The sequence below is a fragment of the Verrucomicrobiales bacterium genome (genome assembly GCA_016793885.1).
Lineage (GTDB): Bacteria > Verrucomicrobiota > Verrucomicrobiia > Limisphaerales > UBA11320 > UBA11320.
Map to the genome: position 1 here is coordinate 1 of JAEUHE010000233.1, position 57,671 is coordinate 57,671.

Sequence of the window (57,671 nt, forward strand, 5' to 3'; positions counted from 1 at the left end):
GATGCCTCCGAGTCATTGGCCGCTTCCGCCAACGCCTCGATGGCCTCGGGCTTCTCCGAGGCGGCCAGCTTCTCGGCTGCCGCAATGCGCGACTCCGGCTTGCGTGCCTTGAGTTGTTGTATGGACCACCAGATCATCTGAACATCATCAGCTTCCTTCCCAGCGACCAAGTATTCCGTCGGCACTTCGCATGCCGCTCTTCAATGATCCGTCTAGCATAAATCATGCTTGCAAGAATCCGATTGGCATTCATCTCCCCATTTGCTCCTATCGGGGATCGGTGCATCCTTATGGCCTACTGTCCCATTATCATACTATGAACTCTGCAACGCCCCAGTCCTCCTCGCTCAACCAGTTGGAGCAGCTTAAACAGATGACCAAGGTGGTGGCTGACACCGGTGACTTCGCCACCTTGAAGCAGTTTGCGCCCCAGGATGCTACGACGAACCCCACCTTGATCCTCAAGGCCGCCCAGATGCCCGAGTATCGTCCCTTGGTGGACAAGGCGGTGCAGGATCACAAAGGCGCGGGGGGCTCCACCGAGGCCAAAGTGGGTCAGATCTTGGATTCTCTCCTGGTTGCTTTTGGGATGGAAATTTTAAAGATCGTCCCGGGCCGTGTCTCCACCGAGACAGACGCTGCCTTGTCCTTTGACGCCGACGGAATCGTAGCGAAATCGCGTCACCTCATCGATCTTTACGCTCGCCAGGGCATTTCGCGCGAGCGAGTGCTCATTAAGATTGCCTCTACCTGGGAAGGAATTCGGGCCGCTGAACAGCTCCAGAAAGAGGGGATTCAATGTAATCTTACCCTGCTGTTTTCGCTTCCGCAGGCAATCGCTTGCGCCGATGCCAAGGTTCGGCTCATCTCACCCTTCGTCGGAAGAATTCTGGATTGGCACAAAGCCAAAACCGGCAAGGACTACGTTGGTGCGGAGGATCCTGGCGTCCAGTCCGTTCAGAAGATCTACCAGTATTACAAGAAATTCGGCCACGCCACTGAGGTGATGGGCGCCAGCTTCCGTAATGTCGGGGAAATCGTTGAGCTCGCCGGATGTGACCTGCTGACCATCAGCCCGAACCTTCTCGCTGAACTGCAGAAGTCCGCGGCCCCGTTGGTTCGTAAGCTTTCTCCTGACGCCGCCGCGGGGAGCGACGCAACCAAACTGGTTTTGGATGAGAAGCGTTTTCGCTTCCTTTTCAATGAGGACGCGATGGCCACCGAGAAGACATCGGAAGGGATCCGGAGCTTTGTGGCCGACACCCTCAAGCTCGAGAAGTTCATTGCTGAACGGCTGGCCAGCGCTTGATGGCCCAGCCTCCCTATGCACGCCCGGAACGACCCTCCCACGGGTTACCTGCACCGGACCTATTCATCGCCGATCGATGATTCGGCACAACCGTTTGCACTTTGGGTGCCTCCGAGCTACTCAGCTCGAAAACAGTATCCGCTTATCGTCGCCCTCCATGGAATGGATGGCGATGAACGGATGATTCCCGAGGGTTGTTACGAGATTCCTCAGCGGGGGTTTAACCAGGAAGTGATTCTCTTGAGCGTGCTGGGCCGGGGCGATCTTGCTTTTGAAGGGCCGGGCGAAGCCGATATCTGGGATGCCATATCCTGGGTTAAGGCGCACTACCGCACTAACCCATGTCGACAGTACCTCACGGGCCTTTCAATGGGAGGCTACGCTACGTGGCGATTGGCGATGGACTATCCGGATCAATGGGCAGCGGTTGCGCCCATTTGTGGCGGGGGCGATCTGCACGGTCTTTCTGCTCTAGCGGACGTGCCGGTGTGGTGTGTGCATGGTCGGGACGACGAGTTTGTCAGTGTCGATGAGTCGAGGCGTATGGTGGACGAACTTCGCCGACTTGGCTTCCCGCATCGGTATGATGAACTGGAAGGTTGGCGTCACAACTCCTGGGACTGGCTCTACAACCCGGACCGGGAAGTTGACACCCTCGTGGACTGGTTTCTGCAACATAGAAAGTCACACCCTGCCCCGACGATTCAACATCCAAAGCGGCGCGGTGGCTTTAAGGATCTATTCCAGGAACGGCTCATCATTAGCTATCCGGCAGCAACTCCCATCCCGGGAGAGTCTGAGCTGCTCAAGGCGGAGGCTGAGCGCATCTCCGCCTATTCCTTTGGGGATTTTGTGATGCGAAAAGGTCGTTTGTTGGTTAAGTCCGATCAAGAGATCACGCCTCGCGACTTGGTGGATGCTAATCACCTGATGCTCGGACGAAACGACAACCATCCCTGGCTCGCCAAAGTGGAGCGGAAGCTAGCCACTCGCCACGTCCGAGGCGCACTCAAGGTCTTTGGCGACACATTTTTGGGAAAATCCCTGATTGCCGCCACCTGTCAGGTCAGTCCGTGGAACCGGGAGAAGCTGTTGGGTGTGATCACCTATCAGCAATTTCATCAGGTGCGGGGGATATGCGAGCGGCTCTGTGGGCCTATGGCCGATCCTCTCGCATTGAACCTTTTCGATACTGCTAGACGACGGTTTATCCGCCAGGAAGAGGCCCCCTAAGCTCGCTGATCCGGAGACGGTCTTATCGTCGACGGGCCAAGTCAAAGTGATACAGCGCCACGACCACGATCGCGTGCCGAATTTTTCCAGTGCGAACGAGGTCGGGGACCTCCTTGAGCGGAACGAGGTGCGTGACGAGATCCTCGCCTGGATCCAGCTCGGTCGGATGCTTGAGTTGGCAGTCCTCCACGAACACCGTGTAGCAGCGGTTGTTCATGATGGCCGGGTTGGGAAAGATCTCCCCGAGCAGCTTCGGTGGCTTTCCCGCATACCCGGTTTCTTCCCGCAGCTCGCGTTCGGCTGTCATCAGCGGCGATCCATCCTCGGCATCCATGACCCCGCCTGGGACTTCCAGTTCGACGGTCTCGGATCCGTGCCGGAACTGCTCCACCATCACGAGGTGATCATCCGGAGTGACGGCGATGATGTTCACCCAATTGCGGGTGTTGATTACAAAGAAATCGTGTTCCTCTCCGGTGCGCGGGGAGGTCTTGCGATCACTGTGCACCGTGAAGATGCGAAAGTCGCCTACCTGTTTGCGGTTCCGGCTGGGCCAGGGTTTGATCATAAGCCTTTTTCCTTTGCTGCCCAGCCCTGCCGCATGAGGCCGAGCAGATGGATCATAGCCTCCTCGTAAGTTCGAGGGGGTTCTTGGCTGCTCAATTGTCGCGCCCGCTTGTCCAACTGAGCCGCCATTTCGGCGGCTTTCTCAGGAGGGCAGCCGAGGGAGCAGAGGGCCTGCGCCAATTGTTCGAGGTTCATAAAGCAGAAAAGCGCGGGCGGAGCCTCAGCCCGCCCGCGCTTCGATTGAAAACGATTACTTGATCGTGCTGGCGTCCACGATCTTGATGCTCTCCACGTTCACGCGCTGCGCGGGACGATCGCGAGGAACGGTGGGAACCGTGGCGATCTTCTCCAGGACATCATCGCCCTTGAGGAGCTTTCCGAACGCCGTGTATTGGCCGTTCAGATGGGAGGGGCTGCCGTGACAGATGAAGAACTGGCTGCCGGCGGAATCGGGATCCGAGGAGCGTGCCATCGACAGGACGCCCCGATCGTGATTCTTGGCGTTGAACTCGGCCTTGATCTTGTAGCCGGGATCGCCGGTGCCCCAACGCGCCATGTCGGCGTCTTTCTTGGTCAGCGGATCTCCGCCCTGGATCATGAATCCGCGGATGACCCGGTGGAAGCAGGTGCCGTCATAGAAGCCCTTCTTGGCCAGCGTCTTGAAGTTTTCAACGGTTTTGGGGGCCACATCAGGCCAGAACTCGACGACCATTTCCCCTAGACTGGTCTTAATCACGGCGACTTCGGTAGTGTTCACGGTATTCTTTTTTTCCTCAGTTTTGGTTTCCTTCTTCGCCTCATCGGCAGCGAAGGCGACTTGTGCCATCGCCATGCTCAGCAGGACGGTGCAGGTGATAATCAGCTGTTTCATAGCCCGCTCTGTGTGCCAGGAAGTCGGTGGATTGTCACGCGTAGAAATCCTGCGTATTGCCACGGACGCTGCTTTGTGGACAACTAACGGGGCATGGCGCAGATATCCCCAGAGAGCGTTCCGGTCCTCGATCGTTGGCCGGTTGGCAAGAGGCTATTCTTTCGACTCAACCCGCAGTTGCGGCGTGCCCATCGCCTCTTCCGTGCGTTTCCAGTCCTCCCGTATCGACATTTTCTAGATGTCGGGGCGTTCGAAGGTGAGTTCACTGACAGTGTGCTGAGTTATTTCCAGCCCGACCGTGTCTGGCAGGTAGAGGCGGATCCTGACCAGTCCGGACTTTTGCAGGCGAAGTATCGTGAAGAGTCTCGGGTGAAGGTGATTCCCGCCGCGATAGCCGATCAATCCGGGACCCTGGAGTTCCACGTCAATCAGCATCGGCCATCCAGTTCTTTGATCCCCATCGCCTCGAGCGCCGCGGGGGTCTTCCAGAAGGAGATGAACGAAGCACGGGTCGTGCGGGTGCCTGCTCTCAGCTTGGATGAACTGTTTGAGAAGGAAGCATTGCCCGACATCGATTTGATGAAGGTGGACATCCAAGGGGCGGAGCGCTTGTTGATTCAGGGAGGGACCAAGTCTTTGAAGCGTATCCGACTGGTGTTCATGGAAGTGTGGTTCCAGGAATGCTATCAGGGATCGGCGTTGTTCCCGGAAGTTCAAACCATGATGACTGGCTCAGGTTTCAAGCTTCGCTCCTTCCATGAGTTTCGCAAGGGCTCAGACGGGAACCTCGTTTACAGCAACGCGTTGTACTATCGGTAACTGTCGGCCTGCTTCGTCCTGTGGACGGACCCTTGCAGAACTTGTCACGAAAGTGAAATCCGTGGTCAATCGACTCCCGGTTCTAGGCTTCGCGGTGTCATCCTGCAAATTCACTCAAGTGTCGATCCTCCGGGCCGATGTCCTTGACACATGAGTTTATTTATTCGTACGGCGGTCGAGATGCTTCCCCCCTTTGCTCTGGGTAACCCTTCCCGCCTCAGCTGCTGTCTGAGCGTCGCCTTGTTTGGCGCTGCCGCGCTGACTGCGTCAGCCCAGATCGTTCAAACCGACTATGTCTCCGCTACCGCCTCCATCCCGGGTGGTCTTACGCTTTCGGCGACCGATTTACTCCAGACCCAGCTTGCCTCTGCGGCGAGGTCGGCGTCGGGCGACGCCGCTTTTTACCGCGAGGAGAGCGGTTACACCGTGGATCTTTCCCGTTTGAGTGACGGACAGTTCGGGACCTATGGTTCGAGTGGTCTGGGCGGTGACGGCAACTATACGGTCATGCCGAACAATGTAACCCTTACCTTCACCTTCGACACAAGCGTCAACACCTTGGGCTATTCACTCTCTGCCATACGTACCTTTGCGAGTTGGGATGATGGTCGCGATGGTCAGAGCTATTCTGTGAAGTATGCCACCGTGTTTGCGCCTTCGACCTTCAACACCCTCCATACGATCACCCCCTACAACCCCTCCGGACTGGACGATCCCGCCAACACGTTAGTCGAGTTAACCCCAACAGTTGGATACCTCGCCGAGAATGTGTCCGGGCTGCAGTTCGTCTTTAGCGGGTTTGAGAACAGCGGGACGGCATACCGTGAGGTGGACGTCACAGGCATCGCCACCCCCATCCCCGAACCCTCCATCTATGGGGTCGTTTTGTGCATGGTCGCTCTGCTCGTCCGTAGCAAGTCGTGGCGCCGCTCTGGCGCGTGACTGCCCAGTCTACGCATTCAGTCCGATTCGAACACACCGAGAATGTTTGCCAGACGGCGCTCGTTCCTATTTCCAAAACCGTCCACCGATTATTTCATACGTACGTACTAAATAATCCGTTGGCCCTCGGTTTTCTGTTCCTGCACGTGTGGGGGGCACCGCATCCGGTTTCGTTGCCCAGCGCCCACTTAGCAAGGGCAAACCGCCAGAGCCCTCCTTGTCTCCTCAAATCCCTAGGTCACGCCTGCCCGATTATTTCGTACGTACGTATGGAATAATCCGTAAAGTCCCTCGCTCGCGGGGTGACTTTCGACCGACCGGCCTCCCGCCTGGCCCCGCCTGGTTCTCTTGAATAGGACTAGCCACCGAGTGGGGCAGGTCGTAAGATAGCCTTCTTCATGAAGGAGAAAACGGAGGAGCTGCTTTACCATATGTTGTGGGCCTGTGACATGCTTTGGCGCCCAAGCTTCAGGCATGTTTTTGAGTCATTCGAGGGTTGGGCCTATCGGAACGGAATGATGAGGCAACTCGCGGAACTCGAACGGAGGAAGTTGATTGAGCGTCACTCGGAAGGGCTTAAGCCGGCGTTTCGACTCACAGAGATGGGAGTTTCCTGTGCTCTGGGCGGTGAAGATCCTGAAGCCCGCTGGAATCGACCTTGGCAGGGACGCTGGCACTTGGTGCTTTTCGATGTTCCTAACATCCACACCTCCCTTCGAAACACTCTCAGGGATCGGCTGCGAGACTCCAAACTAGGGTGGTTGCAGCGGAGCGTGTGGGTGAGCCCTGATCCCGTAACCCTGGACAGCCTTGGCTTAACCCGGGTTCGGGCTGCTGTAGAGTCTTTGATCCTTCTGGAAGCCTCGCCATCGACCGGAGAAACCGACGCAGAGATTGTGCTAACGAGTTGGGATTTTCCGCGGATCAATGAACTTTACGAGCAGCATTCGGTCGTGCTCACTCAACAACCTCAGATCGCTCAGCGAGATGCAGCCGCCGCAGAGCAATGCAGATCGTGGGCTGCAGCTGAACGGGCAGCATGGCTGGCGGTCTGTCAGTGCGATCCGTTCCTACCGAGGGAGCTATTGCCTGAGGGGTATCAGGGGTGCCTGGCCTGGGAACGGCGCAAACTGCGTCTGCGAGACTTCGGTGCCCAGCTACGCGCCTTCGGAACAATGAAGCCCTAGCTCGGGAGCCAATCACCAGAGCGAGCATTTCAACCGATAGCCCGCTTTGCTCGGGCTACCGATTATTCCATACGTACGTATGGAATAATCGGTACGACCGGATTCAGGGCTAAACCTTTGGCTGGTTGGTCCAAGAAAAAGCTACGCTTCGCTGGTCAAAGCCCTCCTGAATTCCTCGAAAGCTAAATAGCACTCATCGACTGAGTTCCAGCTCCACTCCTTCCCCTTCTTCAAGGCCCTGAATCTCTTCAGGTAGGTTGTCCACGAGCTCGTGACCGATGGTTTCAGCCTTTCGGATTGAGTAGTCATTTCATCCGCCAGCACCCTACTCACCATCTCGATGCTGCCAAAGAAATTCCCCGTCAGCGAGCTTCGAATATCGGGTGGCCTGGACGTTGTGAAGGAACGAAAGCGCCCCCAAAAATCGGCGAGGTGGTTGGTCATATACTGGAGCTTATCGGCCGAGCTCAAGCTGAGCTTTCGCAGATCGCGGAGATACAGTCTGCGCATGTTCCAGGCCTCGATTCGAATCAGCAGCTGTCTTGGGAGGTTCATGGCGGTTCCACTATTGTAGTGTGGGACAGGCTGGGCGTCGCCACAAATTGTAGTCGGGCCCGCTGCGCTCGAGGTGCTGGGAAAACGTCCAACATGGACGACGCTAGTTGTAGTGTGGGCCGTGTCGGCCCATGGGTGCTACAAATGCGAACCAGGTGATGAAAATGGCCACCGCCTTCTGAGAAGGGCGGATGGCGACGGATGATATTCAATCACATCGCCGTCCTACCAAAGGAGCGGCCTTGCAGCCCTTGTGGATTCGTTGGCGATTTTTCCGGAGCTGGAGCCTCAGTCTGCGGGGTGATGCGCCGTTGGCGCGGAGTTGCTGCTAGCGCGCTTCGCGCTGGGCAGCTTGCCGAGCGGTGTATTCGCCGTCGATGTAGGACATCGCGTCAGGAAACTGCCAGGCGGGATCTTTGGTGATTCGCTTGCGGACAAAGGCTTTCACCGTTCGTTCCATCGCGGGGACTCCCAGCGCGTTCCCGGTCGCTTTGATCGCTCGTTTGATCCAGGGGCCCCCCGATTCCTTACCAATGATCTCACGGGTGGCTTGTTGCACCTCGCTAGGTTGCTCACCAAAGGCGCGATTCCACTCGGCTAACTCCACGGTCATATCCGCGCCGAAGCTGACGCTCAGCTGCATGGCGAGGTAGCTCTCGGAAAAATACATGGGCCACGAGAGGTTGTGGTTGGAAAGCCGCTCTCTGACGAGGGCCTGCACATGCAGGTAATCGTTATAGATGCTCCCGGGAATCGTCCGCGCCTTCACGGGCACCCAGTCGTAATAGATGCTCTCCTTGCCGCCCAGTTCCTTGGTGAAAGCCTGCGCGGCTGGCAGTTTCAGAATGCTCGCTTGTCCGTTGCTGTGCTTTTTGGTGACGAACACGACTAACGCCTCATGGATATGCAGGACCGCATCGGCGTAAGCCAGTTGAAGAAAGGCAAGGGTGTAATCGGGGGAGACCGGCGGGCACAGCCGTCCCATAGGCCCGCTCTTGATCTTTCGCAGGAGCGATTGGTGAATGCAGCCGAAGTGCGGGATGGGCAGCAGTCGGACATAGTCACGCCGCGGACGGCTGACGAACGATCGCAAAATGTCGTCGGAGGAGCGGAACTCAGCCTGGTTGTTTCCTTCGCTCTTCCAGACTCGGGGTGTGTCAGTTAGATCGTCGAAGAAATCGTTGAGCCAGCGAACGGATTGAGGCTTGTGACGTTCGACCTCGATGGCGAGTCGTTCAAGAGCGTGGCGCTTCAGCGCCTGTTTGTCTTCGATCAGACAAACGTAATCGGCCCTGGCTTGATCGAATGCAAAGTCCCAGTTGTCCGGCATCGAGCGGTTGCCGGAACGCACGTAGCGAAATCGTGGATCGGTGAAGCCAGCAGCAGCCTGGCGCGTGGCGTCGCCGTCGTCATTGTCGATGAGAACGACCTCGAAGTCCTCGAAGGTCTGTTGCAGGACGCTCCGAATGGCGTTGGGGATGAGGAAACTTCGTCCTTTCGTGGGAATCAGAACGCTAAAGAGAGGAGTCTTCATCGAAGCAAGTTAGTGGGTTCCTGAGCGGCTCAGGATTTTTTTGAAGGCTTCGGACACGCGCTTCACTTGCTCGGGCTGCAGGTTCAGGCCCGACGGAAGATTGATGCCGTAGGGACTGATGCGATAGCACACCCGATTTCGCTGGCGGGCCTTCTCCGCCTCTGCGCTGGCGGCATAGGCCGGGATGCTGCTGAGTGGATGAAAGAACGGTCGGGTGTCGATGCCTTCGGCGCTCAGCTGCTCCATGAGCTGTTCCTTGGGCAGCCCTAGGGACGGATCTAACACTGCGGTGACCATCCAGTAGGCGCTGCGCGTCTGGGGTGCTTCTTGGTTGAGTTGGACGCCGGGGATGCCGCCGAGAGCATCGCGGTACCACGAAAAAATCTCCCGCTTGCGAACGATCAGTTCCTCGATGCGCTCCACCTGGGCCAGGCCCAACGCGGCCTGCATGGAGCTCATCTTGTACTTCCACGCCACTTCCGTGTTGTAGAACATTCGATCACCTGGAGGTCGTCCATGGTCGCGGAGGAACAGTGCGCGGTCGCGAATGTCCTGTCGGGCGGTCACCAGCATGCCCCCTTCGCCTGTGGTCAGGGTTTTGGATCCGTGGAAACTGAAGACGCCGGCGTCGCCAAAGCTGCCCGCTTTGCGTCCATGATACTCGGCTCCGGCAGCCTCAGCGGCATCCTCAATCACTGCGATTCGATGCCGCTTGGCCACGTCGAGAATCCCATCCCAATCGGCCATGTTGCCATAGAGATCCACCGGAATCACCGCTTTGGTGCGTGGCGTGATGCAGGACTCAAAGGACTTCGGACAAAGACACCAGCTCTGGGCATCGATGTCAGCGAACACCGTGGTGGCGCCGACGTAAGTGATCGGGGCTGCGGAGGCAATCCAAGTTCCGTCGGGCACGATCACCTCATCGCCTGGCCCGACACCCAGCGCCATCAAAGCGAGATGGATGGCGGAAGTGCAGGAGGGAAGAGCGATCGCATGGGGAACGCCGACGTGAGCGGCGAACGCCTTTTCAAAGCGGTCGTTGTAGACATTCGCTTGCGAATACCAGGCGTTCGTGACCGCATCGGTCACGTAGCGAATCTCTTTTTCCGTGATCCAAGGACCTGAGACAGGGATACGTTCCATGGCCTAATCCCGCACACACTTGAGATAACCCTCGGGGGCTACCGTGATCTGGAGTTTGTTCTGAATCTCTTCGTCGACGATGAACCGGCTGTTGGTCTTGAGAAACTCGCGCACCGCGGTCTTGGGATTGTTGCCCTTGCCCCAAGGCCGGTCGACGATGGCCGAAGGTTGCAGGTCTTCGATGACGGTATCGAACACCAGGAGGTAGCTATCCTTGGTGACGAGTTGGGAGTAGAGTTTCAGCTCGTCGCGAACATGATCGTGGGTGTGATTGGAATCCAGGATGACCAAGATGCGCTGCTTGCCGCGTGCGAAGTCGTAGACTTGTTGAGCGATCTGCGGATCGATCGAGGATCCTTGGATCATGGTGATCCGTTTGGCCATGGGATGCTTCTCGATCTCGACCCGGTTGTGGGCGCGAATATCGATGTCCAGTCCCAGCACCTGTCCATCGCCACCGATGAGCTCGAGCATGGAGGCGGAGAAAATCAGAGAGCCACCGTGGGCGATCCCGGTCTCAAGAATGAGATCCGGCTTCACCTTCCAGATGATCTCCTGCGTCGCGAGCACATCCTGGGGGAACTGGATGATGGGGCGTCCCATCCAGGTAAAGTGGTAGGAGTATTCGTGTTTCGTGGTGGCGTCGAACCATTGGCGAGTCAGGGCATGAAGCTCCCGGTCCTCGCCCATTTTGGCGATCATGTCGCGATTGCGCTCTTCAAAGGTGCTCATCGTGTGCGTTTTCGAATCTCGATTCTGACCTCGTACGTTTCGCCGTCGTCGCTGAACCACGCCCCGGGATGCGGCGGATAAGTACGGGCCCTCAACAGATTCAACAGAGAACGTCCCGAATAACTCTTATCCAAGTCAATCTCAGAAGCGGGCTCCAGTTCCTTACCCAGGTGGAACGTGCCGGCGGACAGATCCTGGGCTCGCCGAGGAATTCGACCGGATACGATTTCATCGAAGTGATCGCGGAAGAGCTCCACCAAAGTTTGTTTCCCCTTCTCGTGCAAGGTTTTCGCAGTGTCTTCCCATCCCGTCGGGATGCTACGTTGGTACGCGATCTCCCCGGCATCGATCTGGGGCGTAATGAAATGCAACGTTACTCCGTAGGGCGTGCCTTCGACCAAGCTCCAAAAATTCGGGTGCTTTCCCCGATTATAGGGCAGCAGGCTGGGGTGGAAGTTGAGAAACCCTAAGCGGGACAGGCTGATGAGGGAGGATTTTAGCAGATAGGGCCACCACGCGAGGATCCCGAGGTCCAGTCCGAGAGCGCGGATCGTGTTGAGGGCTTCCTCTGAGCTCAAGGAGTCGCTTAACAGCACGACCTTAGCCTTCGCCATCGTTTGGAGTTCGGTGTTCAGCTTTAGAGGGTCCGCGGCGTCGAGCACGAGCAGATCGGGGCGGAGTTGTCGTTCGGCGAAGAGGCTGACGATGTCGCGTCCGACGCGGTCCGCTGCAAAGAGGGCTATGCGCATGGAATGAGAGTTTCGAAGGGGTTGGCTAAGCGGGACCGAAGTTGCCGCCAAGACTGGCACTGGAGGGGCGCGTTGTCATGACTGGAGAGAGGACAGTTCGGGTAGTCCGGCGTCCCGGGATGAAAGCTGCGGATTGGAGATCGGCCATGGGATCGCCAATTTTCGATCGTCCCAGCGAACCCCCCTGGCCAGGTCGGGGACATAGAACTCAGACATCTGGTAGAACAGGCCGGCATCCTCAGTCAGGCACTGGAACCCATGCGCGTAGCCGGCAGGAACGTAGAGCTGGTCGGGCTGTTCCGCCCTCAGCTCGAAAGCTTCCCACTTGCCGAAGGTGGCGGAGTTGGGGCGGACATCCACCAAGACATCGAACACCGCTCCGGAAACACAGCGGATCAATTTGATCTCGGGGTGCGGATGTGCTTGATAGTGGAGCCCGCGCAACATGCCGCGCTGGCGGGTCAGCGTGGTGTTGCATTGCACCCAGCGGGTGTTCAGCCCGTGGGCGGCGAATTCCTGCTCGCAGTAGGTTCTGATGAAATGCCCCCGCTCATCAGCACGGGGATCCAACGGGATTCGCCAGACGCCGGGCAGGGTGGTGAGGTGGAACTGCATGGGGTTGATGGACCGTTACCGTTACTTCAGCTTGGGACGCGTGTAGACCGGGTTTTGGGGCACAGCGAACACTTTCTTCGCTACCGCCTTGAGTTCTTTCTCATCGATAAAGACCAGGAAGTGGCCGGGTAGCTCGATCTTCTCAGCGACACGGGCCGCCAATTTCTGGTTAGCCTCCTCGCTGCGGAACTTCCATTGGGATATTCTCAATCGCACCGCGATGACATAGCACGCACTGGTGGGGAAATGAGACACCTTTTTCTTCGCCACGGCTGCGGAGCCGATGTCGGCCTCCGACTCTAGGATGGATTGAACGGATTGCAGTTGCGCGGCGGTGAGGTCGGCGGGTTCGAAGGTATCAGACTCTTTCACGTTGGATCGCTCCACTTGGGCCTTTTGAGATTCCTCCTGAAACTGGTCCATCCGTTCTTCCAGGGGGCGGAGTTGGTCGCGTTGTCCGGTTCGCGTGAAATGGGCATAAAGCGCATTGCAAGCTTCTGGAGTTACGGTGGGATCCTGCTTCATGGCGGTTTCCATATAAGTGATCCCCGCGGGGTCGTCCTTCTCCAGGTGGTGCCTGCCGTAAACGAAATTGGCCGAAGCATGCTCGGGATTCCGCGCTAGAATCTGTTCCACGACGGGTAGTGCCACGGAATCATCGTGCAGTTGAATCAACTTATTGGCCTTTTTCCATAGAATTTCGGTATCCGCCGCTTCGGTCGATGCCACGGTCTCTAGAGTGGCGAGTTCTTCACTGGCCTTTTGCACTTCGGCATGTCGCTCTTTCCAGCCGGGTTCGACCAACTTCTGCCATTCCTGGCTGATGGCTGTCTCGAGGACGGCCTCGTGGGCGCCGAGGAACGTTTCGGCTGCGCTGGGGCCCGACCGGGGGGGAGCGGATTGGGGGAAGATCCCTTGTTCGATCCCCTCCGGCAGGCTGCCGATTGCGCGCAGGCGGTCTTTAAGGCAGGGGTGGGTGTCGCTATTGTTGGTTTCGGCGAGGAAGGCCTGCCGCAGCCACTTGGCGGCATCCTCCGGCGAGGGACCGGCCGCGATCGTCTGGCGGATGGACTGTGCCATGTCGGACGGGGGCGTGTTGAGGTCGTTGGCCTTCGTATACAGGGATGGCCAGAATTTTTCCGTCAGGAGGCTGGCATCGACAGGGAGCCGCATGAGCGCACTGGCGGCCGATTGGGCTCCGGCCAAGCGGACGGAACAGGCATCCGCTTCATACTCATTCACGCGGGACAGTACAAAGGCGTGGGCATTGAACACCGGCCAGAACCATCGCACGAACACCCGGAGCACCCCGGCTCCGCTGACCTCGCGGCTCGCCATATGGTCAAAGATCCTTTCCCAGCTGCGTCGCACCCGATAGAGCCAATTTCCGAAGCGTCCGTGGCCTTTGGACGAGTGAGCGAATTCGTGGGCCAACACCGCTTTGAATTCATCGGGAGACAGGCTTTGCAGGAGTGGGAGGCCCAATAGGAGGTAGTTGCGATGCCAACCAAAGACCCCCAAGCGGGGGATTTGCATGACCGCGGCATTGTAATCGTTCACCGCCAGAACTTCGTGAAAGGAGCTGCACTGGAGGGTGTTGCGAAGGTGGTCGAGCATCTCGAACAATCGGGGCGCCTGCTCACGAGAGATGGGAATTCCTTCTGGTTTTTCGAAGCGGACCCACAATCCCCGGATGACGGCCCAGGCCAGTCCGCCGAAAATCAAAATCCCGGCGATACCGAGCTTGATGGCGGCGGCATTGTGAAAGGTGACAATCACATAGAGTGTCCCCAGGGTAAGCGCGATGCAGAGCAGGAGCACCAAGCCCAGGTAACCGTAGGCCAGCAGCACCAAGCTGACGACGCGAACGACATAGCCGGATGGGTTACGTTGGGAGATCTCCTCGAGTCGCTTGACCAGGGCGTCAAAGTCGTCGCGTGACATGATCTGAGTCTGTCGACCCCGTTTTGAGAATCAATCTGATTTTGCATGGTAGCTTGACACCCCCCCTTTCATTGATAGGCTCCCCCGTTCTGCATCCCGGGGAGCATTGTCTTCCTGTGGTTGGGGTCGTCGGTGCAGGGTGGGCGGACCACTGTCGACGACCACTGTTAGGTGACCTATATATAGACTGATATCAATTCGAGCACATGAAACGCACGTATCAACCCTCCAAAGGGCGCCGGAAGCGGCAGTATGGTTTTCGGGCGCGCAGCGCATCTAAAAGCGGTCGTATGGTGATTGCGCGCCGGCGTCGCAAGGGACGGAAGAAGCTGTCTCCGGTTTAAGCTGCGTTTGCATGTCTGACGCTCCTCCAGGCGGCTCGTTTGCTCTGCCGGCGGAGCGGCGCATTAAACAGTCCCGGGAGTTTGCTCGAATCAAGTCGAATGGACGGCGCCTGAGTTTGGGATGTCTTGTTCTGAACTGGATCGTTAGTTCCAGCGGGCTTTCCCCGCGACTTGGGGTGGTTGTCAGCCGCAAGGTTGGCAACGCCGTGGTTCGGAACCGGGTGAAAAGGTATATGCGCGAGTCATTTCGTTTGCATCAAGCCGAGTTGCCCCAGGCATTGGAGCTCGTTTTGGTAGCCCGCCCCTCCAGCGCTCGGAAACCTTTTTCCGACGTGGAGCGGGATTTTTTGGCTGCCTTAAAGCAGGCACGGATCACGAATTGAGACTGAGCGGCATTTGATGGGCGCGATGAACCTGCTGACAAAAAGTCTTTGCCTGATGGTTCGAGGCTATCGGTTGGTCATCTCTCCCGTGTTTGTGGCCTTATTTGGGCCCACGGGGTTGGGATGCCGGTATGTACCGACGTGCTCGGCCTATGCTTTGGATTCGCTGCAGAAGCACGGTGCCCTTCGGGGCTGTTGGCTGACCCTCTGTCGTCTGGCGCGTTGTCATCCCTGGGGTGACTGCGGGCACGATCCCGTGCCGGAGCCGGACCAGTTTTCATGGACAGGACGTGGAGCCGGGTGCCGATGCAGGCACTCTGAGGGTTCCCGGCCCGCTAGGACCACCCTCTCTGATCCCTCGATCGCTTCCTTTTAATTTAAATGGATCGTAAAGCCATCATCGTCATCGCCCTTTCGATCGCCCTGCTGTTTGCCTGGCCGTCGCTTTTCAACCGTCTGTACCCGCCGATCCCAGGGAGCGCTACCAATCGGGTTGCCTCGGTTTCGGCAGTGGCTACGAATCAGGCATCTCCGGCGGTGGCTTCGCCCTCGGCGATTTCCCTTCCCGTCGCCCCCACCAACAGCCTCGCCGCGGTGGCGGTGGTAAAGCCGGGGTCACCCGAGCAAACCGTCGTGGTGAGCAATTCTTTGGTTCGCTACACCTTCACCTCTCATGGTGGGGGTATCAAGTCGGTGGACTTGTTCAAGTATCCCGAGACGGTCGACTGTAATAAACAGGATGAGAAATCGGTGGCCAGACTAGCGAGCCTCAACGGAACGGGGACGGTGGCGGCGATGTCGCTATCCGGAGATCCCGCGCTGCTGGGGGACGGGGTTTTCGCCCTGCAGGCAACGTCGCAGGGAGTGCGTGCGGAGAAGCAGTTAGCTAACGACCTGGTGTTGGTGAAGGATTTTCAGCTGGCATCGAACTATCTGATGACCTGCACGCTCCGCCTGGAAAACCGCTCGGCCCAGCCTCAGACAATTTCCCAGCATGAGGTAGTGGTGGGGACTGCCTATCCCATGGATGCGCAGGACGATGGCACCAAGGTTGGCTTCTATTGGGGCCGAGCTCAGGCCGTCGAACACATCACCAGCTCTTGGTTCAAGAACGCCTACCTGGGATGCATTCCTGGAACACCCAGAGCTTTGTATCAGGATGGTTTGAGCAATGTGACCTGGGCGGCGGTTCACAACCAATTCTTCACCATGGCGGCGATTCCGAAGGAGCCGGCTCAGTCGGTGGTGGGCAGAGAGCTCAAGTTGCCTCCGCCTTCCGCGGAAGTGCTCCAGGCGACGCCTAGTGCTAACAAACATCCGGTTGCCTACCAGACTTCGTTTCTGTATCCGGGCGTGACCATTCCTGCGAACAATGCCCTGGAGCGGCAGTTTTCAATCTATTCGGGACCGAAGGAATATTACGCGCTGTCCAAGTTGGGCGCGCAATTCAAGTTCGATTTGGACCAGGTCATGGGCTTCGATCAGGTCCTGTTCGGATCCTTCTCTGGGTTTTTCGCCAAGATTCTCTTGCTCGCCATGAATGGCTTGCACAGCTTGGGCATCAGCTATGGTCTTACCATTGTGGTGATTACGGTGCTGATCAAGCTCCTGTTCTGGCCCTTGACCCAGGCCAGCACGCGCTCCATGAAGCGGATGCAGGCACTGCAGCCGGAGATGAAAGCTCTCCAGACCAAGTACAAGGACGATCCCGCGAAACTGAACAAGAAGATGATGGAGTTTTGGAAGGAGCACAAAGTCAGCCCCTTCGGCGGATGCTTGCCGGTGCTCCTGCAGATGCCGGTGTTCATCGGATTCTTCGCCATGATCCAAACCGCCATCGAGCTCCGCGGGGCCAGCTTCCTCTGGGCATGCGATCTCACCCGGCCCGACACGTTGTTCATGATTCCGGGCATTTACTTCCCGTTCAACCTCATGCCGCTGCTAATGGGAGTGACCATGTTCTGGCAAGCCAGGTTAACTCCGGCCGCTCCAGGGATGGATCCAATGCAGGCGAACATGATGAAGTACATGCCGCTGATGTTCCTGGTCATGCTGTATAATTTCTCCTCCGGCTTGACCCTTTACTGGACGGTTCAGAACCTGTTAAGCATCCTTCAGATGAAGCTGACCAAAGCTCAGGATGAGAAACAACAGGCCCAGCTGCCGACCAAACCGCCCGGTGCTGGTGGTTCCACCAACGCACGCAAGAAATCCTAATCCTATTTCCTGAGTTCAACTCCTTGAGCGTTATGTCGAACACTCCCAAAGAAACCCTGGAAACCCTGCTTCGCCATCTCGAGTTTGATGCCACCGTTGAGGAGCATCAACTGGAGGAGGGCCTGGTTCTGGATGTCAAGACGGATGACCCTGGACGTCTGATTGGCCGGCAGGGCCAGACGTTGGCCGATCTTCAGTATCTGCTCAATCGGATGCTCTTTCAGGGCGACGACACCGTGCCTAAGGTGACGGTCGATGTGGGGGGGTATCGCACCCAAGCGCGCGATGGCCTGATCAAGAAGGCTAAGGAAGCGGCCGAGAAAGTGCGGCGCTGGGGGGATGTCATCGAGTTGGAGCCGATGAATTCCTACGATCGTCGAATCGTGCATAACACCTTGAAGGACGATCCTGATGTTGAGACGTATAGCGTCGAAGTGGAGGGCACGCCCAAGAAGGCGATGCTGCTTCGTCCGAAGCGGGCTAGTGTTTGAGCGGGGGACAGATTTGTAGGAGACGACGTGAGGAGTTCTGGGAGTTACCTGTCTCCCTCCGCGTTGCGAACCGATCCCTCAGGTGCCGAAGCCTGCCAACGAACGGTATCACCACAAGCGTCCTAAGTGACTGCCAACGACGGGTCCCCCCCAACCCGAGCCAGGCCTGCGCGCACTTACACCGCAGAGACGGAAAGAGCGCAGAGAGGGAAAGTAACTGGTGAACCACGGATTTCGCTGATCCCACGGATTAAGAATCTTGAAGGGATCGGAAGTGAAACCCCCTTCTTCTTTCCATCCGCGTCATCCGAGAAATCCGTGGTTAAAACTTCCGTCTTAGGTTTCTCTGGAACTGCTCAACTGGACCTACCTCGTCATGAGCACTTCGGCGCGCAAGCGGCCGACTACCTCGGCGGGCAGGCGAGGGTCGATTGATCCGTCGGCGGGAAGTTCGGTTCCGACATGTCCGTCGGCGAAGACGACATTGGCACGTGCTTGATGTCGGAAGTGTACGGTCGCTTCGCGAGGCGTCACGTAATAGAACTCCTCGAGCATGGGGTTGTCTTTCGAGGCGGGTGCTTGGAAATCGTTTACCTGGGCGGCGTCGGCAAACAGCGTGGTCGACGTAGGGCAGGGAAGGTTGCGCACCTGGATTCGTGGGTTGCTAGGCGTTGGGGAGAGGGCCAGGTTGTAGCCGTAGCCGTAGGCGGCCCCAGAGGCCTTCAGTTTGAAGTTGGAGCTGCCGTATTTCAGGCTGGGACAGATTTCCACGCCCCGTCCCGCCAGGTAAGGATAGAGCACCCCTTGCCGATGATCTACTCGCCGTTCCCCTTCACTGCCTCGCTGAAGCCAGCCGAACCAGTAGAGATCCCCGTTGTTGGTGCTCCCTTCGCGATATCGGAAGGCGAGGCTTTCGTGATCGTCCCAGTAGAGCTGCGTTGCCAGCCCAAGCTGATGCAGATTGCTAATGCATCTGACTCGCTGGGCGGCTGACCGTCCGCGAGCGAGCGATGGCAGCATGAGGGAAGCCAGCACGCCGATCAGCGCGATCACCACCAGGAGCTCGATCAAAGTCAGGCCCTGCACGCGGAGTCGTGGTGGGACGATCGGACACAGCGAGCAGTGGTGTTGCTTCGCGTTGTCTCGAATTCGAGTGGCCTTGGTAGGCGACATTTCTGGCAGCGAATTCAAAGCGGTTTCGTACCTGTGGAGCCGAAAGGCTGGTGGTGTCGCTTCGCGGTGGAGCGGAGTCCCGCGGCTCCCAGTAGTCCCAAGCCGAAGAGAGCCCAGGTGGCGGGTTCGGGAACGGCGGCGATCCCATCCAACTCGATCTTGCCGTGGCTGACTTCGATCCGTACGAAGCGGGCGCTTGCGATACCTGCTTGGCTTCCATCGCTTTTACGAGCCCAAGCCAGGTCGAAGCCGGTTCCACCTGCAGATCCCGCGTAGAGTTCTTTGATCCCGGCGAGGTTCTTTCCGGCGAAATCCGCACCGGTGAGCGACGGGTTTACTGGCTTCAAGAAGTCTCCCGAGGCATCCGTGGGGAAGAGGCTGTCGACTTGAGCGGTGAGGCCGCTGGGCACGACTAGTTCATAGTAGTCCTGGTTGTTGTCGCTAACCCACACTGTGGAAGCTCCGGCTGGGTCGAAGGTGAACAGAGTGCCATCGGTCGTCCATTCCGACTCCGGCACGGAGTAGTCGTTCACCTTAAACCCGTTGTTTCCGAACAGGATCAGGTCGATGCCGTAGGGATTCCAGGCGACATCTTGGGCACTGATTCCAAGTTCCAAGGTGATGGAACCCCCGGCGCCGATGGATACCAGCTGGCCGGTGGGCCAAGGAGGATTGAACGGCGTGACTGGCGCATCCGTCGGCCCGGCAGGAGTGATGCGGGATGGCTCGCCAAGCGCTGAACTCGGATTGTTGTAGGCGTTGGCGGCGGTCGAGCCCTGCGAATAAGCAATCACTCGATCGGCGTACGGCGTGGCCGAGGCGGGGACGATGGAAGAGAAGAGGCCGGCCGCGAGGGCAAGCCAGAACGGAACGGAACGAGTCATAGCACTGGTCTTTCACAGCTCCGGCACAGCCGGAGCGGGGTTATGGACAATTCGAGACCAGTGGGAGGATCCAAAGCAAAAAACCTTCGATCCTCCGCAAATCAGAGAATGAAGGTATTCAACGATTCCCAGCCACACACGTGGCGGGGTCAAGTCTCATCCTTCTCATTGACGGAGAAGTGAGCGCTCTCTTTCGAGAGCATTCGGACGAGCGATAAGAAGTCGATATCCTGACTCCGGGTTTCACCTCGCTCCCGCCTTCCCAGTTCTGACGAACCAGTGGCCTTTGGGAGTTTGTAACCCGTTACAGTGGCGCAACCGTTCCCGACTTTCACGGGATTCCCTGACACCTCTTAACGTTCAACGATCAGCCGATAGCTGACCTATTTCAAAGAGCGCGGATGTGATACAGAATTTGAGTGGTGGGTGTCACGTGATTTTTTTTGGGCTGGGGGGGCGGGGGAATCGTCCGGGGACGCACGACGCTACAAAATTGTAGTCTGGCGTCCCCTCCTACTGTGCGATGTCGTTCTGCAGGTTGGCGCTGCGGCCGTCGGCACCCGTGCCATCCAGGTCGATCAGGATATCCCTTGGTTCAGCTCCGCGGCTCGGGCCAACAATCCCTCGTGACTCCAGTTCGTCCATAATTCGAGCGGCCCGGCCGTAGCCCAGCTTCAGCCTTCGTTGCAGCAGCGACACGCTCGCCTTCTGCTCACTTCGAATGACCTCGATGCATTGCTCGATCAATTCCTCATCCTCGTCGCTGCCGCCATCGGCGTCAAAATCACGAACCGGCTTCTGGAGTTGTGCGTGAATATCCATCTCGTAGCTGGGTTTACCCTGCTTCGCGATGTGGTCGACGACGCCCTGCAATTCTTGGTCGGTAATCAGCACGCCCTGAACGCGAGTCAGTTTGGAGGAGCCAGGCGGAAGGAAGATCATGTCGCCCTTGCCGAGAAGCTTGTCGGCTCCCATGGCGTCCAGAATGGTGCGGGAATCCACCTTGGAAGCGACCTGGAAGGCGATCCGCGCCGGGATGTTGGCCTTGATGACGCCGGTGATGACATCCACGCTGGGACGCTGGGTGGCGACGATACAATGAATGCCGGCGGCGCGTGCCATCTGCGTGATTCGAGCGATCGCCATTTCGACATCCGCCGGAGCCACCAACATGAGGTCGGCCAGCTCGTCAATGATCACCACAATGTAGCTGAGCTTCTCAGGGATCACGATGTCTTCATCGCGTGGCACCACGATTTCCTCATCCAGTTCGACCGCAAAGCCGTCGGAATTCACCTCGACCCGTTCCTTCTTGGCGGTCAGGGGAAGCTCCAGCTCGGCGGGCTTGGGCGCCGGAGCGGCCTTGGTACGCTCGTTGAAGGATTTGATGTTGCGCACGCCGACCTTCGCGAAGATCTGGTAGCGCTTCTCCATTTCATTGACCACCCAGCGGAGAGCGAGCACGACTTTCTTGGGGTCGGTGACGACGGGCACGACGAGGTGTGGCAGCGCGTTGTACTGCTGCAGCTCAACCACCTTGGGATCGATCATGACGAAGCGCAGCTGGTCGGGCGAAAACCGGTAGAGCAGGCTGGCGATGATGGCATTAATGCAGACCGATTTGCCTGAGCCGGTGCTGCCGGCCACCAGCAGGTGGGGCATGTCGGCAAGGTCGCCAACAATCGGGTGGCCGTACACATCTTTGCCGAGCGCAATCGGGAGCCGGGCCTTCGAATGCTGCCATTCCTCGGACTCCAGCAGATCGCGCATGATCACCTTGGTCTTGATGGCGTTGGGCACCTCGACACCTACGGAACTCTTGCCGGGAATCGGTGCGAGAATATTGATGCGTTCGGCCTTGAGAGCTGCGGCGATGTTGTTGGCGAGGCCCGAAATCTTCTCCAGTTTGACGCCGGGAGCGGGGTGGAGCTCATAGCGCGTGATGGTTGGACCTTTGGTGATGTCGCCCATCGCCACGGCGATGTCGAACTGAGCCAGCGTGCTCTGCATGAGGCGCGCATTGGCCATGAGCTCTTCCTTGGTCTCGGTCGGCTTGACGTTTTGATCGGGGTGGTTCAGCACGTCCATCGGAGGAAGCTGGTAATTACCGATCTTGGGTGCGGAAGCCACCACGATGGGCTTGGGCTTGCGAGCCAGGCGTTTGGCGCGTAGGCCGCCGCCCGAGTTGTCGTTGAAAGTGACGGCATCAGGGCCGGCTGCCGAAGGGGCTCCGGCGACGGCAGGTGTCGGCGCGGCGTCGGAGCCGACACTATCTCCTGGGGTTCCCCCGGCCGCCTTTTTTGCAGTCGGTTCGGAATCGGTGCTGCCAAAGGGGCGTCCCAGGATGGCCTCGCTGGTGGCAGCCGCGATTTCCTTGGCTTTGATGACTTCGCCTTCCAGCTCCTCGGGTTCCTCGATGGGTTCAGGGGCCGGCTTGGACTTCTGAGGTTTGCCAGTGCGGGGCTGAGGCACGCTGAGATCTCGGACCATTGGTGCCGGCACGGGTTGAAGATCCGCTCCCAACCCAGCGGAAGCGGGCTTGGCTGCACCCCCCTTCTCGGGCTTTTCGGCTTTTTCCTTCTGGTCAATTTCGTCGCGAAGGCGGGCGGCCTCCTTCTCCAGCTCGCGTTTACGTTTAGAGAGTTTTCGCTCTTCGGGAGATAACCCTTGTTCGATTTCCTGAGCCTCCGTGGCACGGTTGACCCGCTCGCGGAGCCATTCGCCCAGGTTAAAGTGAGTGAGGAATCCCAGGCCGATGAAATACATCAAGGCGAACAAGATGGTGGCACCCGGCTTCCCAAAATTATTGAAGATCAGGCTATTCATCCCCATCCCGGCTAGCCCACCGGCACTCGGTGCGTTCAGGCTCGTGCAGAGCGATTTCAGGTTGCTGCTGTATAGGTCCAGGAGACCGAGGGTAGCGACAAAAAGGAGCAGTCCGGCCCACCACCGGTGGCGAAGGTAGGTCAGGATTTGCAGGAGATAACCTAGTCCGAACAAGCCCAACAAGAAGGGAAGCGCGAAGGCGGCCACGCCGAAGCACAAAAAGAAGCCGTTTGCCAAGTAAGCGCCGAACCCCCCGATCCAGTTGTGCATGGGCATGACGGGCCCCGCTCGATTGATACGGACATCGGCCCGGTCGAACGAAATTTGCGACGCGAACAGCAGCAGGGCTCCTGCAATCAGGAGTATCCCGATAATGTCCGCAAAGCCGCGCTGGGACGTGCTCGGATCTGGTTCTTTACTCGCCATGGCAGCATCCTAAAAACGTGCATCGAAAGAGCAAGAGGCAAAATGGCTATCTTGGAAGGCGAGGGGAGGTCCCGCGCATGGATTGGGCTTCAGGCGGAGGGGGCACCGAAGTGACATTGCGCGTGGGGACCTGCTAAAGCAGGAACTCCATACCCCAAGGCCTCAGTCCCCTGTACGGAGTTGATCGCGAGGCGGTCCGATGAGGCTTAAAGTTCATTTGTCCGCCTTCAGGCGGAGGGTGCACCGGAGTGAGATCGCGCGTGGGGACCTGCTAAAGCAGGAACTCCATACCCCCAAGACCTCATCATAGGTTTAGTGACTCTGAAGGCCGGCTATTGGGGATGGGGTTGCGGCGGGCGCGGATTCCTGCGCCGGGGATTGCGTTTGCCTGACAAACCGAGGAATTATCCTGCGCATGCACAGACTCTACTCCTTTCACTCTTACTCCCGTCGAAGCCTGAATTGGATGCGCGGGCGGTGTCTTCTGCTGTGCCTTGTCTTCACGGGCGCCTTCGCGCCGGCCTTGGTTAACGGAGCAGCGGATCAATTGGCCGCGCCTCATAGCGAGCGACCGAACTTCCTGCTCCTGCTGTCCGACGATCAAACCTTTCGCACGCTCAGCCGCCTGGGGGAGCTTCCTTGCCGCACTCCGAATCTGGATCGATTGGCGCGGCTTGGGTTGCTGTTTACCCACTGTTTTAACCAGGGTGGCTATAGCGGGGCGGTCTGTATCCCCAGTCGGACCATGCTGAACACCGGGCGCCGGGTCTGGCAGTGCAGCGATGCCAAGCGCCAAGGGATCGCCGATGGTGCCGCCTTGTGGGGGGAAACGATGCGTCAGGCCGGGTATCAAACGTTTATGGCAGGCAAGTGGCATCTGCCCCAGGCGGCACTGGTGCGCAGCTTCGAAACACTGGGGCCGCTCACGGGCGGATTCCTTCCTTCAACGACCAATGGTGGTCTGGCGTACTATCGGCCCGCTCCTGGCAATGACTGGACCCCAGAGGATCCTCGGTGGAAGGGGCATTGGCTGGAGGTGGAGGGGAGGACGGTGCACAGCAGTGTTCGCATCGCAGATGCGGCCATTGATTATCTCCAACATCAGGCCTCGACGAGGCCGGCCCCCTTCTTCATGTATGTAGCCTTCAATGCACCTCACGACCCTCGGCAAGCGCCGCGCGAATTTTTGGACATGTATCCGGCGGGACAATTGAGAGTTCCGCCTAACTTTCTGCCGAAGCATCCCTTTCGCATCGACAATTTCGATCTCAGAGACGAGATCCTGGCACCCTATCCACGCACCCCGGCGATCGTTCAGACTCACCTACAGGAGTATTACGCCATCATCACTCACATGGACGTCCAGATTGGACGGATTTTGGACGCCCTGGAGGCCAGTGGGCAGGCGCAGAACACGGTGGTTGTCTTTACGTCCGACCAGGGTTTGGCGGTGGGTCAGCACGGGTTGATGGGCAAGCAGAACCTGTATGATCATTCGGTTCGGATGCCCTTCATCATGGCGGGGCCGGGGATCCCGCGCGGACGAAGGAACGATGCTCTGTTCCACATGCAGAGTCTCTTCGCCACTACTTGCGAAATGGCGGGCGTGCCAGTGCCGGCCTCAGTTCAGTTCCCCAGCATCGTGCCCCTCATTACCGGCCAGCAGCGAAGTGGCGATGCGGCGCTCTACGGCGCCTATCTCGATGTGCAACGTTCTGTTCGGACGAAGGACTGGAAACTCATACGAAGTCCGAAGGAATCGCAGGTGCAATTATTCCGCATCCGGCAGGATCCATGGGAGCAGCGGAACCTGGCTGCTCAGCCCAGGTATGCTTCCGTGGTGGCAAAACTGGATCAGCAGCTCAGGGAGTTGATGGCCCTGAACCAGGATCCCATGACGCCGCGACAGGTGTTCGGGCGCGAGTGAGGATATACCAGTGTCAGCCTTCCTCGCGAAGCGTCTTGGACTGTTGTAGCCCTCTACAGCGTTTCGGCACGCCCGGAGGGGGGATCCCAGCTCCGCTGGGGAGACCAAAGCGGCAGAGGGCTCTCATCTTTACCTCCAAGAAAGCGGACTAGACAAGCTGGGCAACGCCGGTTTTTCTCAATTTATCGGCAGAGCCCGAACCCGCAGGGTTCAAAGAGATCTAGCCGGGGGTGCTCGCACCCCCGGAACTGTTAAAAGTACGGAGCATCGCGCAGCGATGCCACCGGGATCTGAGACTTGCGTCACCCGACTCAAAGAACCTGATCAATTCGTCAGTCCGTTCGCCGACGGGTGGCACGCCTTCCAGGGTGCTGTTTAATAGGGGGCCGATAGACCGGGGGTGTCGCTGCGCTCCACGCCCCGGCTCATCTCTTTGAACCCTACGGGTTCTCGGCTTCGGCATCAGGAACTCACGCGAGGAAGTGAGGATCCCCTACAATTTGTCCAGTCCCCATATATCCCTTACCTCGCGCTGGCGGAGGTGCGAGGTGCGCTGAAACACCACAGGCTCTCGTAGGTTCGCAGGAAAAGTTCTCCGTCGGAGTGGGCGAAGCTGGAGTTGGTGTACTCGCCGACCGAGTTGGTGGCGATCAGCTCGAACTTCGGACTGGCGCGCACTACGAAGGCATCTCCGGACTGGTTGACGGTGTAGAGTTTGTCTCCCGCCAGAGTGAACGAAGACCAAGAATCTGCCTTGGCACCCGGACCCTTCAATCGCTCAGTCCAAACGGATTTGCCGGTGGCCAATTCCACGCACTCCGCAATGCCGTCGCTGTTGAGGATGTAAAAGTGACCATCCTTGATGACCGCGGATCCAATCCGGTTCTTCTTGGCACGCTGCTCATACCACAAGCGTTTGGAGGTGACATCGCCATCGCCGCCGGGCTTCACGGCCACGACGCTTCCGAAGAAGCCGCCGATGGCGAGCACGGTTCCTTCTCCCACCACTGGGGTGGTGTAGACCAAGGGGTTGAGCCCACCGGCATGCCAGAGCACCTTGCCGCTGGAGGGATCGAAGGATTGGAGGCTTTCGGGGAGGCTGAGGATGAGTTCAGAACGGCCCTCCACTTGGACCAGAACTGGGGTGCTGAAGGAACCAATGCGGCCGGGGAGATTTCCCTTGAAGCCGTCGAAGCGTTCTGTGGGATTCGGTTCGGGCAGGGGGTTTTCCCAGAGAGTTGCCCCGGTGCGCTTCTGCAGTGCGAGCAGTTTGGCTCCTTTGCCTGGGCCCTGGAAAACATAGCATCGATCTCCGTCCAGCACCGGTGAGGAGGCATATCCCCACTCGTGTTCCTGTTTGCCCAGATCCCGTTGCCAGAGCTCCTTGCCTTCAAAATCATAGGCGAAGACCCCGGCCGGACCGAAGGCAGCCACCACCACCGAGCCGTCGGTCGCGGGCGAGGCGGCGCAATAGGGATTGTCACCGTGAGTCTTCTCGGCGTGGGCGTAGGTGGTCCCCTTCTGCCAGAGCAGCTTGCCATCGCTGCGGCGGAAACACATCACGGTGCGCCGATGTTCCTTCTCGATCGCCTGGGTGATAAAAATGCGATCACCCCACACGATGGGAGTTGAGTTGCCCCGTTCGGGCAGCGCGACACGCCAGCGGACATTCTTGGTTTTGCTCCACTCGGTGGGGAAATGGGATTCCGAGCTAATTCCGTTCAGCTGTGGTCCTCGCCAATTCGGCCAGTCGGCGGCCGACAACGACCAGGTGGAGTTGCTTAGGAGTAGCGAGCTGAGCAGAGTCGCACGCCACAGTGCGCGCGTTCGCGGTGAGGATTTCGATGTTGCGAGCATGGCCGGAGCCTAGGTGGATTCCGGCGCCCCGTCGAAAGAAATCTTCCGTCGGAGTTACATCCAGGCTTCGGTTTTAGGTGACGCATCCAGCCACCGAGCTTGGATGTCCAGGCAGGTCGCGCGATGCAGCTGGTCTACGTCTTTAGCGGCCATGAACTGTTTGCTGAACCCGGGCTTGGCTGGGTCGATCACCAGCTCGGCCACGCGTACCAGATGCCCGATGAGCTGCCGCGGATCCTCGTCGCCCATCGCCACCCGGATGGTGGTGGCAGAGATGCCAGCCGCTTCCAATTCCTTGGCGCTCAGCTCGCTGTGACTGGTCAGGGAAGGGCAGAGAATCACGGTATTGGATTGGCCCAGGGAGACTTGATGTCCGAAGGCCGGCTCCAAGCAGTCGAAAAAACGGGTGAAGGTGGCTCGGTCGAGTTGGGCGGGCTCGAGATCCATGGTGAACAGCGGTGCCGGAAGCGCGAGTCGCATGTGGGCTTTCCGCAGGGCGGCGTTTTCATTGTTTTCCAGCGCGTTGCACTTCACTCGGAAGAGCGGATGGCTGGCCAGGAAGTGAGCGAGCACAATGGTGCTGGCGCACTTGCGGAGCAAGCGCAGCTCCAACGTGCGCGAGCCATTGATCACTTCGAAGGCCTTGTCCGCATCGAGGAAAGCCCCCTTCACATAAAAGACGTTCCAGAAGAGGGTCTCGTTCCAGTGATACGTGACTGGGCGTCCCCCCAGATCTTTGGCGCTGACGGAATCATGTTTGGGAATGAACATCCGCTCGTTCCGGGCGATCACGACACCGGCGGTGGTCGTTCCACTTCCCGTGATGTCCTTGGTGTAACTGTGAAGCACGAAGTCCGGCCGTTCGATCGGCTCGCTGCGGCGCAGGGGCTGACAAAGGAAGGGCGTGCCTACCGTGGAGTCGAGAATGACTGAAAGCCCCGCTTCGTGCGCGGCCCGGCAGATGGCAGGAACATCCAGCACGTACCCCTGAGGATTGCAGGGCGACTCCAGATACACATAGATGTGCCGGCCTGCGGCCAGACGATCGGCATGCCGCAGTTGAGTGGCGGCGAGCGCGCGCTGAAAATCCTCCACGGTGTAGCCATCGAAGAACTCCACCGCCGCATCCAGGTTGCCCGGCTTTTGGAACCAGTCATGCAGCAGCTGGAACGCGCCTCCATAGATGTTTCGCGAACTCAGAATGATGTCGCGATGTCCCACCAGATGGCTGAGGGTGGCGTCGATTGCCGCCATGCCGGAGTTGAAATTCCAGGCCATGTACTCGTGCGACAGCGGACCGCATTCCAAATCAACAATGTGGTTCGCCAGGGAGATGGATGTGGGGTTGAGCAGCCGGGAATACACTTCCAGCAGTGGTTCGCGCCCTTGGAAAGCATCGTCGATCCACTCCGTGCACGCGTAGATGTAGGTGGCGGTGCGGGTGATAACCGGTGTTGAAGAAAACAGAGCGGCAACGTTGTCGAAGATCGGGTAGGGACCTTTGGCAAGCTGGGTGGATTGATGGTTGGTGAGTGATTGGTAGGTGGCTCGAAACGGGTTCTGCAGGGAGTCCAGCAGCTTGGCCATTTGGAAGCACATGAACTTTTTGGCATTAAAAAAGGCGATGCGATCGCGACGATCCAGGGTTTTCAGCTCCTGCAAGGACAGGTCCCAGAGGGTTCGTAGCTCGACATTGGCTCGGTAGATGTGTCCTGCCAGACGACCGAGAGAACTGCCCAAGGGTGTCCGGGGGTCGATGGCGAAGTGGGCCAGTTGCTCGGCGACCAAGCCTTCGAGGTCGTGGGCCTGAGTGGTGCCGCGACGCGGGCTGAGTTGGCGGGCCAGTTTAAACTCCTGCTCGGTGGAATAGTGCATCGGATAGACTGAGGTTAAGTGCTCACCCGAGAGTAACTTCGGCTTTTGAGGCGTTCGCTTGAGTGCTCTTGCTCTCATTCTCTTCTATGCTACATTGCGCAGATCCGTGGGTTTGGTCCTTTCGCTGGCGAACCAGAGGCCTTCCTAGGACTAAGAGAGATCCGATGAGCAACTTAGAGAACTATCGTCCGAAGCGTCCCGGCGGCTATTCCGCCAAGAGCGTCATCAAACCCATCATCTTCCGCTGCATGGAGGCCAAGGCCAAGACGGTGACCGTCATGGGGGATTTTAACGACTGGCATCCGGGGTCGCATCCGATGACCCAGCAATTCGACGGTTCTTGGCGGGCGGAGATTCCGATGAACCACGGTCATCATCATTACCTCTTTTGTGTGGATGGGCAGCCGACCTTGGATCCCAACGCGCAGGGCTTGGCGCGAAATGAGCGAGGCGAGAAGGTCTGTTTGGTGTCAGTGAGCTGAGGGGGTTGGGGAAACGTCTGGGGACGGACGTCTCTATCAAGGTAGCGTGGGCCGTGTCGGCCCATCGGGCGGGGACGGACCGAGCTTACACCAGAATCTTTTCGATGACGCTCCCCGCTACATCGGTGAGGCGGTAATCTCGCCCGTTGTGAAAGTAGGTCAGCTTTTCGTGGTTCATGCCGAGCAGATGAAGAAGTGTCGCGTGTAGATCGTGCACGCTGGTCCGGTCTCTTTCCGCGCGGTAGCCGATCTCATCGGTTTCGCCGTAGCTGACTCCCCCCTTGATCCCGGCACCGGCCATCCAGGCCATGAAACCATTGGGATTGTGGTCGCGACCGCCATTGCCCTGTGAGACCGGCATGCGTCCAAACTCACCACCCCACACAACCAGAGTGCTGTCCATGAGCCCGCGACGTTTCAAATCGGTCAGCAACCCATGAATGGGTTGGTCTGTCGACGCGCAATGGTGGGAGTGATTCCCTTTCAAATCACTGTGGGCGTCCCATTCCCCATCGCTGTAGACCTGCACGAAACGCACTCCGCGTTCGATCAGGCGCCGCGCGAGCAGGCACTTCGTGCCGATGCTTTTGGATACCTCGCTATCCAGGCCGTATAAGGCCCGGGTCTCACGGGACTCCGAGGAGAAATCGGTCAGGTCGCTGGCCTCCATCTGCATCCGATAGGCCAGTTCAAAGCTTTGAATGCGGGCCAATAGATCCGGCTCCCCCTCATGCTGTCGGAGGTGTTGATCGTTCACCTCCTTCAAGAAGTCGAGTTGCGATCGCTGGTCTTGACGGCTGACGCGGTCGGGGCGGGTGAGATTGAGAATGGGAGCGCCCGCTGAGCGGAAGAGTGTCCCTTGGTAGCTGGTCGGTAAGAACCCGGCACTCCAGTTCAGTGGGCCACCTTTCACCCCTTGGGTATTGCCGAGTACCACATAGCCCGGGAGGTTTCGATTTTCGCTGCCGAGCCCGTACGTCACCCAGGCTCCGGCGCTGGGGAAGCCGGGGCGGGCGATGCCGGTGTTGATCTGGTAGAGGGCGGGAACATGGTCATTGGACTCGCTGTAGAGGGACTTGATGAACGCGAAGTCATCCACGTGCTTTGCCACGTTCGGATACTTATCACAGACCCAGGCCCCCGACTGCCCATATTGTTGAAATTGAAAGGGCGACTTCATCAGCGGCCCGGGGTTGCCGTTGAAGACGTCAATGTTGATCCGTTGGCCGTCGCGTTTGGTGAGTTCCGGCTTGGGATCGAAGAGGTCCACTGAGCTGGGCGCGCCTTCCATAAAGAGCCAGATGACCGATTTGGCGCGGCCTGAATAGTGAGGTTTCAGTGGCGCCAAGGGGTCCTGAACGCGAGCCATTCCATGGTTCGATTCGGCTGCGCGAAGCGGGTTGAGCTGGAGCAGATCTGACAGGGCCAGCAGGCCGAAACCCGCACCCGCCTTGCTCAAGAAATCCCGACGGTTGGTGAATTGCTGATACCGGGCACAATGAGAATCAAACGGCTTCATGCGTTGCCTGAGGATTTAATCCACGTAGATGAATTCGTTGAGGGCAAAGATAGCCTGACACAAATCCTCCAAAGCCAGAGTCTGGGTTTCGGTGGGTGCGACGCCCGCCGTCAGGCGTTGCTGGATTTGTCTGCCCACCAACGCAGTTATGGCTTTGAGTTCGTCCGACGACGGCTCGCGGCCGAGGGCCAGCTTCCAGGCCAGACGAGTCTGAGCGTCGGTTCCTGAGCCCGCTTCCCGTCTCAGTCTGAGCGCGAAGTCTGCGGCCCGCGCGCGGACAAAGGGGTCGTTCAGCAGGGCGAGGGCCTGCGGGGCCACCGTGGTGTTTTCCCGACGGCCACAGCTGGCCTGCGCATCCGGGCCATCGAAGGCCTGCATCAACGGCTGCTGCACGACGCGCTTATGAAAGAGGTAGACCGAACGCCGACGAGTGGATGGTGTGTCCTTCAAGTCGGTTGGATACGGGTCCTTCATGTTGCGGGCTTGAATCGCTTCGGGCGCGACCGGCGCCTTGACGGCCGGGCCGAACATCCGCGGGTTCAGCGTGCCGCTGACCGCGAGCATGGTGTCGCGGAGGATCTCGGACTCCAATCGTTGTGGACGACGCCGCCAGAGCAGGCGGTTGTCGGGATCCTTCTTCGCCTGGTCGGGATCGAAAGTCGTGTCCTGCAAATACACGGAGCTGGCGAGGATGAGCCGATGCAGAGGCTTAAGCCTCCAGCCGCCCTTCACAAACTCGGCGGTCAGCCATTCCATCAACTCGGGATGAGTGGGTGGATCGCAGCGTGCGCCGAAATCGTTGACGGTGCGCACGAGGCCTTCCCCGAAATGATGTTGCCAGACTCGGTTGACGATGACTCGTGCGACCAGATTCCCCGCGCCGTGCTCCCCGTCGGTCATCCACTCCGCCAGCGCTCGACGCTGCTGCGTAGAATCGGACCGCTTTTGGTGGTTGCGCGCGGAGGACCAATAGTCCTCAGGGCTTTTTCCGCGGGTCAAGACCGAGAGGAAGCCCAGCTGGACCGGTTCGCTCTTGGCTCTAAAGTCGCCCCGGGCTAACAGGAACGTGTCGCGCGGTTTGGCGTCCGCGTCCTCGAATCCCAGCGCGGTGGGCACTGGGCGCGGCTTGCGCGCTTTCAACTTCTGAAGTGATTCGTCCTTCTCCTTTTGACGGGCCTTTAATTCCGATTTGTCGGTCTGCTTCAACACTTGTTCCCAGCGCTGGGTGGCGGCGTCTAGCTCCGCCTTCCATTCGGCTTCCAGCTTCCGCTGACGGCGGGCCTGCTCCCAGGGTACTAACGGCAGCTCGGCCCGGTCGCCGGTGTTGAAGGCGCACAGTAGCCGGTAGTAGTCGCGTCGCGGAATAGGATCATACTTGTGATCATGGCAACGTGCGCACCCGAGGGTCAGCCCCATCATCGCGGCACCCGTCGTGGCGATCATATCATCGAGCTCGTTGAAGCGGGTACGAATCCTCTCCTCCTCCATGAGCCGGTCGGGAAGAACGGCGTGGGTTCCGGCTACGATGAAGCCGGTGGCGGCGAGCGCCGAAGGATTGTCCGGTTCCAGTTCGTCACCCGCCAACTGCCAGCGCACAAACGTGTCGAAGGGCAAATCTTCGTTGAGGCTGCGGATGACAAAGTCACGAAAATGATGCGCGGTCGGCCGGTCCGCATCGCCTTCCTGTCCATCACTGTCGGCGTAACGGACGACATCCAACCAATGCCGGGCCCAGCGTTCACCGTAGTGGGGGCTGGCCAGCAGGTCATCGATCAACTTCTCGACGGCGGAAGAAGGATTCAAGGCCGCTGCTTCCACGAAAGCCGCGATTTGGGGCGGGCTGGGCGGCAGGCCGATGAGGCCGAAATACAATCGGCGGATGAGTTTTTCAGGTTCGGCTCGTGGCGTGGCGGTCAGCCCCTGAGCGCTCAGCCTCGCCTGAATGAAACGGTCCACTGGCGTGAGCGACAACGCGCCCGCGGGAAGGCCTGGGAGGTCGGGGCGGCGGAGGGGCAGGTAAGACCAGTGTTGGCGATCCTGCTCGGTCACCAGCTTCTCCGGCGGGAGGGAGGGGGTGGCCGGCGGAACAGCGGTCAAGTCGGCCCCGAGCGCCCACAAAAGCAAGGCTGCTGACCACGCTCCGGTGTTCAACCGCGCCGTAGCAGTTCGGAGGATGGACTTTGTCCGCGAGCCAGCCCTCGTCCCGCTGTTGATTCCAATTTGGGACCTCATGGAGGCGAAAGTTTTGGTAATGGCCCGGAGCCTATCCAGCCTATCCCATCCGTGCACGCTTAAAGTGCTTCCCCGGGCGGCCCCGGGGGGATCCCAGCTCCGCTGTGGGGACAAAAGCTGTAGAGGGCTACAGCACTCCAAGACGCTTCGCGAGGCGATTGGCCATATGGAGCGCGGTAGACCTCTACCGCTTTCTAGAACCCGACGGAGTCGGGTATCCCTTAATCGGAGATACCGATCTCTCCCACCTCAAATCCCGCCCTAGTCGGTCTCGATCTCCAACTTCATGAACAGTTGGCTGTTGGTCTTGGGCAGTCGGATCTCGACGGTTTCGACTCCGAGAGCCGGACGTCCCACCGGGGTGATCGTTACCCGCCGGGCGGCCCAGGTCTGGAGGTCGCTTGAGAAGACGGGGGTGCCGGTGAGGCCTACGTCTTCGGTGCTGCGGGTCCAGCGGAACACGACGTCCTTACCTTCGATTCGCGCGGTCAGGACGCGCGCGCGGTTGGCTCGGCTGGGATCAGTGCCATAGTAAGCCTCTTCCAGATTCGACATCCGATCGCGGTCCGGATCCGCATAGGGTGCGAACCGTTCAATTAGCCCCAGGTTGAAGTCGGCAGTGCTGGCCGCTGAACTGAGATCGATGGCAAACACGGCCTTGACCCAGTTGGCGTAGTTCTGGCTGGGAACGGGAAACAGGTCGTAGCTTGGCCATTCGTTCTTCTGCTCCAGCTGATCCAGGATCTTATCGACCGCCGTGTTCAAGTCCCAGGAGCATCCGGTGCGTTTGTTCGCGAGGGCCGCGTAGGCGGTTCCGTTATTGCGGTCGACCATGAAAGAGGAGGTGCCGGTCATGCAACCGTTGTGGCCTTCAGCGCCTCCTCCGACGTCGAACCAGCCGAGGCCATACCCATTCCCCATGGTCAGGGCGAAGTTGCGCATTTCGGTGCGACGGGCCGACGATAAGATGTCACTGGGGAATGGTTCGTTGTCGATCCGACGCAGGAACTGCAGCAGATCGATGGAGGTGGCGATCCAGCCTCCGTTGGCGTCCATGCGCTTGGGGTGGATTTCGGTATACGGGTTCCCGCCGTCGGGCGCGGCATAGACGACTTCGCGAGGGAGTCGTCCGGCCTTCGTCTGGTTTCCTAGTTGCATCTGGGTGATGCCGCAGGGGGCCAGGATTGCATCCTTGATATAGTTCTCGTAGCTCTTGCCGCTGTATTTTTCGATGATTCGCCCGAGGGTGTGGTAGTCCAGATTCATGTAGTCATACCGCGTCCCGGGTTCGAACTGCGGACTGTTGGAGTCGAGGGTCCAATCCATGATTCGCTCATGATCCACGCCGTAGCTGTTGTCCCACATGGGGGTTTCGGCGGTCCAGCCGGTGGTATGGTTGAGTAGGTGTCGGACATTGATGGCCTTTTCCCAAGTGGAATAGTTGCCATTGACATATTGGGTGCCCAGCAGAGCCCCACTGCCGAAGACCTTGTCGGTCAGTTCGAATTTGTCATCGTCGATCAGCTTGAGCACACCCGCTGCTGTGATGGGCTTGGAGATGCTGGCGATGCGAAAGCGATGGAGTGGTCCAGCCCACTGGTGGTTCTCCTGATCGGCGTATCCAAAGCCCTTGGCATAGACCAGTCGTCCGTTGCGCATGATGGAGAGCGACACTCCCGGGGTGTCCGTGTCTTCCATGTATTTGCGGATTCCCTTGTCGATCAGGTCACGTGTGCTGCCGGACCAGCCGCCGTTGCGGGTCCAGGTTGAGTTAAATCGGGGAGACCCGTTCACGGAGTAGGCGGAGACGAAATCCGTGCGGTAACCTTGGTAGTAGGCATTCTCGGTTTCGGTTTGGTAGTTCGCGGCCGTGAGGGAGCCATAGTTCCACCAGGTGTCTCCCCCCACTTTGCGCCAGATGGCCGCGAACCGTTCTTCGCCGCCCACCACGCAGCCGAAGGATTGGACCAGGCGATAGCCTGCTGCCGTGGCGGCGTTGAACTCATTCTGATAGGTTGTCGTGCTCATGCGAGCCTTCCAAATCTGCACGGGGTGAACCGTCGATTTTTGCCAGATGGCGGCGTAATAGTCAGTGGCCCCGAGGGTGGTGGCGCTGAGGTGGTGCAGATGATATCCGGTGTCTTCGTAGAATTCCTTGTCCGATTGGAGCTGGGCGTAGGTGCGACCCATGCGAATGACACGATTCGCGTTTCCGGCTTCCCAGATGGCGGCGTAGCGCAGGGCGTTTCCGACCGGATAGATGCTGATCCATGTCGGTTGGAAGCTGTTGTTGCCCATGGTGATATCCTGCGACTGGATGTCTGCGGCGGTGGCGTTGTGGGTGGCGGCTTGGCTAGGGCCGTCGGTGTCGTCCCAAAGCGCCGCGAACTCCGTGTTGGCTCCATTCAGGTAACCTGACACGCAGCGCAGCCGCAGCCCCTGTCCGGTCCAGGAGTTGAACTGATCCTGATACTCATGCGACGACAGGCCATGGCGGGATACCCAGCCCACGCTGTGAGCCTGGAACGAGGAGCTGAGCAGGGCCAGCAAGGCCAGGAAGCGATAGGAAGCCAGGCGGCTGAGAACGACAAAGGGTTGCGTTGGAACGGTGATCATACCTCCTTCTACGCATTGGGAGGGAACATTCTTTCAGCCTGATGTGCTTCGGGGGTGGGGGAACGTCCGATACGGACCTCTCTGCATTTGTAGTGTGGGCCGTGCCGGCCCATCGGGGAACCCGTAGGGTTCAAAGAGACTAGCCGGGGCGTGGAGCGCAGCGACACCCCCGGTGTGTCGGCCCCCCAATAAACAGCACCCTGAAAGGCGTGCCACCCGTCGGCCAATGGGCTGACGAACTGATTAGGTTCCTTGAAGCGGTTGACGCAAGTCTCAGAAGCCAGTGGCATCGCTGCGCGATGCTCCGTACTTTTAACAGTTCCGGGGGTGCGAGCACCCCCGGCTAAATCTCTTTGAACCCTGCGGGTTCGGGCCTTGCCGCAAAGTCAGAAAAGCCGGCGTTGCCCAGCTTGTCTAGTACCCCATTTTTCGCGGCAAAGATGAGGTCGTGCCACCGCAGTCCATAGAGGGACATGCCCGCTTCGTTGGTTGCACGTCCTCCTCGGAGCCCCTGTGCCGCTATCGCCGCAGGTTCATCGGTCTCAGCGGTGCTTGATTGCTTCCGGGAGTCTTCTCGCCCTTGAAGGCGGATCGCAGCAGCCAATGCCGTTTGAGGCCTTGCACCAAGTTATCGGTGTCGACGATGAGTTGAGACACTTCCTTGACGATGTTGGTGTTCTGATCCACCTGCGCGCGGAGATTGCCAGTGATCTTGGCCAGGTTGTCGAGAGCCTCATCAAGGCTGGTGGCCACCTCGGTCAGCTGGAGGTTGGCGTTGGTGAGGGTGCTGTTGGCGGACAGGAGCGTGGTGTTGGCGTTGGTGAGGGTTTCGCTGAGCTGGCGATTGACGTTGGTGGGAATCAACCATTCACCCAGGGAGCCTTGGGGATGCTTGAGGTGATCGCTGATGATCGTCAGGTTGGCAACGATGGGTTTGGCGTCGGACAGAAGCCCATTCAGCCGATCTGTTGCATCGGCGGTGTTGGCCATGACGCGAGTCAGCAGATTCGTAAGGGCCAGAACATGTGGCAGGGCATCCTTCGCTTGCTGGACGATGGCATCCATCTGACTCGCCAGCTCCGGGGGTTCCTCCGCCGGCACGTAATACTGGGCTTTTTTGTCGTTCTTAGGGAAGGGCTTGTAGGACTTGGCGGTCGGGTCCCACATTTCGTCGATCCCCTTGCCATCCTTGGAGACATAGGTGGCGTAGACCTTGCCATGCTTGCCCGAGGCATCACCCTTGATGACTTCGAGGTAGCGGTTTCCCAGCAGCCCGGCCGACTTCACTTTCACAACGGAATCGCTCCAGACATAGCCGTGATATTCCCCTAAAACCACAAACGAGACATAAACGTCATACTCGTTTCCGGGCGGCATAGCCGTCACCGCGGTGATCTCGCCGGCATCGAAACCCATGAGTTTTACCTTGTCTCCCACCTGAATGCCGCTGCCGCTGCGTAGGTAAGTGTAGTAGGGAGCCTTGAGCACGAACCATCCCTTGCGCTTGGCGGTTTCGCGCAAGTAGAGAAAGAGTCCGATGACCATCATCAGGGTGGCGGCCATGATGAATATCCCGACAATCCGTTCGAATCGGTTGAGCCGGGTTCGCAGCTGGGGAGTTAGATCTTGGATGGGCATGGCAGTGGGGAAAGTCAGCGGGGGTCGGCCTGGGGCGAGGAAGGGGTTGCCAGCGTGTTGATGATCTGGTCGGCGGGGAGGCCCGGATCCAAAATCTCGAGTTGCCCCTCCCGTAGCACGGCATAGTTGCGGCCGGGGGCAATCCACGGGCGAAAATCGTCACAGGTCACCACCGTCGTCATGGGGCGGTAGCTGATCAAGGGATGTCCTTCGGCCAATTCGGCCACGGTTTGGAGCCACCAGCGCGCATGTTGGGGGTCCAGTCCTGACAGCGGACTGTCCAGCAGCAGGATCTCCGGTTCGAGAATGCATGCGCGCGCCAAACCCGCTCGCTGGGCCCAGTTGCGGCTGATGTTGCCGCTAAACTCGGTGGCCCAGTCATTGAGCTCCATCGCTTTCAGCCAGGCTGAGAGCCGCTTGGCAACGTCCTGGTCGGTGGCGTTGTGATGGTAGCGCAGCGGCAGGGAAATGTTGTCCGCCACGTTCAAATGCCGGAGCAGCAGCCCGCCGTCATGAACCAATCCGATTCTCAAGCGATCGGGAAGATCGGTTTCCACCTGGTTTTGATGCAGCACGCGCCCGAACAGCCGTATCTCCCCACGAAGCGGAGCCAACGCACCTGCCGCTGTGGTTAAGAAATTCGTTTTTCCGCTGCTCAGCAACCCACCGATCACCCAGAACTCCCGCGGATGAAGCTGCCAATGAACGCTCTGGATTTGCGGGGAGCCGGGGTAGCGGGTCGAAGGTATATCGACAGCCCGCAGGTCCAACAGCGGTTCGCGCTTGGGGGTGAACTGGTCGGAGAGGCTCATCACAGCAGCAGGTAGATGATGAGGAACAAGGCGTCGGCCATGACACACAGCACCACGCTCTGGGTGATGGCGCGGATGGTCGCCTTGGAGACGTCCTCGATGTGCAGCGGCTGAGCTAGTCCATGGTAGCAGGTCACCAGGGCAATCAGCACTCCCATGCCGGTGGATTTCAGGCCCAGGGCTACAAAATCTAAGGGGTGCAGCGCGCCGGCCAACTGGTTAAAGTAGTCGGAGGGCAGAATCGGCACGTTCTGGACGAAGGCCCACAGATAGCCGGCTAGCAAGGCAACCACGATCATATAGACCGTGAGACAAAACACTCCGAGGGCCATGCCAATGATGCGAGGAACCACGAAATAGTGGATCGGATCGATCCCGATCAGTTCCAGCGCTTCGACCTCGCGAGAGGCTCGGGCGGTGCCGAGTTCGATGACGGTGCCGGTTCCGGCGCGGGCCAATACGATCAACGCGGCCAGCAGGGGGCCCAGTTCGCGAACCACGACGGTCACCATCACCATACCTAGGTATTGCCGGGCACCCACCTGGGTCGCCAGGGAGACGGTTTGGCCGATGACCACCAAGCCCAACGCGACGGCGAGGAACAAGACCATGGGGAGCAGCGCGACACCGGAGCGCATGACTTGCTGCCAGATCAGGGGGTAGATCACATTGGAGGCAGTGCGTCCCTTGGTGATGAGCACCCCGCAGGTAATGAGTCCAAAGGAGACCACCCCGCGGAGCGAGGTCAGCGCACGGATCAGCCGGCTCCCCACCCAGCGGGTGTAGGACATGGGCAATCCGGTGATTGCCCGCGGGTAGTGGTCTGAATCCAGGCCCGATAGGATACCTTTCGACACCCCGAGAACCTAGGAAGCTGGGGGCCGGACGTCAAAGGATTCCGGACGTCGGCAAATCCCGCTTTGATCTCTTCCCGGCTCCTGCTACCTTCCGCGCTCCTGGTTGGGTCAAACTATGGACTACAAGAATACCGTTAATTTGCCGCGCACCGACTTTCCGATGAAAGCCGATTTGGTGTCGCGTGAACCGCAGCGTCTGGCCAAGTGGACCGAAATGCGCCTTTATGAGCGCATTCAGGCGGCGCGGGTCGACGCGCCCAAGTTCGTGCTCCATGACGGTCCCCCGTTCGCCAATGGCGACGTTCATGTTGGCACCGCGCTCAACAAGATTCTCAAGGACATCATCGTTAAGTACAAGACGGTGCGTGGGTTCAGCGCTCCTTATATCCCAGGTTGGGACTGCCATGGCTTGCCCATCGAGTTCAAGGTCAGCCAGGAGATGCGCAAGGCCGGGAACACCGAGGCGGACCCCGCCTCGATCCGTCGCGCCTGCGACACCTATGCGCGGAAATACATCGATCTACAGCGCACTCAGTTTAAACGGCTTGGCGTCCTGGGCGATTGGGAGAACCCGTATCTCACGCTCAACCGGGAGTATGAGGCGGATGAACTTCGACTCTTCGCTGATGTGGTGGAGAAGGGCTTTGTCTATCGCGGCAAGAAACCCGTGTATTGGAGCATCCCCTGTCACACTGCCTTGGCGGAAGCCGAGGTTGAATACAACGACCATGTCAGCCAGAGCATCTACGTGAAGTTCCCCGTGGTAGGGCAGCCGGGCACGTTCATCCTGATCTGGACCACCACGCCTTGGACCCTGCCGGCCAACTTGGCGGTCGCGTTCAATTCCCAGTTCCATTACTCCCTGGTGATGGCCAACGATGAGACCTACCTGGTCTCCAACGCGCTGCTGTCTCAAGTTTCAGCCAAGGCGGGTTGGGATGCCTATCAGATCATCCGCACGGTCTACGGCGACGAGTTGGCCACGCTCGAGTATCAGCACCCGTTCTGCAACCGGACCGGCAAACTGCTGGCGGGCGATGACTTTGTGGAGAACACCACCGGCACGGGCTTTGTGCATATCGCGCCCGGACACGGATTGGAGGATTACAGCCTCGGCATCCGCCACGGCCTGCCTGTCTATTCGCCGGTGGACGATACAGGATGCCTGGCTCGCACCTCGGATCTCCCGGTGGAGCAGCAGATGCCCGATTCGCTGGTTGGAAAGTCCGTCCTGGAGAAGGGTGGCAAGTCGAGCGATGCGAACGAAGCGGTGCTGGCGATCTTGCGAGAGAGCAACCGGCTGCTCGTTCACGAGCCCTACACGCATCAGTACCCGCACTGTTGGCGCAGCAAGACCCCGGTGGTCTTTCGTGCGATGGACCAATGGTTCATCCGCATCGATCACGCCACGGCCGATGGATCGACGTTCCGCAAACAGGCGCTGGCCGAAATTGATCGAGTTCAATGGGTGCCCGATTGGGGTATCAATCGGATTCGCGGTGCGGTGGAAGGTCGACCGGATTGGTGTATCTCGCGGCAACGCTCTTGGGGAGTGCCGATCCCGGCGTTTTATGACGCTCAGGGTAATGCGATCCTGGACGCCCGCGTGGTGCGACGTGCTGCCGATTTGGTGCAGAAGGAAGGCAGTCATGTCTGGTTCGAAAAGACACCGTCGGAGCTGTGGGCCTTATGCCGTCCCTCGGATTGGACGGGCGCGGAAGGCGTCAGCAAGTCCGCGGATACCTTGGATGTGTGGATCGACTCCGGGTCCAGTTCCCGGGCGGTGATCGCTCAGCGCGGGGAGTTGCATGGCAAACGAGCCGATGGAAGCACCTTGCCTGCGTTCCAAGCCGACCTGTACCTCGAAGGCTCCGATCAGCATCGCGGCTGGTTTCAGTCCTCCTTGCTGCTTTCCTTGGCCGGTAACGGCGCGGCACCGTTCCGCACGGTGCTCACCCACGGGTTCATGGTGGACGCCGATCGCGAGAAAATCTCCAAGAGCAAGCAGGGACAGGGAGGCTATGAGAAGCCGCAGACCGCGGAACGTTACGTCAAGGACTTCGGGGCTGATGTGTTGCGCCTGTGGGTCGCGAGCCAGGATTTTCGCAATGACATCGTGGTGAGCGAGGAGCGGATCAAGAAAGTAGGTGAGACCTACCGTCTCATCCGCAATGCGCTGCGCTATCAGTTGTCGAATCTCTATGATTTCGATCCGGCCAAGCATACGGTTCCCGATGCTCAGTTGACCGGTTTGGATCGCTGGATCTTAGGCGAGTTTGCGGCGTTGGAAGCGGATGTGTTGAAGGCCTATGAAAGCTTCGAGTTTCATGTGGTTTATCAGCGGATCGCGCAGTTTACCGCCGTCGAACTGAGCTCGGTCTATCACGATGTGGTGAAGGACCGGCTGTATACGGACGCGGCCAACTCACCGCGCCGCCGATCCACGCAAACGGCCTTGGCCCGATTGGTCACCGGGCTTTGTCATGTCCTGTCGCCGATCTTGGCGTTCACGGCCGACGAAGCTTGGGAGTTCATCCCGGGACGCGAGCAGGCTACCGTTCACGAATCGATTTGGAATCCGAAGCCCTTTGCGTTCGGCGAGGTGGAACGAGCGTTGTGGCAGAAGCTCTTTTCGATCCGCGATTTGACCATGCCCGTGTTGGAACAAGCGCGGCAGGCCAAGACCATTGGCAAGGCCTTGGATGCGCGGATGGAAGCTACCGTGCCGTCGGATTGGATCGAACCGCTCACCCCGGTGATTTCACAGCTGCAGGAACTGCTGAATGTTTCACAGCTGACGTTGAAGCCGGGGCCGGCTTCGCGTCCGGATGCTCCTGCCGGGTCGGAAGTGACCGCTCAGGTGGTGAAGGCGGACGGCGCCAAGTGTGAGCGTTGTTGGCATTGGGAGACGCATGTTGGTCAGAGCGTTGAGCATCCGACCCTCTGCAATCGGTGTGTCGAAGCGGTGAAGGGGTGAGGGAGACACCCGGGGGAGGTGTTGGGTGTCGGGGTCGGTTCGTAATCGTAATCGTAATCGATCCCTCCTCGGCTTCCGGCGGTCTTGAGAGGCGAAGGAAACGCCCGCTGCGCTCGGGGCCGGGGGGGAATCGTCCGAGGACGGACGACGCTACAATTGTAGTGTGGGCCGTCTCGGCCCATCACCCGACTTACCCAATCAACTCGGGCATCGCTTGGGCGCTACCGTCCACGAGGTACTGAGGCCGACCGCTGAGGTCCTGCAGGACCACCTTGTTCACATCCAAACCAAGGTTGTTATAGAGAGTGGCGAAGACCTCCCCATACTGAACCGGTCGATCAGTTGCTTCACCTCCCAGACGGTCGGTAGCACCGATCACCTGTCCCATGCGCATGCCGCCGCAGGCGAGCAAGGCCGAGTTGACCCGCGGCCAATGGTCACGCCCTGCGTCCTTGTTGATGTAAGGCGTTCGACCGAACTCTCCCCAAACGATGACCGACACGTCCTTGTCGAGCCCACGGGCATGCAGGTCCTCGACCAGGGCGCTGACCCCTTGATCCAGGAGCGGCAGATCTTGACGAAGTGCTCCGAAATTGTCGCCGTGATGGTCCCATCGGCTGAAGGCTAGGGTGACGCAACGGGCACCCGCTTCGACCAATCGACGGGCCGTCAGCATATGCTCCATGAGTTTGGGTCCGCCATCATCGCGATTGCGGGGATCCCCCTTGCCGTAGCGGGCCCGCACCTTGGGGTCTTCTTTGTCTAGGTCGAGAGCGGTCAGCAGTTGGCTGGAGGTCAAGATGCCGAATGCCTGCTCGTTGAAGGCATCAAGGCCTTCCATCATGCCGCTCGCGTCCAGGTCGCGTCGGAAGGTATCGAAGCTCTTGAGCAACGATTTGCGATCGCCTAGACGGTCTAAAGTGATGCCGTTCAGGACCATGTCGTCTTTGCCGCCCCCTTTATTGGGCTGGAAAGGGGCATGACCAACACCGAGAAATCCGGGATCTCCGGTTCGCGCCCATCGCATCTCGCCCATCTTGGGGGCCAAACCGATGAACGGGGGGACCAGACGGTTGACGGGGCCCTCCACCTTGGACAGCACGGACCCGACAGATGGCCAGCCTCCGGGAGGTTGGTTTTGAAACGCTCTTCCCGTCAGACACTGGAAGGCGTCGTGGTCTCCGGAAGCGCCTACGATGGAACGGATAATCGCCAGCTTATCCATCATCCCGGCCAGTCGGGGGAGGTGCTCGCAGATCTGAATCCCGGGCACCTTGGTCGAAATCGGCCGAAACTCGCCTCGGACTTCGGATGGAGCATCCACTTTGAGATCAAACATGTCCTGGTGGGATGGCCCACCCGGCAGGAAAATCATGATGACTGCTTTGTGGGATAGTTTGATCCCTGACTGCGCTTCAGCCCTTAATAGCTGGGGCAACCCAATGCCTCCGAGCCCGAGCGCACCAATTCTCAAAAAGTTGCGCCGCGAGATGCCGTCGCAAAAACGAGTCGGACTGCCATGGATTCTCAGCATAGGCGTTCTAATAGTCACTGGACATCATTCGGGCGACTGAGTCAAGCAGAGGCTGTGCCTGACGCGTTCTCCGCGGTCCGCAGGGTTGGACTGCTTGGGAGCCGCTGGCATTCAAGACAAGATCGGTCCGCTTTGGGGGCCTAAAAAGAGAAAGAGCCAATAGATAAATCTATTGGCTCTCTGGTGACGAGGTCGTTTACGCCTTCACCAAGACGCTCAGAAGGGCAGCAGGGCCAACTATTTCCGCGCTGCTCGAACCCCACCGCAAGCAAGACCTCTCTGCCAACCCTAAACGAGCAGCGGTACTACACACTCATAGATGGCTCCATTGAAGAATTGTTCAATAGCAAATTGAAAAAACTTTATCGGAGCTAGGAAAATTTTTCCTGCATTAGCTCCAAACTAAGGTATGCCACCTGAGGTAGACAACCGATCGGGCCCTTGTTTATCATCCTGGCAGATTCGCCACATCGAGCGGTCGCTCGTGCGACCATGACGATGAAGTGCTCCGCTGAACCAACCCTGAGCAACGCATGCCCACCATCCAATCGAGTACGAGTTGCTCCATTCCCTGTAACCTCTGCGGGTCGGTGGAGGTAGAGACTGTCAGGTCCCAAGATCGACACGGTCAACCCTTGCGCTCGGTGATCTGCTGCGATTGTGGGTTGGTTTGGACAGATCCGCGTCCCAGCGCGGATCGCGTGCGCCACTTTTACGAGCGCGAGTATCGCAGCAGCTACAAAGGCACCTATCAACCCCAGCCGAAGCATGCCTTTCGTGCGGGGAAAGTGGCGGTCGACCGGTTCGCCCAGATTCGTGGACTGTTGTCGCCCGGGATGAAGGTATTGGACGTAGGAGCTGGGAGCGGTGAGGTGGTGTATGTGGTGCGGGCCATGGGGTATGATGCCACTGGATTTGAACCGAACGAGGGCTATGCGCTGTATGCCGCCCAGGTACTCAAGGTCCCGGTTTGGCAGGCGTTCTACCAGGACGCGAAGGTAGCCCCTGAGTCCCAGGACTTCGTCACCCTCTTCCATGCGTTGGAGCATTTGGAAGATCCCTACGACGCCATCGTACGGTTCCGCACTTGGCTCCGATCGGGAGGGCTGCTGTTCATTGAAGTGCCTAACTCGGAAGCGACCTGTCAGCAACCCCATTCGCAGTTTCATCTGGGGCACCTCTATCATTTCAACTTGCCGGCCTTGGAGGCTCTGGGTTGTCGAGCCGGCTTTGAAGTGATCAAGCGCGCCACCTCCGAAGACGGAGGCAATATCTCGGTAGTCCTCAGAAAGACGGACACTGGAGCGCCTTCAAACCCGCGGATCCCGGGCAATTTCCGTCGCGTGAGTTCCATTCTGCGACGGCACACCGCCTTCCGTCACGCCCTGTCACGGCACCCTTATGTGCGGCCGTTTCGGAAGTTGGCCGCCCGGATTGAGGAGCGGCGCGAGGCGAACGGTTCACGGTCAGGCCGGGAATTGCTGGACAAGCTGATTTACCAGCACCTGGGATCCCGCTGATCGTGACGAAAGGAAGGCACCATTAAATCAACATCGTCGAAAATGAGTTCAGGTTTTTGGGGGGTCGTGGAGGGGTTTTACGGTCGGCCCTGGACGATGGATCAGCGGGCGGAACTCTGTCGATGGATGGCGCGTTCCGGGTTGAACAGCTACCTCTATGCACCCAAGGACGATCCGAAACATCGTCTCTATTGGTCCCGATGCTACACGGATGGAGAGTGTGAGGAGCTGGCCGGTTTGATCCGGCGATGCCGCCGCACGGGAATCCGCTTTATCTACGGACTCGCCCCGGGGTATCGCGCGGAGTTCAGCCCCCGCCAGATGGAACGAATGCTCCGGACCAAGGTCGCGCAGTTGCTATCCCTGGGCTGCCAAGACTTTGCCCTCCTGTTTGACGACATTCCTCCTGAGGGTTCTGCCGAACACCTTCGACAATATGGTTCCTGGGCGGGAGCCCACATCACCTGGACGCATCAGGTTCTGGCTCAGCTGCAACGCCAATCCAACCCGGGGGGACTCCTGTTCTGTCCCACCCCGTATTGTGGAAGTTTTGCCGGCGAGATTTCGACGAATGCCTATCTGCAGGAGATCGGGGATCGTTTGGATCCTGAGATTCCGGTGTTCTGGACCGGCCAGGACATTGTAGCGCAACGGATCACCGTGGCGGAGGTGCGCCACCTGCGTGCCGTGTTGCGGCGTCCGCCGATTCTTTGGGATAACCTGTTTGCGAACGACTATGATATGCGTCGCTTGTATCTCGGCCCTTATCAAGATCGAGAGCCGGGGATTCGCCAGGAAGTCAGCGGCATTCTGGTGAATCCGAACTGCGAGTTCCGGGCCAACTTTGTCCCGTTGCACACCTTCGCGAGCTTTGCCACGCAGGGGCGAGGGTGGACCGCTTCGAAGGCTTACCGGGCCGCTTTGCAGGACTGGCGTCCTTCGTTCCGCGATCTTCAGGGGACACTGCCTTCTCTGGATGAGCTGCGCCTTCTGACGGATTCACTCCACTTGCCTTATGAGGTGGGTGACGAAGCGATTGGGTTCCTGGCCGATGCTCGGCAACTGCTGGCCTCGGGCGGGAAGGCATCCCGTGCTGTCGAAGAACGATTCCGTCAGCGATCGGACGCGCTGACGCGTTGGCACACGAGGATCACCGACTTGGCCGACCGGGAATTGAGCTACACCCTGTATCGTCATGTGTGGGAGCTAAAAGAAGAGGTGGACTTGTTGCAGCGATACCTGGCTTGGCAAAAGCTTCCCCCTCGGGGACGAAACCCGTTTCGTTCGATATTCCATCAGCCGGGGACCTACAGGGGAGGATTCGCGGCCGAACTCCAGCGATTGCTGGCCTTGAACGTCGAAGGCGACTTTGAGCCGGCGGGATGCTGAATCAAGCTCATGTCTAACACTCGATTGCAGACCTCTGACCCTCGGATCCGGCTCTGTCGGTCGGAGGATCAGGCTGGTGTTTACGAAGTCTGTTTGAAAACCGGCGATGCCGGAAAGGATGCGACCCACCTGCACGAGGACCCGCGGGCTCTGGGAAGTATCTACGTTGGACCCTACCTCCAGTTGGAACCGCAGTTTTCCCTGCTACTGGAGGATGCTGAGGGGATTGCCGGATACTGCCTGGGGGCTTTGGACACACCCCGCTTTTTTCAGAGATTCGTGCAGGAGTGGCTGCCTCCACTTCAGCGGCAGCATCCAGAGCCGCTCGGACGTCCGGAAGAGTGGACGCCTTCTCAGCGTCTTCATTGGGAGTATTATCATCCCGACCTTTTCCATCCGGAGCCAATTGCGAAATATCCGTCGCACCTTCACATCGACTTGTTGCCTCGAGTGCAGGGTCAGGGATGGGGACATCGGATGGTGGCTGAGCTGCTGGGCCGTTTGCGGGCGGCCGGTTCGGCAGGGGTTCACTTGGGGATGTGGGTTCGGAACGAGCGCGCCTATCGGTTTTATCGGAAGTTTGGATTTGAAGAGCTGATTCGCGTGGGAGAAGGAGATCGGGCCAGCGTCTATCTGGGCATCCATTGGGTGGCATGAAGTCCCGGCTGCTGTTTTTGTGGTTGAGCATGTTGGTGGCATTGTCCGGCACCGGTTGCTCTACCAGTTCCTACTATCTGCAGGCGGTGCGCGGCCATTTAGAGATCGTCAGCCGCCAGCGTCCCATGGCGCAGGTAATGGCGGATCCGCGGACGTCCGCGGCGGTTTCCAACAAACTGCGGCTGGTCTTGGAGCTGCGCGAGTTCGCGGCCCAGGAACTGGGGCTTCCGGTGGATGGGCACTATCGGCGGTATGCGGATTTGGGACGCCGCTTTGTTGTTTGGAATGTCCACGCGGCGCCCGAATTTTCGCTGGAGGCCAAGGCCTGGTGGTATCCCCTGGTGGGACGGTTGAAGTATCGCGGGTTTTTTTCGGAGTCTTCGGCGCACCAGCTGGCTCAACGTCTTTCCGAGCAGGGGCAGGAGGTTTATGTGGGCGGGGTGGAAGCTTACTCCACCCTCGGATGGTTTCGTGATCCCGTGCTGAACACGTTCCTGCACCATCCGCCCGAGCATCTCGCCGAACTGCTTTTTCACGAGCTCGCCCATCAGAAGCTCTTCGTGAGCGGCGACACGGATTTCAACGAGGCCTTCGCCACCACCGTTGGCCAGGAAGCCGCCAGGCGATGGCTGGCTTCGACCGGCCGGGCCGAGGCGCTTCGACGCTACGGAGCTGAGCAGGAGCGCGAGGCGGAGTTCGTCACGCTGGTTCAGAATGCCCGGAGGAAGCTGGCCGAGCTTTACCGGCTGCATCCCGTTCGCTTCAAGTACGATCCCGATCCCGAATTGGTCGAGGCCCTTCGACGCCGTAAAGCCACCGTGATCGCGGAGCTTCGAGCGGAGCATGCGCTCCGAGTTCAATCATGGGGGGGCGCGTCACCCTACTCGGCCTGGTTCGGCGGGCCGCTAAACCATGCTCAGCTCAACACCGTGGCCACCTACTTCGACTTGGTGCCGGGATTCCAAAAGCTGCTGTCGCAATGCGAGGGTGATTTACCACGATTCTACGAAGAGGTGAGAAAGCTGGGCCAACTCCCAAAGGTCGAGCGGCGACGAAGGCTGCTGGAAACCGCGGGAACTGGGTCAGAACGGAAAGGGAATTAACCACGGATTGCGCGGATGACACGGATGGGAAGAGGGGTTGGCCAGTTCTGATCGGATCCGTGGTCCCCCTTGGGTCGCGAAAAACGTTCGGCCCTCACCGCCTTCGCTCGGCTGGCACCTGTCATTCGCAATCCCTGCGGACCGAGTGTATGCTAGGGAAAGATTGTTCGAGAAATATTTTGACAACCACCGGGGGGGGGGGGCTAAGTTGGAAATAGTCAAAAGAGGTAAAGGTGCAAAGTGCCGCCGGCGAGCGGCCTTGAAACGAACACTGCACATGTCACTCATTCAAGCACTGCTCCAGGATGCTGTTCCAATGGACGTGTATATCGCTTTACGGAGCGATGGTGCCGTCGGGTCCGGGACCGAGAACGACCCGTGGAATGGGGGACGGGCGGCTTACCCAGTCCGGACCGTCGATGCAGTCACTGTAGGTACCATCACCGACAACGCCCCGTTTATCGTGACGATCACCACGAGCGTGGCTCATGGGTTTAATTCGGGGGATATCGTGCTCATGAGCGGGTTCGCTGCGCCTGCTACTTCGCCGCCCTCGCCTCCCTATGGTGAACTACTTAACGGGAGCTTTCTGGTCACTGTTCTGGCTGATACGCAGTTTACCTATAAGTCTTATTACTATTCCGAGGGTTTGTATCCGGCTCCCCCCACCGGTTCTCTCAGTTCCTCGGGAGTGATTTGTCAGAAGGATCCATTTCTCTTCGATGCGGTGATGCGTCGCCTTGCCCAGACCCCGACGAAGGCGGTTCGTGTTCACCTGGGGCCTGGAGTTTTCGAGACCAAAGGCTACCAATTTTCCTATCGGGACGGGGGAGCATCCGGGCTGGGCGGACTGGGGGTTACTTGGAGGGCCTTCGCAGGCCTAAAAATGCGCGGGTCAGGGATCAACGTGACCACTCTGAAACTGGTGGAGGCTTCCTTTCGGAACGCCCACTATCATGTTATTGGGATGCCTCCAAATGCCTACCCCGCCGACGTTGCGGATTATTTTGAGGCTTCCGATTTTACCATCGACTGCAACGTCGGTGGACAGAATTCCACTCAACTGACCTGCGGAGCCATTTTTGTGCGCGGAAGCCATACCCGACTTCGGAGGCTCCGAGCCATCAATTTCGGTCGGCAAGGCCCAGGGCTCAGGACGGTTGCCGGGGTTCAAACCCCCGTCACGCCGGAACTCTTCTTGTTCCCGGTAGGCGGGTCCTCCCTGGCCAACAACGCAGGGAAGTATCAGTCGTCGGACTGTGTGATTGAGGAATGTGTCGTGGAGCAGCCCGGGTTCAACTGCTTTCGGGAATCCACACTGCTGGTGGTTTCAGGAGGGAATTTTCCAAGCGGTGCCACAGCTTTTAGGAACAATTACATCAACTGCGAATACGTGCTGAATCCGGTAAGGATCTCGGGTGTTACCGCGACGGACTTAGGAGGAACCACGACCAAAACAATGGAGGTCACCGTTACCACTGTGGATCCGCATGGACTCACTGGAAATCCCTGGGTTCGGATCACGGGAATCAGGGTGGCCGGAAGCACCCTGGACGGATACAACAACGCCTACAATGGGGCTTTTCAAGTGACCTCGATCACACCCCCCTACGTCTTCAAGTATGTTGCGGTCTATGTGGGGACATTTCCGGCGAGTACTACAGTCGTAGGGGCTTGGCTGAATCGTTGGTCCAGTGACTATGTCAAAGTTCTCACGGTCAGCAATCTCCACTCGGTAACTGGTGTAGATCAGCTGATTGGTGGCACAAAGGTCTATGAGGTGACAATCACTACCGATTCGCCCCATTTCCTAATACCCAGAGGTTCTTCAACTGTTCTGCCCGCAGGCTGCGTTGCTGTCTTGGACGGGACCACTCCAACGTTTAGCACCACGCCTTATAATCTGAACGTTCCATGGTTCGTGACTCAGGTCGTAAGCAATAATTCGTTTAAATGTCAGCGTGACTTTGAGGATCCGACGGCAACTCCTACGCTGACAGGTGTGGCTAATGCCCGGTTGGGTGCCAGATGGCAGGCGTTGGCAGGAGCCAGCCTGTTGGAGGGAAACCAAGTCTACAATTGCACAGTGGGCGGGCACTACATCGACACGTGGGGACTCAAGGACACCGTCGTTCGAAATAACTTCTTTTCTCGAGTGCGGCTCGGGATGAATGTGGTGTTGGATGGACAAGGACCTGGAGCTTCGGTCGCACTTCCGACCATCACCTTCATCCCCCCTCTCCGGAGCACGGGAACTGGCACGGACCAAAAATGGTTCGCGCTGTTTGAGATGGTATCGGGATTTCCCCATTTCCTGACAGTCGGGCAGGGAGTTTTGATCACGGGTGCGAAAAATGGGACCACCCCGCTCGATGACCTGTATAACCTTTCGTTCAAGGTATTCGCCATTCCTACCTCGACTCGGTTTGAAATCCAGTTGGATGCGAATCCGGGAACGAATAACCCTAACAACACTCCAACCGTCACTTGGCTCTGGACGACTACCGGAACTGTCTACGAGAACAATGTGGTAGAGATGGTGCCTTCGCTGGATACGGTGCAGAGTAAGGCTTTTTCTCTGGAGGGAAAGATCACCACTGCGGTTTGGAACAACCCGGGATGGCTGTATGCGCGGCCGACATATTATCGGCATCTGGCTTTCGTGTTTCGTAATAATACGGTTCGGTATGCGCTGCTTCCTTCGGGACTACCCATGACAGGGGTTCCTTCGGGAGAGGCCTGTGTAACCTGTCAGAGAGTTGAGAAGGGCGTTGTGACTGACAACGTGGTAGACTTGGATTGGAGGATCGCATCCTCCCATGAAACCCCGTTGCTTCAGATAGAAAGCAATCTGTTTTACTACTTCAACAACTTCTCCTCATCGGGTCGATTTGTCCCAGGGACCGACCGGGACGCCAGCAATCGTTGGGAAGGGGGAGTGAACACGGTCGTGGAAGAGGCCCTCGAACTCGCTTTCTTATGAAGTCCTGCGATTGCATCACTTCAGGATTCCGCGTGCGGCGACGCCTGAGTCGTGTTCTGCGATTCAAGTGCGCCGTCTTCCTCCTCTTCTTTGCTTCAGCCAGACCTATGCACGCGCAACTTCCTATGATCCCAGATCCTACCTATTACACCTTGGCTATCCCGGCAACTGCGGAGACGAGTAAGAACCGTGCGACCACGAAGGTACCCTTCGGAACTTTCTGGTCGGGGTGTCGCTATCAACAGGTCTTTAACGCTTCTCACTTTTCGAAACTGCCCCCCGGCGGGGGATTCATGTTTCGCCTCTATTTCCGCCCAGGGTGTGGTGGTACTCAGGGAACTTTCATGACCAATACGGTAGTTCGGATGTGTACTACCGCCCGCGCTGCCGGCCAACTCAGCCCGGTCTTCGATGAAAACCTGGGGGCTGATGTTCTGACCGTCGCGACCGTTCCGCTGAGCGCCGCTAACGGATATTTACCGATAGAACGATGTGTTCCTAACCCTCCGCTATCAGATACGCTGGCGTGGTATTTGTTCATGCGCCTGAGGACCCCGTTTCTATATAATCCAGCTAAGGGTAACTTGTTGCTAGAACTCCTCATTTCGGCACACGTTCCTGAGCTAGACCAAGATTTCGAGAATTCCCCGATACTCCTGGAGCCTTCAGCTGAGAAGGTGGACGGGATATCATCGATTGCCGCTGGTTCCACCAACGCACTCAGCGCCGAAGTCGTGAACCCTTACGGATTGGTCGCTCAGGTTGTTTTCGCGCCTTTCCCCACTCTGTCTGTGACTCCCACGGACACGAACTTGGTGCTCAGCTGGCCGAGTCACCCAGAACCGATCCGGCTCCAGCACAAGGATTCATTGGACCCATCGGTGGCCTGGAGAGATTACACGGAACCTGGGATTCAGCGTTTCGAGTTAACCTCCCTACTCGAAATCCCCCGGGCCAGTCTGCAAGCTCGCCGGTATTTTCGTCTCTATTGGAACAGTCCGCAGGTAGGGCTCCCCGATACCACGGTGGAGGTCGGACCCGAACCAGCTCCCACCCCGGTCATTCCTTGATCTCGCATGTCCCTGATTGATGCACTTCTTTTGGATCCGCCGAGGATTAACATCTGGTTTGCCATGAGAACGGATGGGATAGCCGGAAGCGGCACCCAAGCCGATCCATTGAACTGCACGCCTTCGGGTAAGTTTGATGAGTACATGCGCGGTATGGCTGAGAATACGTGCATTCATCTTGGTCCCGGAGTGTTTGTTACTCTGGGGTACTACACGGGCATCCCTTCAAATACCTCCTGGCAGGCCAAGAAGGGAATGCGCATCGTCGGGTCAGGAATCGATGTCACGACCATCCAGCTGGTCAACAACACAGGCTCTAAACAGATCTACGCAGTTGGACATGCACTGTCTGCGAGCACTGTAGACAACTTTGAGATTTGCGACTTAACGATCGACTGCAACCTACCAGGGGTCGGCACTTCAAGTGCGGCAGGCGCCGTACGCATAATGGGTAGCCATTCACGCGCCTCGCGCATCAAAGTTAAGAATTGGGGAAATAAAGGGGGGACCGGAGCAACACATTCCTTTGCCATAGCCATGCTGACAGGGGACGGAACGATTACCCCGACCATCACCAATTCCGGAATTCAAGATTGCATCGCAATCACTCCTGGAACGGGACATACCGGTTACATCAGTGTTTTGCACGTCGGGTATCCGGAAAGCGCGTCCGGAACATCGGGGAAGGGCGTCGGCCCGTATATCCGAAACTGCTACGTCAGTTGCGGTCAAACAACACTTGGAAACACCACCAACGATAAGCTTTTTAGAGGCCTTTCCATGGCTTGGTGCACGGGTGGAATTGTGGAAGGTAACCGCGTTCAAGACACCTTTTACGGAGGTCCTTACAATATTCTGGGCGCCTTGGACGTCACAGTACGGAACAATGTCTACCGCAATGTGGCCGTGGGACCTTTGTACAACATTCACACGGCTCTTTCAGATAAAATGGATTTGCTGGTTGAAGGGAACCAAATCTATCTCACCAGATCTGACGTAAATCCCTTGTCTGATGGCAATGTGTGGACCTATGGGATTTTAATATATAACGACGCCGGTGGAGCCGGCGTCATCCCGTTTCGTAACATCGTTGTCAGACGCAACTATATTGGTTACGTGCCAGAAGGAACTTTCGGGAGTCAGCCCGGGTCAGGATGCTTCATCTACGCTGCAAGCAATGCAACTGTTGCGGAGAATTCCTTGGATCTTTCTGCTCTCGTTCCGACACCAATGATGAATCGATATTGCACCACCGCGAGGTATTTTGAAAACCGAACGCCTGCCGGCTTGTTGAAACAGGGGGTGCGGGCTACCGGAGCTGCGACCTATGACTTGGTGTACACGGAACTGGCGACGGATGCGGAGGACGCTCTGATTCTATCGCTCCTGCGGCGCTGAGGCCCACGGTTCTGGTCTACCAGGTCTTTGCAGTCCCAACCAGGCAGAACCCTAGGGCAGACACTATCAAGGATCGATGGAAGGAACGAATGTCGGACCTCTGTAACAGTCAAAAGCTCCATGGAGCGGAATAAATTCTGCAAATACGAACACACACATGCAATGGCTACCACTATCAAAATCATCGCAAACGGGTTTCTAGGGACTGGTCTTTCACCCGCCGTCTACACGCCTACCGGGACCAAGTCCGCCTTCGTCACGGGAATAACGTTCATGAACACTCACGCCAGCGCACAAGCGGTAACGTGGTACGTTCTCCCGGGCGGGGTCTCGAGTTCGGAGGCTCGTATCTACTTTAACTCGAGTATCGCCCAGAACGCCGGCGACAAGATCAACGACGTGATCACCCTCTCGGGTGCCGACCAACTCGTGGGCACCGCCACCAACACTTCTGCAGTCAGTTTCGCCGTGTATGGCATCGAGCGCGATTAGTTCCTCTCCCGTGTCGGTAGACTAATTCATTGAATTAAGATCCAAATTATGCCCATTACCTTTAAACTTCTGAAGGCTACCAAAGCGATGACCGCCAATGCAGCGAACGTCATGTACTCGGCAGGGCCTACCAACTCAGCCATTATAAGCAATATTCGTTTCTACAACGGCACCGGAGCCTCAACCAATGTGGATTTGACTGTCACGAAGGGTGCCACCGCTGCGAAGATTGCTCGTGTCGCTGTGCCGAACAATACGGTTACCGTTTTCAACACCGAGATCACCCTGAACAGTAATGAGAAGGTCGAGGCCAACACTGCAGTGACTTTGGATTGTGTGGTCTGCGGTGTGGAGCGGACCTAGTGGATTCGAATGATCATCGACGAAGCGGAACAATTTGGGATCGCAATCTATTACCCGACATCGATTTCCGACCAGATGAAACGCCGCCGATCCGCTGTATCAGGCCTGGTCTCGCGGTCTGAGCTTGCTACCTTCACAATACCCGGTTGGTGGGAATCCTCACACGTCACCGCGATGGGGATGCAGACCTTGAGCCACGTTCAGCCTCAATACCCTCGTGGCCGTTAAGATTCTATGGTTGAGCGATTGTCCACTACTGGCGACCGGCTTTGGCCGCGTCACCCGTGAGCTAACGATCAGGCTAGCGAAGCATCCCGATCTGGAAATCGTTTGCCTCGGTGTAGGCTTCGACGGTTGGCCCTATGACCAAGCCCTCTATCCGATCAAGGTCTATCCGTCTCTAGCATCCACCTACGGGGAAGATCACTTTGAGCGGGTGGTGAACGAGTTTCGCCCCGATGTTGTCATTACGCTTGGGGAAATGTGGATGTTCCAGTGGATGTCGACTCATCCTGTGCGCGGTCAATTTAGGTGGATCGCCTATGTGCCTATTGATGGAGCCCCGCTTTACGAGCCCTGGGTACCTCTCATTCAGGGGATCGACGAAGTGGTAACGATGTCCGACTTCGGTCGGTCGGTAATCCAAGCTGGTGTGCCTTCCAAGCGTATCCATCGGATTTATCATGGCGTGGACACCGAGACGTTCCGCCCTTTGCCCGATAGGGAGCGGCTTCGAGATCACGATCGTTGTCGTGGCAAGTTTGTTGTGGGATGCGTCGCCCGGAATCAGCCCCGGAAAAACATTCCTGCTTTGGTCAAAGCCTTCGCCCAGCTCAACGAGCTTCATTCTGATACCTACCTCTATCTGCATATGAGCCCGTGCGACATCGGGTACGACTTAGTTACTCTTTTGAGGCGTTACCGACTCCAAGACCGAGCTGATGTGTCCACCCCAGAGTTGTCGCTAAGCTGTGCATTGAATGATTCTGACCTCAATCGCTTGTATAATTTTTTTGATGTCACCGTGCTGGCGAGCAACGGGGAAGGTTTTGGGCTGCCTATCATTGAAAGCATGGCCGCTGGAGTGCCTGTTGTCGCCACGGACTACAGCGCTTGTTCTGAATTGGTTCGAGGTCGTGGGGAACTCGCGCGGATCCTCGGCACGCAGACCTTGGGGAACAATTTAATCGAGCATGCCATTGTGGATGTGGATGACTTGGCCCGATGTATTGAAAGACTTTATTTGAATCCCACGCTGCTCGAAACCTACGGAAAAGCTGGACGTGAATATGCGTGCAACTTGGCTTGGGAGAAGCTGATCCCACAGTGGCTCGAAGTGATCAGTTTAGCGACTGGTTTTAACCTGTCGCTGTCGCATGGACCGGAATCTCGACCAGGCTAATCAAAGCTGTGCGTAGCCCATCGGGAGGGCAGCTCTCATGATCCACTATGCTGGTAAACCGGGGTTTGGGTTCGGTTGGGGAATGGCCAACCGTTACCTGATTCAGGAACTGTCTCAGCTGGCCGAAGTCGTACCCTTGGATGACACGCATCCGCTCTGGACTTGCCAAGACCTACCGGGTGACCTTTTTGTTCCGCTTCAGGACCACGATTTCAATCCTTCTGCGCCCTGCCGAGGAAGGCGGAACTTTGCTTACACATTCTTCGAGCTGGAGCTGACTGATGCGGCGAAAGACAATGCCAAGCGTTATGATCTCGTTTTCGCTGGATCGTCCTGGTGTCTCGCGCGCATGCGGGAGAAGGGAATTCACAACGCCGCCCTGTTGATTCAAGGGATCGATCCTGCGCTCCATTTGCCTGGGACCTCAACCCGCACGGACGAAGAGTTTCTCATCTTTTCCGGAGGAAAGTTTGAATTCCGCAAGGGACAGGATCTCGTTATCATTGCCTTTCGGGAGTTGCAGGACCGCTACCCGAACATGACACTGGTAGCATCGTGGTTCAATTTTTGGCCCGACTCACTCCAGAGCATGGCGATGTCGCCCTATCTTCGTTGGGAATGGAGCGGATCGGACTATGAAGACCAGATGAATCACTTGCTTGAGATCAACGGCATAAGGCCTGGGCGAGTCAAAGTCTTACCCCTGTTGGCCCCCGAGAAATTGGTGGAGGTCTATCGAGCTACGGATTTAGGAGTCTTTCCCAACCGTTGCGAGGGGGGGACAAATCTGGTGATGATGGAGTACATGGCATGCGGAAAGCCGGTCATTGCTTCGTACACCAGCGGACATCGCGACATCGTAACCGAGAACAATGCCTATCCTCTGGTGGACCTTGAATCGCTCGAGATCTCCGATTCGGACGATAAGTTAGTGGCCCGGTGGGAGGAGCCTAGGGTTCAAGACATCGTTGCCATGATCGAGCACGCATATCACAATCGACACGCAGCAACAATCCGTGGCGCACGCGCCGCGGCGGACCTTAAGCGGCTCACCTGGAGGCACACAGCGGATTTCCTCTTTTCTAAGATGAGCCTTGTCCCGCCGGAGCATCCCCTTCTTCTTTTCGTCTAATAAACATCGGGGAGGCGGGTCATATCCTCGTGGGCAGGTTGAGATATGCGGGTCTATAAACATGAAACCGGGCAACAACCGAGGGCTGAGAGCGCGATGCTTCCCTGGGTGGAACGCAGAGTAAGTGGATGACTGTGAGCCTGTTTTCCCCCAGTGAAGCGGCGCCGGGCGCCTCGTCGATTGAGGCGATCTTTCATGCTTTGGAGTCCCCCTTGCTCGCCTACGCGCTGCGGCTGCTAGGGAATGCGGGAGCGGCGGAAGATGTTGTCCAGGAAGCTTTCATGAAACTCCATGCCCAAACCGATCCGGTGCTCCAGCCCAAGGCTTGGCTGTATCGGACGGTTCACAATCTGGCGCTGAACCATCGACGAAAGTTTGATCGCATCGTCCCGATGGTTTCCGGCACCGACGTCGAGGGTGGGGGAGCGGATGAACTCAGCGATCCGCGACCCCTTCCCGACGAGGAGATCTCCCGCTGGGAAGGCATTGGTTTGGTGCGCTTAAGCTTGGAGACGCTCGACGAAGAATCGCGAAACGTGGTTCGGCTGCGCTTTGAGGAGGGGTTGAGTTACAAAGAAATTGGAGAGAAGGCCGGCCTGACTGTCGGGAATGTGGGCTATCTGCTGCACCACGCGCTGAAGAAGTTGGCGGGTGAACTCGCCAAGGCCGGATTAGTGCCATGAACTCGAATTTTGCCAATATGGGATCGGAAGAACTCGAGGTGCAGATCACTGCGCTGCTGCTGGGAGAGTTGCCCCCGGAGACAGCCGCGGCATTGGAGCAGGTCATTGAGAAAGATCCTCAGCTCCTGCAGCTGCGGGCGCGTCTGAAAAAGACCCTCGAATTCGTCGAAGCCACCGTGGCTCAGCCTTCGCCATCCACCGAATCT

The 57,671-nt window shown here is 58.2% G+C and carries 49 protein-coding genes and 1 riboswitch (1 of these 50 running past the window's edge); of the genes, 26 read left to right on the forward strand and 23 right to left on the reverse strand.

Annotation, left to right across the window (positions count from 1 at the left end; all coding sequences use genetic code 11):
- A partial coding sequence (locus JNN07_25320; GenBank protein ID MBL9171078.1) for a hypothetical protein occupies nt 1-185 on the reverse strand: 185 nt, incomplete at its 3' end.
- Nucleotides 186-316: 131 nt separating this feature from the next.
- Here JNN07_25320 and tal point away from each other — a divergent pair.
- Nucleotides 317-1,309, forward strand: a complete 993-nt coding sequence (tal, locus tag JNN07_25325) for a transaldolase (GenBank protein ID MBL9171079.1) — start codon at nt 317-319, stop codon at nt 1,307-1,309.
- Nucleotides 1,310-1,324: 15 nt separating this feature from the next.
- Nucleotides 1,325-2,542: a hypothetical protein gene (locus JNN07_25330; protein MBL9171080.1), complete on the forward strand. Its 1,218-nt coding sequence runs from the start codon at nt 1,325-1,327 to the stop codon at nt 2,540-2,542.
- Between the two features lie 22 nt (nt 2,543-2,564).
- Here JNN07_25330 and JNN07_25335 read toward each other — a convergent pair whose 3' ends face one another.
- Genes JNN07_25335 through JNN07_25345 form a run of 3 tightly spaced genes read right to left on the reverse strand, consistent with a single transcriptional unit; the run spans nt 2,565 to nt 3,980 of the window.
- Nucleotides 2,565-3,110: an NUDIX hydrolase gene (locus JNN07_25335; GenBank protein ID MBL9171081.1), complete on the reverse strand. Its 546-nt coding sequence runs from the start codon at nt 3,108-3,110 to the stop codon at nt 2,565-2,567.
- Nucleotides 3,107-3,304: a hypothetical protein gene (locus JNN07_25340; GenBank protein MBL9171082.1), complete on the reverse strand. Its 198-nt coding sequence runs from the start codon at nt 3,302-3,304 to the stop codon at nt 3,107-3,109. Before JNN07_25340 ends, JNN07_25335 begins: the two co-directional genes overlap by 4 nt.
- A gap of 55 nt (nt 3,305-3,359) precedes the next feature.
- Nucleotides 3,360-3,980 (reverse strand): peptidylprolyl isomerase, encoded by a 621-nt coding sequence (locus JNN07_25345; GenBank protein MBL9171083.1) that lies wholly within the window; start codon nt 3,978-3,980, stop codon nt 3,360-3,362.
- A 93-nt stretch (nt 3,981-4,073) separates the two neighbouring features.
- On the opposite strand from JNN07_25345, the gene JNN07_25350 reads away from it, so the two are divergent.
- From JNN07_25350 to JNN07_25360, 3 genes are all read left to right on the forward strand, one after another.
- The gene (locus JNN07_25350) at nt 4,074-4,799 is read left to right on the forward strand and encodes an FkbM family methyltransferase (GenBank protein MBL9171084.1); all 726 of its coding nucleotides are present in this window, start codon (nt 4,074-4,076) and stop codon (nt 4,797-4,799) included.
- A 150-nt stretch (nt 4,800-4,949) separates the two neighbouring features.
- Complete coding sequence (locus tag JNN07_25355) at nt 4,950-5,741, forward strand: hypothetical protein (GenBank protein MBL9171085.1); 792 nt, start codon at nt 4,950-4,952, stop codon at nt 5,739-5,741.
- A gap of 398 nt (nt 5,742-6,139) precedes the next feature.
- A complete protein-coding gene (locus JNN07_25360) occupies nt 6,140-6,928 on the forward strand; it encodes a hypothetical protein (GenBank protein MBL9171086.1) in 789 nt (262 codons plus the stop codon).
- A gap of 141 nt (nt 6,929-7,069) precedes the next feature.
- Here JNN07_25360 and JNN07_25365 read toward each other — a convergent pair whose 3' ends face one another.
- The 7 genes from JNN07_25365 to JNN07_25395 all read right to left on the reverse strand — a co-directional run bounded on the left by JNN07_25365 (nt 7,070) and on the right by JNN07_25395 (nt 14,203).
- On the reverse strand, nt 7,070-7,483 hold the full coding sequence (locus JNN07_25365) for a hypothetical protein (protein MBL9171087.1): 414 nt from the start codon (nt 7,481-7,483) through the stop codon (nt 7,070-7,072).
- A 328-nt stretch (nt 7,484-7,811) separates the two neighbouring features.
- Nucleotides 7,812-9,017 carry a glycosyltransferase family 2 protein gene (locus tag JNN07_25370; GenBank protein ID MBL9171088.1) on the reverse strand — a complete coding sequence of 402 codons (1,206 nt, stop codon included), beginning with the start codon at nt 9,015-9,017 and terminating at the stop codon, nt 7,812-7,814.
- A 9-nt stretch (nt 9,018-9,026) separates the two neighbouring features.
- Nucleotides 9,027-10,163 (reverse strand): DegT/DnrJ/EryC1/StrS family aminotransferase, encoded by a 1,137-nt coding sequence (locus JNN07_25375; GenBank protein MBL9171089.1) that lies wholly within the window; start codon nt 10,161-10,163, stop codon nt 9,027-9,029.
- A gap of 3 nt (nt 10,164-10,166) precedes the next feature.
- Nucleotides 10,167-10,895 carry a cephalosporin hydroxylase family protein gene (locus tag JNN07_25380; protein ID MBL9171090.1) on the reverse strand — a complete coding sequence of 243 codons (729 nt, stop codon included), beginning with the start codon at nt 10,893-10,895 and terminating at the stop codon, nt 10,167-10,169.
- Nucleotides 10,892-11,644 carry a hypothetical protein gene (locus tag JNN07_25385; GenBank protein MBL9171091.1) on the reverse strand — a complete coding sequence of 251 codons (753 nt, stop codon included), beginning with the start codon at nt 11,642-11,644 and terminating at the stop codon, nt 10,892-10,894. The genes JNN07_25380 and JNN07_25385 overlap by 4 nt, the downstream gene beginning before the upstream one ends.
- 75 nt (nt 11,645-11,719) lie before the next feature.
- On the reverse strand, nt 11,720-12,259 hold the full coding sequence (rfbC, locus tag JNN07_25390; GenBank protein ID MBL9171092.1) for a dTDP-4-dehydrorhamnose 3,5-epimerase: 540 nt from the start codon (nt 12,257-12,259) through the stop codon (nt 11,720-11,722).
- 21 nt (nt 12,260-12,280) lie between these two features.
- Entirely contained in the window at nt 12,281-14,203 is a 1,923-nt protein-coding gene (locus tag JNN07_25395) for a M48 family metalloprotease (protein MBL9171093.1), read from the reverse strand.
- 206 nt (nt 14,204-14,409) lie between these two features.
- On the opposite strand from JNN07_25395, the gene rpmH reads away from it, so the two are divergent.
- From rpmH to JNN07_25420, 5 genes are read left to right on the forward strand one after another with little or no spacing between them, the layout of a single operon-like run.
- Complete coding sequence (gene rpmH, locus JNN07_25400; GenBank protein MBL9171094.1) at nt 14,410-14,547, forward strand: 50S ribosomal protein L34; 138 nt, start codon at nt 14,410-14,412, stop codon at nt 14,545-14,547.
- A gap of 11 nt (nt 14,548-14,558) precedes the next feature.
- The gene (gene rnpA, locus JNN07_25405; GenBank protein MBL9171095.1) at nt 14,559-14,930 is read left to right on the forward strand and encodes a ribonuclease P protein component; all 372 of its coding nucleotides are present in this window, start codon (nt 14,559-14,561) and stop codon (nt 14,928-14,930) included.
- 25 nt (nt 14,931-14,955) lie between these two features.
- Entirely contained in the window at nt 14,956-15,306 is a 351-nt protein-coding gene (gene yidD / locus JNN07_25410; protein ID MBL9171096.1) for a membrane protein insertion efficiency factor YidD, read from the forward strand.
- Nucleotides 15,307-15,311: 5 nt separating this feature from the next.
- Nucleotides 15,312-17,147: a membrane protein insertase YidC gene (yidC, locus tag JNN07_25415; GenBank protein ID MBL9171097.1), complete on the forward strand. Its 1,836-nt coding sequence runs from the start codon at nt 15,312-15,314 to the stop codon at nt 17,145-17,147.
- A gap of 32 nt (nt 17,148-17,179) precedes the next feature.
- Entirely contained in the window at nt 17,180-17,638 is a 459-nt protein-coding gene (locus tag JNN07_25420; GenBank protein ID MBL9171098.1) for a KH domain-containing protein, read from the forward strand.
- Between the two features lie 366 nt (nt 17,639-18,004).
- Here JNN07_25420 and JNN07_25425 read toward each other — a convergent pair whose 3' ends face one another.
- The 3 genes from JNN07_25425 to JNN07_25435 all read right to left on the reverse strand — a co-directional run bounded on the left by JNN07_25425 (nt 18,005) and on the right by JNN07_25435 (nt 22,947).
- Nucleotides 18,005-18,811, reverse strand: coding sequence for a prepilin-type N-terminal cleavage/methylation domain-containing protein (locus JNN07_25425; GenBank protein MBL9171099.1), 807 nt, complete (start codon nt 18,809-18,811; stop codon nt 18,005-18,007).
- A gap of 14 nt (nt 18,812-18,825) precedes the next feature.
- The gene (locus JNN07_25430; GenBank protein ID MBL9171100.1) at nt 18,826-19,695 is read right to left on the reverse strand and encodes a PEP-CTERM sorting domain-containing protein; all 870 of its coding nucleotides are present in this window, start codon (nt 19,693-19,695) and stop codon (nt 18,826-18,828) included.
- A gap of 202 nt (nt 19,696-19,897) precedes the next feature.
- A riboswitch (cobalamin riboswitch) is annotated at nt 19,898-20,064 on the reverse strand.
- Nucleotides 20,065-20,208: 144 nt separating this feature from the next.
- Nucleotides 20,209-22,947 carry a DNA translocase FtsK gene (locus JNN07_25435; protein MBL9171101.1) on the reverse strand — a complete coding sequence of 913 codons (2,739 nt, stop codon included), beginning with the start codon at nt 22,945-22,947 and terminating at the stop codon, nt 20,209-20,211.
- Nucleotides 22,948-23,362: 415 nt separating this feature from the next.
- Here JNN07_25435 and JNN07_25440 point away from each other — a divergent pair, with 415 nt between their 5' ends.
- A complete protein-coding gene (locus JNN07_25440; protein ID MBL9171102.1) occupies nt 23,363-24,874 on the forward strand; it encodes a sulfatase-like hydrolase/transferase in 1,512 nt (503 codons plus the stop codon).
- 522 nt (nt 24,875-25,396) lie between these two features.
- On the opposite strand, the gene JNN07_25445 is transcribed toward JNN07_25440, so the two are convergent.
- Entirely contained in the window at nt 25,397-26,731 is a 1,335-nt protein-coding gene (locus tag JNN07_25445; protein MBL9171103.1) for a PQQ-binding-like beta-propeller repeat protein, read from the reverse strand.
- Nucleotides 26,732-26,785: 54 nt separating this feature from the next.
- The gene (locus tag JNN07_25450) at nt 26,786-28,606 is read right to left on the reverse strand and encodes a PLP-dependent transferase (GenBank protein ID MBL9171104.1); all 1,821 of its coding nucleotides are present in this window, start codon (nt 28,604-28,606) and stop codon (nt 26,786-26,788) included.
- 164 nt (nt 28,607-28,770) lie between these two features.
- Here JNN07_25450 and JNN07_25455 point away from each other — a divergent pair, with 164 nt between their 5' ends.
- The gene (locus tag JNN07_25455) at nt 28,771-29,088 is read left to right on the forward strand and encodes a glycoside hydrolase family 13 (GenBank protein MBL9171105.1); all 318 of its coding nucleotides are present in this window, start codon (nt 28,771-28,773) and stop codon (nt 29,086-29,088) included.
- A gap of 85 nt (nt 29,089-29,173) precedes the next feature.
- On the opposite strand, the gene JNN07_25460 is transcribed toward JNN07_25455, so the two are convergent.
- The 6 genes from JNN07_25460 to JNN07_25485 form a co-directional block, all read right to left on the reverse strand.
- Nucleotides 29,174-30,607 (reverse strand): DUF1501 domain-containing protein, encoded by a 1,434-nt coding sequence (locus tag JNN07_25460; GenBank protein ID MBL9171106.1) that lies wholly within the window; start codon nt 30,605-30,607, stop codon nt 29,174-29,176.
- Between the two features lie 15 nt (nt 30,608-30,622).
- On the reverse strand, nt 30,623-32,839 hold the full coding sequence (locus JNN07_25465) for a DUF1553 domain-containing protein (protein ID MBL9171107.1): 2,217 nt from the start codon (nt 32,837-32,839) through the stop codon (nt 30,623-30,625).
- A 261-nt stretch (nt 32,840-33,100) separates the two neighbouring features.
- A complete protein-coding gene (locus JNN07_25470) occupies nt 33,101-35,455 on the reverse strand; it encodes a serine hydrolase (protein MBL9171108.1) in 2,355 nt (784 codons plus the stop codon).
- Nucleotides 35,456-35,974: 519 nt separating this feature from the next.
- Nucleotides 35,975-37,093, reverse strand: a complete 1,119-nt coding sequence (locus tag JNN07_25475; GenBank protein ID MBL9171109.1) for an MCE family protein — start codon at nt 37,091-37,093, stop codon at nt 35,975-35,977.
- 14 nt (nt 37,094-37,107) lie between these two features.
- The gene (locus JNN07_25480) at nt 37,108-37,905 is read right to left on the reverse strand and encodes an ATP-binding cassette domain-containing protein (GenBank protein ID MBL9171110.1); all 798 of its coding nucleotides are present in this window, start codon (nt 37,903-37,905) and stop codon (nt 37,108-37,110) included.
- Nucleotides 37,905-38,696, reverse strand: coding sequence for an ABC transporter permease (locus tag JNN07_25485; protein ID MBL9171111.1), 792 nt, complete (start codon nt 38,694-38,696; stop codon nt 37,905-37,907). Before JNN07_25485 ends, JNN07_25480 begins: the two co-directional genes overlap by 1 nt.
- A gap of 181 nt (nt 38,697-38,877) precedes the next feature.
- On the opposite strand from JNN07_25485, the gene ileS reads away from it, so the two are divergent.
- Complete coding sequence (gene ileS, locus JNN07_25490) at nt 38,878-41,739, forward strand: isoleucine--tRNA ligase (protein ID MBL9171112.1); 2,862 nt, start codon at nt 38,878-38,880, stop codon at nt 41,737-41,739.
- Between the two features lie 190 nt (nt 41,740-41,929).
- On the opposite strand, the gene JNN07_25495 is transcribed toward ileS, so the two are convergent.
- Complete coding sequence (locus JNN07_25495) at nt 41,930-43,273, reverse strand: DUF1501 domain-containing protein (protein ID MBL9171113.1); 1,344 nt, start codon at nt 43,271-43,273, stop codon at nt 41,930-41,932.
- Nucleotides 43,274-43,806: 533 nt separating this feature from the next.
- Between JNN07_25495 and JNN07_25500 the strand changes: the two genes are divergently transcribed.
- The 13 genes from JNN07_25500 to JNN07_25560 all read left to right on the forward strand — a co-directional run.
- Entirely contained in the window at nt 43,807-44,793 is a 987-nt protein-coding gene (locus JNN07_25500; protein ID MBL9171114.1) for a class I SAM-dependent methyltransferase, read from the forward strand.
- Between the two features lie 42 nt (nt 44,794-44,835).
- A complete protein-coding gene (locus tag JNN07_25505; protein MBL9171115.1) occupies nt 44,836-46,182 on the forward strand; it encodes a beta-N-acetylglucosaminidase domain-containing protein in 1,347 nt (448 codons plus the stop codon).
- 9 nt (nt 46,183-46,191) lie between these two features.
- Complete coding sequence (locus JNN07_25510; protein MBL9171116.1) at nt 46,192-46,839, forward strand: GNAT family N-acetyltransferase; 648 nt, start codon at nt 46,192-46,194, stop codon at nt 46,837-46,839.
- The gene (locus JNN07_25515; GenBank protein MBL9171117.1) at nt 46,836-47,942 is read left to right on the forward strand and encodes an aminopeptidase; all 1,107 of its coding nucleotides are present in this window, start codon (nt 46,836-46,838) and stop codon (nt 47,940-47,942) included. The genes JNN07_25510 and JNN07_25515 overlap by 4 nt, the downstream gene beginning before the upstream one ends.
- Before the next feature lie 277 nt (nt 47,943-48,219).
- Nucleotides 48,220-50,925, forward strand: coding sequence for a hypothetical protein (locus JNN07_25520; GenBank protein ID MBL9171118.1), 2,706 nt, complete (start codon nt 48,220-48,222; stop codon nt 50,923-50,925).
- Between the two features lie 125 nt (nt 50,926-51,050).
- Nucleotides 51,051-51,995, forward strand: coding sequence for a hypothetical protein (locus JNN07_25525; GenBank protein MBL9171119.1), 945 nt, complete (start codon nt 51,051-51,053; stop codon nt 51,993-51,995).
- A 6-nt stretch (nt 51,996-52,001) separates the two neighbouring features.
- Entirely contained in the window at nt 52,002-53,393 is a 1,392-nt protein-coding gene (locus JNN07_25530; protein MBL9171120.1) for a hypothetical protein, read from the forward strand.
- A gap of 162 nt (nt 53,394-53,555) precedes the next feature.
- The gene (locus JNN07_25535) at nt 53,556-53,885 is read left to right on the forward strand and encodes a hypothetical protein (GenBank protein MBL9171121.1); all 330 of its coding nucleotides are present in this window, start codon (nt 53,556-53,558) and stop codon (nt 53,883-53,885) included.
- Nucleotides 53,886-53,933: 48 nt separating this feature from the next.
- On the forward strand, nt 53,934-54,248 hold the full coding sequence (locus JNN07_25540) for a hypothetical protein (GenBank protein MBL9171122.1): 315 nt from the start codon (nt 53,934-53,936) through the stop codon (nt 54,246-54,248).
- Nucleotides 54,249-54,465: 217 nt separating this feature from the next.
- On the forward strand, nt 54,466-55,650 hold the full coding sequence (locus tag JNN07_25545; GenBank protein ID MBL9171123.1) for a glycosyltransferase family 4 protein: 1,185 nt from the start codon (nt 54,466-54,468) through the stop codon (nt 55,648-55,650).
- A gap of 37 nt (nt 55,651-55,687) precedes the next feature.
- Complete coding sequence (locus tag JNN07_25550) at nt 55,688-56,782, forward strand: glycosyltransferase family 4 protein (GenBank protein ID MBL9171124.1); 1,095 nt, start codon at nt 55,688-55,690, stop codon at nt 56,780-56,782.
- 128 nt (nt 56,783-56,910) lie between these two features.
- Complete coding sequence (locus tag JNN07_25555; GenBank protein MBL9171125.1) at nt 56,911-57,465, forward strand: RNA polymerase sigma factor; 555 nt, start codon at nt 56,911-56,913, stop codon at nt 57,463-57,465.
- Nucleotides 57,462-57,671, forward strand: partial view of a von Willebrand factor type A domain-containing protein gene (locus JNN07_25560; GenBank protein ID MBL9171126.1) — the beginning only. It continues 2,604 nt past the right edge of the window; the window shows 210 of its 2,814 coding nt (coding positions 1-210); its start codon is at nt 57,462-57,464; its stop codon lies beyond the right edge, outside the window. Before JNN07_25555 ends, JNN07_25560 begins: the two co-directional genes overlap by 4 nt.

What these genes read in the sequence shown, in the direction of transcription:
- tal (MBL9171079.1), top strand. Translation starts at nt 317, where the DNA reads ATGAACTCTGCAACGCCCCAGTCCTCCTCGCTCAACCAGTTGGAGCAG.
- JNN07_25330 (MBL9171080.1), top strand. Translation starts at nt 1,325, where the DNA reads ATGCACGCCCGGAACGACCCTCCCACGGGTTACCTGCACCGGACCTAT.
- JNN07_25335 (MBL9171081.1), bottom strand. Translation starts at nt 3,110, where the DNA reads ATGATCAAACCCTGGCCCAGCCGGAACCGCAAACAGGTAGGCGACTTT.
- JNN07_25340 (MBL9171082.1), bottom strand. Translation starts at nt 3,304, where the DNA reads ATGAACCTCGAACAATTGGCGCAGGCCCTCTGCTCCCTCGGCTGCCCT.
- JNN07_25345 (MBL9171083.1), bottom strand. Translation starts at nt 3,980, where the DNA reads ATGAAACAGCTGATTATCACCTGCACCGTCCTGCTGAGCATGGCGATG.
- JNN07_25350 (MBL9171084.1), top strand. Translation starts at nt 4,074, where the DNA reads ATGGCGCAGATATCCCCAGAGAGCGTTCCGGTCCTCGATCGTTGGCCG.
- JNN07_25355 (MBL9171085.1), top strand. Translation starts at nt 4,950, where the DNA reads ATGAGTTTATTTATTCGTACGGCGGTCGAGATGCTTCCCCCCTTTGCT.
- JNN07_25360 (MBL9171086.1), top strand. Translation starts at nt 6,140, where the DNA reads ATGAAGGAGAAAACGGAGGAGCTGCTTTACCATATGTTGTGGGCCTGT.
- JNN07_25365 (MBL9171087.1), bottom strand. Translation starts at nt 7,483, where the DNA reads ATGAACCTCCCAAGACAGCTGCTGATTCGAATCGAGGCCTGGAACATG.
- JNN07_25370 (MBL9171088.1), bottom strand. Translation starts at nt 9,017, where the DNA reads ATGAAGACTCCTCTCTTTAGCGTTCTGATTCCCACGAAAGGACGAAGT.
- JNN07_25375 (MBL9171089.1), bottom strand. Translation starts at nt 10,163, where the DNA reads ATGGAACGTATCCCTGTCTCAGGTCCTTGGATCACGGAAAAAGAGATT.
- JNN07_25380 (MBL9171090.1), bottom strand. Translation starts at nt 10,895, where the DNA reads ATGAGCACCTTTGAAGAGCGCAATCGCGACATGATCGCCAAAATGGGC.
- JNN07_25385 (MBL9171091.1), bottom strand. Translation starts at nt 11,644, where the DNA reads ATGCGCATAGCCCTCTTTGCAGCGGACCGCGTCGGACGCGACATCGTC.
- rfbC (MBL9171092.1), bottom strand. Translation starts at nt 12,259, where the DNA reads ATGCAGTTCCACCTCACCACCCTGCCCGGCGTCTGGCGAATCCCGTTG.
- JNN07_25395 (MBL9171093.1), bottom strand. Translation starts at nt 14,203, where the DNA reads ATGTCACGCGACGACTTTGACGCCCTGGTCAAGCGACTCGAGGAGATC.
- rpmH (MBL9171094.1), top strand. Translation starts at nt 14,410, where the DNA reads ATGAAACGCACGTATCAACCCTCCAAAGGGCGCCGGAAGCGGCAGTAT.
- rnpA (MBL9171095.1), top strand. Translation starts at nt 14,559, where the DNA reads ATGTCTGACGCTCCTCCAGGCGGCTCGTTTGCTCTGCCGGCGGAGCGG.
- yidD (MBL9171096.1), top strand. Translation starts at nt 14,956, where the DNA reads ATGAACCTGCTGACAAAAAGTCTTTGCCTGATGGTTCGAGGCTATCGG.
- yidC (MBL9171097.1), top strand. Translation starts at nt 15,312, where the DNA reads ATGGATCGTAAAGCCATCATCGTCATCGCCCTTTCGATCGCCCTGCTG.
- JNN07_25420 (MBL9171098.1), top strand. Translation starts at nt 17,180, where the DNA reads ATGTCGAACACTCCCAAAGAAACCCTGGAAACCCTGCTTCGCCATCTC.
- JNN07_25425 (MBL9171099.1), bottom strand. Translation starts at nt 18,811, where the DNA reads ATGTCGCCTACCAAGGCCACTCGAATTCGAGACAACGCGAAGCAACAC.
- JNN07_25430 (MBL9171100.1), bottom strand. Translation starts at nt 19,695, where the DNA reads ATGACTCGTTCCGTTCCGTTCTGGCTTGCCCTCGCGGCCGGCCTCTTC.
- JNN07_25435 (MBL9171101.1), bottom strand. Translation starts at nt 22,947, where the DNA reads ATGGCGAGTAAAGAACCAGATCCGAGCACGTCCCAGCGCGGCTTTGCG.
- JNN07_25440 (MBL9171102.1), top strand. Translation starts at nt 23,363, where the DNA reads ATGCACAGACTCTACTCCTTTCACTCTTACTCCCGTCGAAGCCTGAAT.
- JNN07_25445 (MBL9171103.1), bottom strand. Translation starts at nt 26,731, where the DNA reads ATGCTCGCAACATCGAAATCCTCACCGCGAACGCGCGCACTGTGGCGT.
- JNN07_25450 (MBL9171104.1), bottom strand. Translation starts at nt 28,606, where the DNA reads ATGCACTATTCCACCGAGCAGGAGTTTAAACTGGCCCGCCAACTCAGC.
- JNN07_25455 (MBL9171105.1), top strand. Translation starts at nt 28,771, where the DNA reads ATGAGCAACTTAGAGAACTATCGTCCGAAGCGTCCCGGCGGCTATTCC.
- JNN07_25460 (MBL9171106.1), bottom strand. Translation starts at nt 30,607, where the DNA reads ATGAAGCCGTTTGATTCTCATTGTGCCCGGTATCAGCAATTCACCAAC.
- JNN07_25465 (MBL9171107.1), bottom strand. Translation starts at nt 32,839, where the DNA reads ATGAGGTCCCAAATTGGAATCAACAGCGGGACGAGGGCTGGCTCGCGG.
- JNN07_25470 (MBL9171108.1), bottom strand. Translation starts at nt 35,455, where the DNA reads ATGATCACCGTTCCAACGCAACCCTTTGTCGTTCTCAGCCGCCTGGCT.
- JNN07_25475 (MBL9171109.1), bottom strand. Translation starts at nt 37,093, where the DNA reads ATGCCCATCCAAGATCTAACTCCCCAGCTGCGAACCCGGCTCAACCGA.
- JNN07_25480 (MBL9171110.1), bottom strand. Translation starts at nt 37,905, where the DNA reads ATGAGCCTCTCCGACCAGTTCACCCCCAAGCGCGAACCGCTGTTGGAC.
- JNN07_25485 (MBL9171111.1), bottom strand. Translation starts at nt 38,696, where the DNA reads ATGTCCTACACCCGCTGGGTGGGGAGCCGGCTGATCCGTGCGCTGACC.
- ileS (MBL9171112.1), top strand. Translation starts at nt 38,878, where the DNA reads ATGGACTACAAGAATACCGTTAATTTGCCGCGCACCGACTTTCCGATG.
- JNN07_25495 (MBL9171113.1), bottom strand. Translation starts at nt 43,273, where the DNA reads ATGCTGAGAATCCATGGCAGTCCGACTCGTTTTTGCGACGGCATCTCG.
- JNN07_25500 (MBL9171114.1), top strand. Translation starts at nt 43,807, where the DNA reads ATGCCCACCATCCAATCGAGTACGAGTTGCTCCATTCCCTGTAACCTC.
- JNN07_25505 (MBL9171115.1), top strand. Translation starts at nt 44,836, where the DNA reads ATGAGTTCAGGTTTTTGGGGGGTCGTGGAGGGGTTTTACGGTCGGCCC.
- JNN07_25510 (MBL9171116.1), top strand. Translation starts at nt 46,192, where the DNA reads ATGTCTAACACTCGATTGCAGACCTCTGACCCTCGGATCCGGCTCTGT.
- JNN07_25515 (MBL9171117.1), top strand. Translation starts at nt 46,836, where the DNA reads ATGAAGTCCCGGCTGCTGTTTTTGTGGTTGAGCATGTTGGTGGCATTG.
- JNN07_25520 (MBL9171118.1), top strand. Translation starts at nt 48,220, where the DNA reads ATGTCACTCATTCAAGCACTGCTCCAGGATGCTGTTCCAATGGACGTG.
- JNN07_25525 (MBL9171119.1), top strand. Translation starts at nt 51,051, where the DNA reads ATGATCCCAGATCCTACCTATTACACCTTGGCTATCCCGGCAACTGCG.
- JNN07_25530 (MBL9171120.1), top strand. Translation starts at nt 52,002, where the DNA reads ATGTCCCTGATTGATGCACTTCTTTTGGATCCGCCGAGGATTAACATC.
- JNN07_25535 (MBL9171121.1), top strand. Translation starts at nt 53,556, where the DNA reads ATGGCTACCACTATCAAAATCATCGCAAACGGGTTTCTAGGGACTGGT.
- JNN07_25540 (MBL9171122.1), top strand. Translation starts at nt 53,934, where the DNA reads ATGCCCATTACCTTTAAACTTCTGAAGGCTACCAAAGCGATGACCGCC.
- JNN07_25550 (MBL9171124.1), top strand. Translation starts at nt 55,688, where the DNA reads ATGATCCACTATGCTGGTAAACCGGGGTTTGGGTTCGGTTGGGGAATG.
- JNN07_25555 (MBL9171125.1), top strand. Translation starts at nt 56,911, where the DNA reads ATGACTGTGAGCCTGTTTTCCCCCAGTGAAGCGGCGCCGGGCGCCTCG.